Source organism: Nostoc sp. UCD121, from assembly GCF_014222285.1.
Taxonomy (GTDB): Bacteria; Cyanobacteriota; Cyanobacteriia; order Cyanobacteriales; family Nostocaceae; genus Nostoc.
The window spans coordinates 1-44,385 of sequence record NZ_JACKZS010000039.1 but is presented as its reverse complement, the minus strand read 5'-3'; the positions used below and the strand labels follow the sequence as shown (position 1 = coordinate 44,385).

30 protein-coding genes are annotated in these 44,385 nt (G+C 39.8%); 18 read left to right on the top strand and 12 right to left on the bottom strand.

Features of this window, described 5'->3' with window-relative positions; genetic code table 11:
- The first annotated feature begins 81 nt into the window (after positions 1-81).
- The 5 genes from GNF10_RS11225 (at position 82) to GNF10_RS11205 (ending at position 7,647) form a co-directional block, all read left to right on the top strand.
- On the top strand, positions 82-1,584 hold the full coding sequence (locus GNF10_RS11225; protein ID WP_185580387.1) for a NarK family nitrate/nitrite MFS transporter: 1,503 nt from the start codon (positions 82-84) through the stop codon (positions 1,582-1,584).
- A 168-nt stretch (positions 1,585-1,752) separates the two neighbouring features.
- Positions 1,753-3,948: a molybdopterin oxidoreductase family protein gene (locus GNF10_RS11220; protein ID WP_185580388.1), complete on the top strand. Its 2,196-nt coding sequence runs from the start codon at positions 1,753-1,755 to the stop codon at positions 3,946-3,948.
- Positions 3,949-4,237: 289 nt separating this feature from the next.
- Positions 4,238-4,696, top strand: coding sequence for a phosphate-starvation-inducible PsiE family protein (locus tag GNF10_RS11215; RefSeq protein WP_185592965.1), 459 nt, complete (start codon positions 4,238-4,240; stop codon positions 4,694-4,696).
- Positions 4,697-5,062: 366 nt separating this feature from the next.
- Positions 5,063-5,515, top strand: a complete 453-nt coding sequence (locus GNF10_RS11210) for a nitrate reductase associated protein (RefSeq protein WP_185581339.1) — start codon at positions 5,063-5,065, stop codon at positions 5,513-5,515.
- Positions 5,516-6,276: 761 nt separating this feature from the next.
- Positions 6,277-7,647, top strand: coding sequence for a PrsW family glutamic-type intramembrane protease (locus tag GNF10_RS11205; RefSeq protein WP_185581340.1), 1,371 nt, complete (start codon positions 6,277-6,279; stop codon positions 7,645-7,647).
- Positions 7,648-7,991: 344 nt separating this feature from the next.
- Here the strand turns inward: GNF10_RS11205 and GNF10_RS11200 are convergent, their stop codons facing one another.
- From GNF10_RS11200 to GNF10_RS11185, 4 genes are all read right to left on the bottom strand, one after another.
- On the bottom strand, positions 7,992-8,639 hold the full coding sequence (locus tag GNF10_RS11200; protein ID WP_185581341.1) for a hypothetical protein: 648 nt from the start codon (positions 8,637-8,639) through the stop codon (positions 7,992-7,994).
- 147 nt (positions 8,640-8,786) lie between these two features.
- On the bottom strand, positions 8,787-10,367 hold the full coding sequence (locus GNF10_RS11195; protein WP_185581342.1) for a CHAT domain-containing protein: 1,581 nt from the start codon (positions 10,365-10,367) through the stop codon (positions 8,787-8,789).
- A 278-nt stretch (positions 10,368-10,645) separates the two neighbouring features.
- Positions 10,646-12,931 (bottom strand): protein phosphatase 2C domain-containing protein, encoded by a 2,286-nt coding sequence (locus GNF10_RS11190; protein WP_185581343.1) that lies wholly within the window; start codon positions 12,929-12,931, stop codon positions 10,646-10,648.
- Between the two features lie 505 nt (positions 12,932-13,436).
- Positions 13,437-13,802, bottom strand: a complete 366-nt coding sequence (locus GNF10_RS11185; RefSeq protein WP_114081065.1) for an NAD(P)H-quinone oxidoreductase subunit M — start codon at positions 13,800-13,802, stop codon at positions 13,437-13,439.
- Between the two features lie 881 nt (positions 13,803-14,683).
- Here GNF10_RS11185 and GNF10_RS11180 point away from each other — a divergent pair.
- A complete protein-coding gene (locus GNF10_RS11180) occupies positions 14,684-14,968 on the top strand; it encodes an Npun_R1517 family heterocyst differentiation transcriptional regulator (RefSeq protein WP_012408225.1) in 285 nt (94 codons plus the stop codon).
- 621 nt (positions 14,969-15,589) lie between these two features.
- On the opposite strand, the gene GNF10_RS11175 is transcribed toward GNF10_RS11180, so the two are convergent.
- Positions 15,590-16,285, bottom strand: coding sequence for a response regulator transcription factor (locus GNF10_RS11175; RefSeq protein WP_174710852.1), 696 nt, complete (start codon positions 16,283-16,285; stop codon positions 15,590-15,592).
- 791 nt (positions 16,286-17,076) lie between these two features.
- Here GNF10_RS11175 and GNF10_RS11170 point away from each other — a divergent pair.
- Positions 17,077-17,640: a hypothetical protein gene (locus tag GNF10_RS11170; protein WP_185581344.1), complete on the top strand. Its 564-nt coding sequence runs from the start codon at positions 17,077-17,079 to the stop codon at positions 17,638-17,640.
- Positions 17,641-18,071: 431 nt separating this feature from the next.
- On the opposite strand, the gene GNF10_RS11165 is transcribed toward GNF10_RS11170, so the two are convergent.
- Entirely contained in the window at positions 18,072-18,278 is a 207-nt protein-coding gene (locus tag GNF10_RS11165; protein WP_185587847.1) for a hypothetical protein, read from the bottom strand.
- On the opposite strand from GNF10_RS11165, the gene GNF10_RS11160 reads away from it, so the two are divergent.
- From GNF10_RS11160 to GNF10_RS11145, 3 genes are all read left to right on the top strand, one after another.
- On the top strand, positions 18,195-19,922 hold the full coding sequence (locus tag GNF10_RS11160; protein ID WP_185587843.1) for a ShlB/FhaC/HecB family hemolysin secretion/activation protein: 1,728 nt from the start codon (positions 18,195-18,197) through the stop codon (positions 19,920-19,922). The two genes, GNF10_RS11165 and GNF10_RS11160, sit on opposite strands and share 84 nt — an antisense overlap.
- 1,008 nt (positions 19,923-20,930) lie before the next feature.
- Positions 20,931-22,661: an ABC transporter ATP-binding protein gene (locus tag GNF10_RS11150; protein ID WP_185587841.1), complete on the top strand. Its 1,731-nt coding sequence runs from the start codon at positions 20,931-20,933 to the stop codon at positions 22,659-22,661.
- Between the two features lie 77 nt (positions 22,662-22,738).
- On the top strand, positions 22,739-24,547 hold the full coding sequence (locus GNF10_RS11145) for an ABC transporter ATP-binding protein (protein ID WP_185587839.1): 1,809 nt from the start codon (positions 22,739-22,741) through the stop codon (positions 24,545-24,547).
- 197 nt (positions 24,548-24,744) lie between these two features.
- Here GNF10_RS11145 and GNF10_RS11140 read toward each other — a convergent pair whose 3' ends face one another.
- Complete coding sequence (locus tag GNF10_RS11140) at positions 24,745-25,443, bottom strand: YdcF family protein (protein WP_185587837.1); 699 nt, start codon at positions 25,441-25,443, stop codon at positions 24,745-24,747.
- A gap of 310 nt (positions 25,444-25,753) precedes the next feature.
- On the opposite strand from GNF10_RS11140, the gene ctpB reads away from it, so the two are divergent.
- The 4 genes from ctpB to GNF10_RS11120 all read left to right on the top strand — a co-directional run bounded on the left by ctpB (position 25,754) and on the right by GNF10_RS11120 (position 34,041).
- Positions 25,754-27,094, top strand: a complete 1,341-nt coding sequence (ctpB, locus tag GNF10_RS11135) for a carboxyl-terminal processing protease CtpB (RefSeq protein WP_185587835.1) — start codon at positions 25,754-25,756, stop codon at positions 27,092-27,094.
- Between the two features lie 148 nt (positions 27,095-27,242).
- Positions 27,243-28,232, top strand: a complete 990-nt coding sequence (locus tag GNF10_RS11130; protein ID WP_185587833.1) for a glycosyltransferase family 2 protein — start codon at positions 27,243-27,245, stop codon at positions 28,230-28,232.
- A 644-nt stretch (positions 28,233-28,876) separates the two neighbouring features.
- The gene (locus tag GNF10_RS11125) at positions 28,877-30,871 is read left to right on the top strand and encodes an EAL domain-containing protein (RefSeq protein WP_260446296.1); all 1,995 of its coding nucleotides are present in this window, start codon (positions 28,877-28,879) and stop codon (positions 30,869-30,871) included.
- Positions 30,872-31,395: 524 nt separating this feature from the next.
- Entirely contained in the window at positions 31,396-34,041 is a 2,646-nt protein-coding gene (locus GNF10_RS11120; protein WP_311774149.1) for a CHAT domain-containing protein, read from the top strand.
- Here the strand turns inward: GNF10_RS11120 and GNF10_RS11115 are convergent.
- From GNF10_RS11115 to GNF10_RS11095, 5 genes are all read right to left on the bottom strand, one after another.
- Complete coding sequence (locus tag GNF10_RS11115; RefSeq protein WP_185592633.1) at positions 33,987-34,187, bottom strand: hypothetical protein; 201 nt, start codon at positions 34,185-34,187, stop codon at positions 33,987-33,989. The two genes, GNF10_RS11120 and GNF10_RS11115, sit on opposite strands and share 55 nt — an antisense overlap.
- On the bottom strand, positions 34,171-34,668 hold the full coding sequence (locus tag GNF10_RS11110) for an ureidoglycolate lyase (protein ID WP_185587828.1): 498 nt from the start codon (positions 34,666-34,668) through the stop codon (positions 34,171-34,173). Before GNF10_RS11110 ends, GNF10_RS11115 begins: the two co-directional genes overlap by 17 nt.
- 84 nt (positions 34,669-34,752) lie before the next feature.
- Positions 34,753-35,772: an RNA polymerase sigma factor, RpoD/SigA family gene (locus tag GNF10_RS11105; RefSeq protein WP_012408212.1), complete on the bottom strand. Its 1,020-nt coding sequence runs from the start codon at positions 35,770-35,772 to the stop codon at positions 34,753-34,755.
- Positions 35,773-36,399: 627 nt separating this feature from the next.
- The gene (locus tag GNF10_RS11100) at positions 36,400-36,660 is read right to left on the bottom strand and encodes a DUF3172 domain-containing protein (RefSeq protein ID WP_185581572.1); all 261 of its coding nucleotides are present in this window, start codon (positions 36,658-36,660) and stop codon (positions 36,400-36,402) included.
- A gap of 239 nt (positions 36,661-36,899) precedes the next feature.
- The gene (locus GNF10_RS11095) at positions 36,900-37,322 is read right to left on the bottom strand and encodes a hypothetical protein (protein WP_185581573.1); all 423 of its coding nucleotides are present in this window, start codon (positions 37,320-37,322) and stop codon (positions 36,900-36,902) included.
- 1,264 nt (positions 37,323-38,586) lie between these two features.
- Between GNF10_RS11095 and GNF10_RS11090 the strand changes: the two genes are divergently transcribed.
- The 4 genes from GNF10_RS11090 to GNF10_RS11075 all read left to right on the top strand — a co-directional run bounded on the left by GNF10_RS11090 (position 38,587) and on the right by GNF10_RS11075 (position 44,219).
- On the top strand, positions 38,587-40,791 hold the full coding sequence (locus GNF10_RS11090) for a polysaccharide biosynthesis tyrosine autokinase (protein ID WP_185581644.1): 2,205 nt from the start codon (positions 38,587-38,589) through the stop codon (positions 40,789-40,791).
- A 61-nt stretch (positions 40,792-40,852) separates the two neighbouring features.
- Positions 40,853-41,812, top strand: a complete 960-nt coding sequence (locus GNF10_RS11085) for a glycosyltransferase family 2 protein (protein WP_185607155.1) — start codon at positions 40,853-40,855, stop codon at positions 41,810-41,812.
- A 101-nt stretch (positions 41,813-41,913) separates the two neighbouring features.
- Positions 41,914-43,236 carry a flippase gene (locus GNF10_RS11080; protein ID WP_185593218.1) on the top strand — a complete coding sequence of 441 codons (1,323 nt, stop codon included), beginning with the start codon at positions 41,914-41,916 and terminating at the stop codon, positions 43,234-43,236.
- A 56-nt stretch (positions 43,237-43,292) separates the two neighbouring features.
- On the top strand, positions 43,293-44,219 hold the full coding sequence (locus tag GNF10_RS11075; protein ID WP_185607154.1) for a glycosyltransferase family 2 protein: 927 nt from the start codon (positions 43,293-43,295) through the stop codon (positions 44,217-44,219).
- Positions 44,220-44,385: the final 166 nt, after the last annotated feature.

Sequence of the window (44,385 nt, the reverse complement as noted above, 5' to 3'; positions counted from 1 at the left end):
GCCTCCCCTGCTCCCCCTGCTCCCCCTGCTCTCTCATCTCCCCCTGCTTCCCTACCGTCCTCTTCAATTAGGAAGATTGCAATGCTTAAAGGATTATTTTCATTCAGCGATCGCTACCGCATCTTACATCAAACTTGGTTTGCCTTCTTTCTCACCTTTGTCTGTTGGTTTAATTTCGCTCCTTTCGCTACAACTATTGGCAAAGAACTAAGTTTAGCGCCTGAACAAATCAAAACTTTGGGCATCTGTAACCTCGCCCTCACAATTCCTGCACGGTTAATTATTGGGATGCTTCTGGATCGTTTTGGCCCCAGAATCACCTATTCAATGCTGCTAATGTTTGCGGTAGTTCCTTGTTTGGCGACGGCGTTAGCGCAAGATTTTAATCAACTAGTTATCAGTCGTTTGCTGATGGGAATTGTCGGATCTGGGTTTGTTGTGGGTATCCGCATGGTGGCGGAATGGTTCCAGCCGAAGGAGATGGGAATTGCCCAAGGCATTTATGGCGGCTGGGGTAACTTTGGAGCTTTTGGCGCAGAGTTTGCTTTGCCGATACTTGCAGTAGCTACTAGCTTTTTTGCTGGTGGTGCTTCTAATTGGCGGTTTGCGATCGCACTTACAGGGATAATTACTGCTATTTACGGCGTAATTTATTACAACAGCGTTCAAGATACGCCCGCAGGTAAAGTCTACAAGAAGCCTAAGAAAAATGGTTCTCTAGAAGTGACTAGTATCAAAAGCTTCTGGGCGCTGATTGTCTCAAATTTTGGTTTGATTTTCGCTCTAGGTTTATTAGCTTGGCGCTTGGAACAAAAGAATATTCACTTCTTGACTTTGAGCCAAATGTATCTGGCTTGGTTGCTATTAGCAGGATTGTTTGCTTACCAAAGTTACCAAGCTTGGCAAGTAAACCGAGAACTTCTAGCTGGTAAAAAAACTTACGCTCCATCGGAACGCTTTCAATTTGGTCAAGTAGCTTTACTGGAATTCACTTATATAACTAACTTTGGCAGCGAACTGGCGGTTGTTTCCATGCTCCCGGCATTCTTTGAAAAAACCTTTGCTTTAGAGCATGTTGTTGCTGGGATGATTGCTGCTACCTATCCGTTCTTAAATTTGATTTCTCGTCCCAGTGGTGGCTTAATTTCTGATAAATTTAGCTCCCGTAAATGGACAATGACAATAATCAGTGTCGGCATTGGTGTTAGTTATTTGATTGCCCATTTTATTAATAGTAGCTGGCCGATTCCGCTAGCGATCGCAGTTACAATGTTTGCCGCTTACTTTGCCCAAGCTGGCTGCGGTGCAACCTACAGCATCGTACCCATGATTAAGAAGGAAGCCACTGGACAAATTGCCGGCAATGTGGGAGCTTACGGTAACTTTGGCGGCGTAGTTTACCTAACAATTTTTAGCTTAACCGACGCTCCAACGCTATTTACCACGATGGGTATAGCTGCTTTAGTCTGTGCTTTTATGTGTGCCTTCTTCCTCAAAGAACCAAAAGGTTCCTTTGCTGCTGCTTATGAAGGCGAAGCACCAGAAACCGCAACTAAAAATCCTAACTTTTTAGCAGAAGAATAGACCTGTCATAAATTCTTATAGTTCGTAGCGAATAGACTCAAACAAACTTTGCGCTCTACTTTGCGCCCCTCTGCGTTTAAATTTCACCCCTCAATTCACCACGATTTTACGCAAAGCTGTATTAACTTGCGCTTTTCAAACAGTCGCTACATCTGAGGTTGCACAATCATGAGTGAATTTACCAAAACCCTTTGTCCTTACTGTGGTGTTGGCTGTGGTTTAGAAGTTTCACCTCCAGCCCAACATAACAAAGCAACTAATCGAGATAGTCAAGGTAATCCAATTTGGCGGGTGCGTGGCGATAAAGCCCATCCATCCAGTCAAGGAATGGTTTGCGTCAAAGGCGCAACGATCGCAGAATCTTTAGATAAAAATAGATTACATTACCCAATGGTGCGAGACTCCTTAGATCAAGAGTTTCGGCGCGTTAGTTGGGATGAAGCTTTTGATCTCATCACCAAGCGCATTCAAACTGTGCGCTTCACTCAAGGACCAGAAGCCTTATGTATGTATGGTTCCGGCCAGTTTCAAACGGAGGATTATTACATAGCCCAGAAACTGATGAAAGGCTGTCTGGGTACTAATAATTTTGATGCCAACTCTCGCTTATGTATGTCTAGTGCTGTGTCTGGCTACATTCAAAGCTTTGGCTCAGATGGCCCGCCCTGCTGTTACGAAGACCTAGAATTAACTGACTGTGCATTTTTAATTGGTACGAATACAGCCGAATGTCACCCCATCGTTTTCAATCGGCTGGCAAAATATCACAAAAAGAACCGCAAAGTCAAAATGATTGTGGTTGATCCCCGACGCACCCCAACCGCAGAAGCCGCAGATTTGCATTTAGCCATTCGTCCCGGTACAGATATCGACTTGTTAAACGGCATCGCTCACTTGTTGATGCGCTGGAACTACATCGATACCATGTTCATGGAAGACTGCACTAGCAACTTTCCGGCTTATGCGGAAGTGATTCGCCACTATCCCCCAGAAATAGTAGCTCATCGATGTGGAATCAGCATTGAAGATTTAGAAACAGCAGCTCGCTATTGGGGTGAATCACAGCGGGTACTGTCCTTGTGGTCAATGGGTGTGAATCAATCGTCAGAAGGGACGGCTAAGGTAAGAACTATCATTAACCTGCACCTGATGACTGGACAAATTGGCAAATCTGGCGCTGGCCCTTTCTCGCTTACAGGTCAGCCAAACGCAATGGGAGGACGGGAAGCCGGAGGTTTGGCGCATTTATTACCGGGTTATCGGGTTGTGAAAAATCCTCAGCACCGAGCCGAAGTTGAGGAGTTGTGGGGACTCAAGCCGGGACAGATTTCGCCCAATCCCGGTTTGACTGCTTGGGACATGATTACTGGCTTGGAAAATGGCGCTGTAGAGTTACTGTGGATTGCGGCTACCAACCCAGCTGTAAGTATGCCAGATTTGGAGCGAACTAAGAAGGCGTTGTTGCGATCGCCTTTCACTATTTACCAAGACGCATATTATCCTACAGAAACCTCTGCTTACGCTCATGTCCTCCTACCAGCAGCCCAGTGGGGTGAAAAAACTGGTGTGATGACAAATTCCGAACGAGTGGTAACTTTGTGTCAAGCATTCCGCCAACCACCAAGAGAAGCTAAAGCAGATTGGGAAATTTTCGCTGAAGTTGGACGCAGATTAGGTTTTGAAAAAGAGTTCGCCTTTGCTAACTCTGCTGAAGTTTATGCTGAATTCGTCCAATTAACTCAAAATCGCCCCTGCAATATGACGGGTATCAGTCACACACAATTACAGGAACAAGGCCCGACTCAATGGCCGCATCCCCAAGAGAGCAGGGGAGCGGGGGGAGAAATCTCTCGAAAGCGGTTATATACTGATTTGCGCTTTCACACTCCTGATGGACGCGCTCGATTTGGGGCATATTACTCAAAGGGATTGGCAGAACCACCAGACCCAGATTATCCATTTGTGCTAACTAATGGAAGACTTTACGGACACTGGCATACCCAGACACGCACCGGACGAATTGAAAAAATTTGCAAAATGCATCCCGCACCGTTTATCGAAATTCATCCCCGTGATGCTGCTAAGTTAGGTATTGTAGATAATCAGAGTGTGGAAGTGCGATCGCGTCGTGGTAAAGCTCAATTTCCTGCTAAAGTGACAAAAGCGATCGCGCCTGGTACAGTTTTTGTCCCTATGCACTGGGGTTCACTGTGGGCAGATAATGCCGAAGCTAACGCCCTTACCCATCCAGAATCTTGCCCAGATTCGCTGCAACCAGAATTAAAAGCCTGTGCTGTGCAGTTGATACCAATCTCTGTGGAAGTTACAGTCAAAGATTATCAATTCCAGTCATCACAATGGTAAGCTGCAAAGTGTATTTATAAACAGGTAATTAACAATCAATCACTAATAGGTAATTTAGTCAATAATAAATAACTAATAGTGATTATAAATTTTTATGGCTCTCTACTCTTGACTCATAGCAATTACTATATATAAAGAGACTAGATTTCTAGTAAGCAGAGGCTTTACTAGCGTCGAATTAAGCTATGGGAAAGAATAAAAATCAGATAGTAAACTTACAAATCATCTTTTTTTAATCCTCTAGATTTATCTATGGGATTTTCTTTTATTTAAAAATCAGGTGCAGCAAATGAAAAAGTTAATGAGGCGAATTCTCGGAGCTACCAAAGATGAGAACTTCATGCACATCATTGAAAATATAGAGGTGCTAGTTTCTAAAGTTCTATCTATTTTTATGGTAGTTGTAATTTTGGTTGCGATCGGAGATTTAGCAGCTTTTATTCTTAAAGAGTTATTTACAGCCCCTTATGCTAAGTTTAACACAACCTTGTATAAGATTTTTGGGTTGTTTTTGAACATTTTAATTGCTTTAGAAATTTTAGAAAATATCACAGCTTATTTACGAAAGCACGTTTTTCAAGTTGAATTAGTTATTGTCACATCTTTAATTGCTGTTGCCAGAAAAATTATTATTCTTGATTTAGAAAAAGTTGGAGGTATTGATATAATTGGTTTAGGAATAGCTATTCTAGCTCTATCAATTAGTTACTTGATAATTCGTCTCAGTAATGACAGAAACACTCATTAAAAATAGAGATGATTCAGATATTTTTGAGTATAATTTTTATAGAGATATAGTTTTGGCTAATTTTATCCACAAACAATAGAGTATACTTGATAATTAAGAACAGCCAAAACGGCATTTGGTAAAGATTATTAGTGTGCGATCGCTACCTAAGTCTTGTTTTTAATTACTATTTTGTAAGTGAAATCTAAAAAAATATCGATATTTTAAAATTGTTAATTCTAAATAATCAAATTTGGGCGTTGCTGATTCCATGTATGAAAATGATTTTGTATAATACCAAAATCCTTGTAGAGACGTAGCACTGCTAGTCTCTACATCCAGATTCATACTTTAATTCAGCAACGCCCAAATTTTTAATACTTGACTATGAAAAATTTTTTTCAATTTGAAGCAGACTTTGTTGATTCCCTGCGTTGTATCCCCATGCAGGTGCGTTGCAATTTAGATACTTGTGGCATCAAGCTAAAATTGTCTGATTGGAATCAAATGACTACAGCCGAGCGTCAAGCTTTAGTCGAATTACCTTGCACAACAGAAACGGAAATTCAGTCTTACCGCGAACATATCGAACAATTAATCCTACAACTCACGGGTGTACCAGCTACAAAATTACCCATCGAGGCACATCCTGCATGGCTAGACTCTAGCACCGTACCACCTAGCCTCCAGGAAAAATCTCAAGAAATAGGTGTAAACCTGACAGCGCAACATTGGGTAGCTTTAACGCCCTTACAGCGTTTTGCCTTAATTAAACTCAGTCGCCCAGGACATGAAAGCAAAAACTTTAAAAGAGCGATCGCAGAATTTAATCTGCTTTAATTACAGAATAAAAGTGTTCAGTGCATTACACTTTGTTAACTTGCCATCATAAAATGATACATTATCGCAGTGTTAGTGCTGTAATATGTCAAAAATTTGTGCGTCTGCTCACGCCTAATGGACTCAACTCTAAATTAATATTTATTTTATAAACAACACAGTTTCTTTACCTAGTCCCTGCTTCAAATAGACTGTGGCAAAAACAGCTGACCTTTAAGGTGACACTCCTACGGACGCTTAAGTACTTGCTACCGCCAGTTACTCATGGGGAAACATCCCTTTTTTACAAGACACTTTGCGTTCGCAAAGCGTTCCGTAAAGCCTGCGGCATAGCTTTGCTTAGGGCGCAGCCTCTCGTAGAGAAGGAAAAGCGCTAGCCCTCTCCCTTTGGAAGAAGATCATACTAGCTCGCAACAGACCACCAGAAATTATATATTTTCTAAATGAAACTAAATGCAGTAAAAACTACTGTTTTTTGATAAATTGCTTTGGATGAAATTTACCGCTAGGATGTCAAAAGCAGACAAATCATATAGTCTGATTCATCCGCATGACAAGCCCATTTAGGACAAACTCTCAGTACATGGAATACTTATTAACATTAGGTGAAACAATTTGAAATTTCCCTTCTAGAATTTTAAATTTCTTAGCAGTAAGTGAAGCTATAGTGGATTTAGCAATGCTGCTGTTAATGTGGCTAAGGTTAGTCCTGCTGCCAAATTATATGAAGAAGAATTAGTTTAGAAACGCACACTAACTCGATGACAGGCAAAAACGCAAGACATAATGCATTTCTGCGGCTAGTGTCTGGTAATGGGGCAGCTTCTGGATCAGAATCTCGCTACTCCCTGCCCCCCAGCAAAGAGATGGTAATTGGACGCGACCCCAGCTGCCAAGTTGTCTTGGATGCCATGATGTACCGGATGGTATCTCGTCGTCATGCGGTGGTTCGTCCCCTCTCTTTATCGCCAGATAGCAAATTCAGCTGGGTGCTTTGTGATTTAAATAGTGCTAATGGTACTTATTTGAATGGACAACGCTTGTATGAATGTCAGGAATTGCACCCAGGCGATCGCATTTCTCTAGGTGCGGATGGCCCGCAATACGTTTTTGAGTACGAATATACTTATCAAGCTCCGGCCACAACAGTTAACCAAGTTACACCATTACCTTCGGCAACAAATTACCACGGTCACACGCAATTAAAGCAGCCAGATTCTGTTAGCTTCACTCAGCTTTTCCCCATTATTTCCACTGGTAAAGATTTAACTCGGAAAGCTTACCTCGTACCGGGAATACTGACCGTAATCTTTGTAGTGTTAATGTTTGCTACAGTCGGTCAGCCTCAAGCTAATCAAATTATCGTTGCAACTTATATCGCCTTCGCTGCCTACTATTTTGTTTACCAACTTTGCGGTAAACAAAAGCCTTGGTGGGTGCTAATGGCTGCGGCATTGAGTACAACGTTGATTTTACTCAGTCCACTGTTGGATCTATTTATTTTCGTGTTTCGCGGTATTCTTCCTGGAAACTTGCCCTCACCCCAAGAATCTACCACCTTCACAGAGTTACTGGTACGGATGTTTTTTGGTGCTGGGTTGATGGAGGAATTACTCAAGGCATTACCTGTGTTAGGGGCATTTGCCATCGGTAGAATGTTATCTTCACCTTGGCGGGAAAAGATTGGCGTTTGGGAACCTCTAGATGGGATTCTCCTGGGAACGGCTTCTGCTGTGGGTTTCACTTTATTAGAAACTCTTGGACAATATGTGCCCGATATTGCACAACAGGTAGGCATAGGCGCTGCTGGTCAACTAGCGGGTTTACAACTGCTAATTCCGAGAATTTTAGGCTCTGTAGCGGGACACATGGCTTATAGTGGCTATCTGGGCTATTTTATCGGGTTGGCTGTTCTCAAGCCCAGTAGAAGTTGGCAAATTCTTTCTATTGGTTATCTTAGTGCTGCTGCGCTCCATGCTCTGTGGAATGCGACAGGATCTATTAATGCCTTGCTGTTGGTAGTTGTTGGGGTGTTATCTTACGCCTTTTTGATGGCGGCAATTCTCAAGGCACGGGCGCTATCACCTACGCGATCGCAAAATTTCGCTACCCGATTTCTAGGCCCAAAATAAGAGATGAAGAAGCTGGAATCAGGGAGCAGAGGAGCAAGGGAATAATTTGAATATTTATATCTTTGGATAGATGGCCTAGTTAGAAAATAAGCGTACTGTAAATTTACTCTGGGGTAACTATGCCTGAAAAATAAAAATCATTTAACTTCTTGCAAAAGTCTTGATTTTTGACTCTTTTTTTGCGCCTCTGCATCATATAAATCAACATCTTTGCAAGAGATGACTCTAAACGTATAGCAATTACAAAGCATGGGCTATGCGAACACAGCGCATGATGAAAAGTTTTTGGTTTTCTCTACTTTTTCTATTGCCCGTTACCGATAAACTGTGACTTATTCCCGATTTTATAGTTCAGACTGAGACTGGTTGAGTTGAGTAAAAGCATAAGAAGCGATCGCTAAAGTGACCTTTGCTTTCTCTACTTCTGATAAAGCTGTCCACTCGCTATTGTTAAGATTACTTATGGCAGATGCCGCGTTTTTCGATTCGCTACTTCGCATAGCGTAAGCAAAAGGGCGAGCTAAAACTAAAAGATCCTCAGTTCCCCAAGTTGGCAACACTGTCTGAACGCACTCAACTAGTTGTTCACCTATTGATTGCTGGGCAGCAAAAATCTCAGCAGCTTTCTGGGCTATGGTATTGAGCAATGTTTGGGGTACACAGGCGGCAAAAGTATTACGTAGTGTTTCTTGAAGATTCAGCACTAGTGATTGTTGGGGATTGTCATTAGAGCTTGACGTAAGGGAGATATTAGACCAAAGTGTATCCAGATTGCTATAAAAATCTTGCGATCGCGTCGTCAGTTCTTCCTCAAGTAAATCTTGCATTCCAAACTGTTGTTCTAATTCCTGAAAATAAGCTTCAGATTCTTCATCAGCTGGATTCCAGGGATAGGTAGCATCGTCTGGTTCTAGTAGCGCTTCTAATAAATCTAAATCTACTTGAGATGGCAAAGAAGAGAAGGTGTCTGAGCCGTTAATTTTTTTAGCCATTTTTTATTTTCTCCCGATTATTTGGTGGTATTGACAACTACAATTCCTTACAAGAGATTTCCGCAAAGACAGTTGGTTTTTTCTCTGGTAAAAATAGATTTTAAAAACTGATGTTAAACATGAAAATCTATTTCTGCAATAGCTATACTAGGAGTCTTCAATAATAAACTCCCAGGTTTCGCCTCTAGCACTTCCAAACTTTAACTGCATTCCCGATTTCAGGGGTACTTCCTCTCGGAGGATTTGTTGCCATCCATTAGGGCCTAAAAACCAGGTTGTACCGTATGTGGAAAAATCTTGCAAATAATAAGTTCGCACTAATGTAGCATCAGTAAGAGTATTACGGCAGAAGATTTCGGCGTGGCGTTTGGATACAGATGGTTCGGCGATGACGATATCATTATCTTTCGTGCGGCCGATGCGGGTAACTCCATAACGCAACAACCAGGTTTTACCTTTTGGAGTGAGCGATCGCAACGAAGCAGTCGGAAGCGGTGAACCGATATCAGGAATGGCTGTGTCTGGTAGTTCGGTAATACCTTCATCTAGATTCTTAATCAGTTCGCCATTAAAATCTGGATGCAGGTAGAGAACAGGCAAAGTCCAAGCTGGTTGATTAAATTTATACAGTGTTAATAACTCTTGCCTAGCCAGTGATACGGCTTCATCTATGGGTTTGTGCGATCGCAAAGCTTCGGTAAACGCTTGAATAAAACTGTGGCTTTCGTGATCGGCGATTTCATCGCGCATCCCCAAAACAGCAGGTACTCCATGACGAATTAGTACTTCGGCTAAACTACTGGCAGGTATGGCTTGATGATTAATAGCAGCTGGTTGCGCGCCCCAACAGGCGTTGAAAAGTGCTAGTTTCACACCAGTACGGGTCAATACTTGCGCCAATTCTATCCCATTGAGGGGCATATCTGATCGCAAAAACAGTAATCCTCCGTCTGCTCCTGGCAAACCATGTCCAGCGTAAAAGAAAACGTTGTATGCTTTGGTTTCTAATTCTTGAATCAACTCTTGTGGAGTTGGTTGTATAAGTTTATTTACTATACAAGGTGCATATCTTTGAGAATTACCACCCACAGGTGTATCTACAAGACTTTGCTGTAAAATAGCCGCTTCTTGTTCTAGTTGCAGCTTTTCATCATGACCTAAAACCAGCAAAATACTTAAAGCTTGGTCAGTTCGCAAATACGGTAATGGGTCAACTTCACTACTGGTACGACTAAATAGCAAATCTTGGGAGAGAGACATTGCCGATTGACCAGGCTCACGCTGCATAATTTCCCAAGGAAGAGCGATGAGATCCGGGTCACGAATTTCTAGCCGAAAGCGTAAACGTGTATGCTGACCCATAGCAATCCCGCGACTGCGTTCTAGACTACCGAGAATTTGCCCGTCAAATACCCAGCGCCATAAATGCATTCCCAAGTATTGCATCAGACGACTGGTGTAAGGCCCAGTGGTTTGACCAGAAGGGGGCGAAATCCAATCTATGGAGAATTGGTTCGATTTTTGAGATGTTGAGTTTGGGGAAATATCTAGCCGACTATGGCCAGCAAACATCTGCTGCCATTCTTGCCAAACTTGATTGAGTTCAACAGGCCATACACAGTCACGTAAAACGTAGCCACTGGGATAGGGAGCCTTGACCACCCAAATGGCGAAGTTGTCAGTGCCAGTGTTTAAGAGACGGGCGATCGCCAAATTCAGGGATGGCATGGATTCATAAAATTAAAAGCTAAAAACAATGGAAGGAGGCAGGAGGTAGGATAGCGCCGGCGGCAAGCGAGTCCACGAACATCAGGTAGTTTTTCTCCAGGAAGAACTGCCCTCTGCGGCTCGACTGAGCGATCGCCGAACGTCCTCCTGCCTTTCTTGATAATTTAAAATAACAATTCTTCAAGGTGAAAATTTTCTATTTTTTGACCTTGTAAGTTTTTTACTTTGATTGTTACTTGTTATTATTCCAGGTTTTTACCAGTTTATCGAGTATTTAATTAAGTTGGACTGGTGTCAGCTGATGGAGTAGCTGGCGGTTGCGTAACGGTTGCACATGGATTTGGTACATCTGATTGTAAAACAGATACACCAAAGCTTTTTAGTTGGGATAAGTCCAGCAATACTGTTTCCGGTAAAGGTTTCAAATTGGGTGGAACTGAGGAAGTTACTGCTGGTTTATTAGTATTAGCTGGAGTTGGCGTGTTTTTGCTTGGACAGACTCGCATAGAAACCGAAAGATTTCCAGAAGCAGGTTTGGGATTTGGATTTGTGTTGATAACTTGTAAAAAAGCTCCAGAGGGAAGCGATGGTTTATTCCTCAAGGGGATTTCCTTGTTGGTTTGAATTACCCAGCCAGCAGAAAGGTTATCAAGCGATCGCGCTACGGGTGTCGCTTCGGCGGTAGGCTTTTGAGTTGCTGTGGGATTGGGAAGAAATGGAAATGAGCCTGATGGCGATCGCAATTCCTTCACGAACAATCCTAAAGAGCCTGCTATCACCACAAATATTAAAGGAACAATCCACTGTAGCGGTAATTGGCGATTTTTAGCAGGCTCAGTGTCGGGAATCACCTGAGTTTTGTGGTTTGGGCTACCTAAAAGGGTTGCATCTGTTGTCCTGGATGCAAAATCAACAGTTTTGGCAGAATAACTCTCTGGAATGAAGGCTTTGATGGTAATTTCTGGTTCCCAATATTGGACTTGATAATGAACTAAAGCGATGGTGACATTATCGTGTCCGTTTTTAGTATTAGCAATTTCGATTAATCTATCGGCAACATTGGCGAGGTTTGCTTCCCCAACTAGAATCGGCAAAATTTCTGTTTCCCAGTATTCCTCCACCCGATCAAAATCACTCAAACCATCGGATGTGAGCAGAAAAATCGCATCTTCGTCGAGCATAAACCGTGCCGAGGTGGGATGCAATGAAGTGCTGGGCCCCATACCCAAAGCCTGGACGAGAGAGCCGGCAGAACTTTGTTGTACAGCGTCGCGGTAAATGGCATAGCCTAGCCGCACTTCACGGGAAGCGACATCATCATCAAGGGTAACTTGATAACAGCCTTGGCGGGTAATCCAGTAAGCACGACTATCACCTACATGGGTAATGTACATTTCATGTGCAACAGGCAATGCCATGACTAAAGTCGTGCCCATGCGCTGTCGCCCTTGGCGATTTTCACTGTCATTGCGCTGACTAATTTTGTCATTGGCAATTGCCACTGCTTTTTCTAGGTCATTCAGCAGTAGTGAGGGGTCTATGTGGTCGTAGGGAACTTTTGTTAATTGCTGTACCTGTTGCTGGATTGTTTCAATGGCTAAATTTGAGGCGACATTGCCACCTTCGTGACCACCGATGCCATCACAGACGATTGCTAAAGCCGTTGGCTGGGGTGGTTTGCTTATCAGAGTTCCACTGGGAGGGCTACAGGCATCTTCGTTGCGTTGGCGACTTGGGCCAGTGTCGGTTTTGGTGATAATTTTGATCGTAGGCGTTTGCGATCGCCCTAATTGTGCCAGTCCCTGATCTAAAACTGTAATCAATTGGTCAGTTGAGTTAATCTCTCCCTGAATTAAAGAAAGGCTAACCTGCTCAACAAATTCAGTTATGGCTGGTTTGGCTTCATGTACCAACTGCTGCCAAAATTCACCTAACTGCGGCAATTCTGGTGATATTTCGCTGTCGAAACGCAAATCTAACAACCGGACTAACGATCCTTCTACCCGTAATACAGATGAGTCAAGCAAGCTAGAAGCGACACCTTCACTTGCCAGAGGTTGCCACAGATGAGCTATTTGCCATAACCAATTGAGTTGGCGCATCGATGTTGCATCACGCCAAGCGGTGGTTAACTCGCTGCCCAAATACACTTGGATTGTGTCATCTACTAATAGTGGCGGTTTAAATAGTGGCGGTTTTTCTAAGAGTAATATTTCTCTTTCATGGGAAGATCCGTCAGCTATAAAAATGACTCCATATACCTGTGGTACGTGTAAGCGATAGGGAATGAGTCTCAGGTAAGCTCTTAGAGGCTGTAAATTCTCTAACTCAGGTGTTAGTGCTAAGAAACCAGGTTTCGTGTCTAAAAGAATAAATTTCTCAACGACTAAATAGCGATCGGCTAATATTTCTCCAGGGCTACCCACACTTGGGCCATCTACCACAGCCCAGAGATAATTTTTGGGTAAGGGCGTGGAACATCGCTGGCAAAACTTGTGAGTCAGGGGGTTGGCAGCCTGACAATTTTCATTTGGACAGTAGAGCGTTGCCGCGTCATTTTCCATAGTTTTCGCACCGATCAGCGATTGGCAATTTCTTTAACAGCATTAGTAGGGACAATCTAGACCGCTCATCTTTCTTAAAATTGACATACCCAGACTTTAGATGATGATTTTAGCTGGCGGATATCAGCAGGTGCTAATACTTAACTTATCTAAAAAACACGCTCCTAAGTCAACCCTCCAGCCTCATCATAGCTTCTATTGCTCTGTGACTCTCAATCGCCAAAGCAACTAGCTCCAACCCTGTTAACAAAGCATAACCCAAGCATAACTGTGCCCCAAGCTTTTGCTGAATTATCGCATCATCAAGAGGCAGAGAATATTGGGATTTATTTAGTTTATAAGTAGGATAGCAACAATTAACTTTAATTAAGAATTAAGAATAGCAAATATAATTTTGGCAAAAAAAAGTACTGGATGAATTTCCCCTTCCTACGTCGGGAAGGGGGATTTTGCTGATGAGTTGCTTGAATTGTCAGAAGGGTTCAGCCAGACTCTTAGCAACTTTTTAGCTTACTTGTTTGTCGTCAATTGCAACTTGGGGGACTCCCATGCTGTAGTTGGTAACGCGGGCAGACAGATTGTAGCTGATTTCGCCGCCTTGCAGGAGCGATCGCAGATAATGCTCTAAGTCTGACCCCACACGGCGCAAATTATAGTCCGTGAGGTCTGCGCCACTGGATGCTTCTACTAGTTCATCAAATTTTCGATAAACTTTTTGCAGCGCGTCTTCATTCCAGTTGAATTCGTTATCTGGGTCAATATCTAACGTTAAGACCTGTTGACTTGGAACTAGGTCGCCATCCCGGTCAATTTCGCCTGCAAAAATGCGGACATGACGGGTTGTGGACTTGAGCAGCATCGGGTTATCCATAAAAGGGTGTAAGATTTGGGTGGATTACACTGAAATTATTGTAAACGCTATATTCAAGCTTGAATGCTCTCAATTTACAAGCTTTGAACGCAGTTTCAAAAGGGTATATTGAATGGGCATAAGTAAAAATATCACCTGTACTGAATTAACTTACTCCTTCTGTTATGAGTTCAAGACACATTTAGCAGCTAGTACTGTCAGTAGTGCAATTATTTTTCTGTAAAAATTACTTTTTCATTTAGGGTATACAAACAAGTCAAAGTGGTGTGTGAATCTTAACTACTGCTAGGGTTTTCTTACTCATAAAGCCTAAAAGCCAGTAAGGGGAAGCACTCACAAGGAATAATTTGATCTGTGTACATTTTTTTATGGAGAACAAAAGTTTTTACCTTAATAATTCTGCTGACGAATTTCTTCGGAATTTCCTATTGCAAAAAACGTACATCAAGTAATTTCACTGAATAGTGCTACATCGACCTCTGGCTGTCATAAGTTCAAAAAAATTAAGCGATTTTACTTACGTATAAACACCAAAATTAAAGTAACAAGTCCAACTGTTATTGACGTTCACATAAAGTTGATGTAAAAAGCTTTAAAAAGGTTGAACAACTTCTTACAGAAACTTTATTGTGTAGAATCTTAAAAACTGAATAATAGTTATGGCTTACCATAAGCTACATCTGGCACAGGAACATCAAAATCTAGACAGTGAAAATTTAGCTTGTAAATAAAACACAGGAGAGTGAAATGGATTACAAAAGTGATTGATGAAGAAAAATTCTTAATTCAAGCACTTTGGATTCAAAAGAGATATAAAGAATTTTTGCTGGACATCTACCTCCTTACCCTCATGACAACCAAGTAAAGGAATCTCAATAGTTATGAACTCCAAAGCATTACCACGCCAGATAAATAATCTCGAAGTAGGTGTTTATGAGTGCGAAATCCATCTCAAGTTCCGGTTGATTGAGGAAAAGAGTCTATTGAGCGATCGCGAGCAACTCTTACAAGTGCTACTTGATGCTTTAACAGAAGGCTCTGATGACTTTCTAGAGACGCTACAAGCGTCCGTTAAAGCGCAGGAAGTGTCTGAGTTTAAAGCTTCACCTCAAATGCGCCGTCAGCTTATGCGCTTGCGTAATGCTGCTGAAAACCCACCAACTTAAAGGTGTAATTTAAGTAGTGAAAAGCATGAATTGGGCATCAAATCAAATGTTGATCCCTTAGCCCCGTTGCAATAAATACTAAGCAGCAAGTAGAATTCATCAAAATATTGTGATTTCTACTTTGTGAAAGTCTTATTTAGCAGCACAAAGTCCCAGGAACAGTTTCCTCTATTAAAAAACTTTGTAGCAAAGGGTACTGGTAGAATCTGAGAGCCAACTCAACCGGGTGCATTTTACCGAGTTTTTATCAAAAAATTGCAGGAAGAAAAAACCTGTGTCTTTACAGATGGGAATTGGACAACAGGCGCAAATCAAATAAAAACCTAAAAGACCAAAGTAAACATAAATAGTCTTGCTTTTAGTTTTTTACTTTAGCTAAGTGCCCGATTTGCTGAAATACTTATGTTTTATCTATTACCAGTATTAGGTTATGGTTTGGCAGCCAGTTACCTAAGAGTAAGGGAGCAGGGGAAGATGAGGGAGATAAGGAAGAAGGAGGGGAGCAGGGGGCAGGGAGCAGGGAGCAGAGGGGAAAGAGGTAATTCATTTTCTCCCCTGCCCTTCTGCCTCTTTTGCCCCCTGCCCCCTGCACCTCTGCCTCTTTTGCCCAATGCCCAATACCTATTTAGCCAGACCGTGTTCTAGAGCAAAACGAACTAACTCTGTACGGCTGTTAGTGCCAGTTTTACTAAACAAACGGCTGACGTACTTTTCTACATTGCGGACGCTGGTTTCCAAACGACGGGCGATTTCTTTATTCATCAACCCTTCAGCGACCAAGTTTAAAACACTTTGTTCTCTGGGAGTCAAATCAATTTTAAAAGGGGCTGGCGATTGGGAAATGGCATTTCTTTGGGTTAATAATGCTTTAATTTGGGCAATCTGATTGGCTAGTTCAGCAAGATCGGGTGTTTCAGCGTCATCTCCTGTAGTTGTAGCCTTAGCAGCGCGGCGGGCTAGCAAATTTTCGACTATAGCCACTAACTCATCAGGATCGAAGGGTTTGGGTAAATAGGCATCAACACCAGCATGATAGCCTTGGATGCGATCGCCAGTCATACCCTTAGCAGTTAAAAATACTACTGGCAGCGCTTGGAAGCGGGGGTCTTCTCGCAGTTGCTTGAGGAACTGATAACCATCCACTTGAGGCATCATGACATCCGATATCACTAAGTCAGGTGTATTCATCTGCATCCATTCCCAACCTTCAAGGGCGTTACTGGCGACTTGAACGCTGAAACCGCTCTCTTGCAAATAGTCTTTCACGGCTTCCCGTATCCCTGGTTCATCATCCACCAGTAACAATTGTGCTGACATTTAAGATTTCCTTGAGTTTTCCTTTTTCCAATTTAGCGAAAGTTGACAGTCATTGAACATTCTGAATTTATCTCTACAGCCCTTAAAACTTCTAAAGTTGACATCTTGGCCTCGTTCAACCCTTTAACCTTTGTAATCATCTTCGCTTCATAAGGACGGGCTGACTGCAAAGTTTAGGGACTTCCAAATAAAAAAATACAATTATTGATTGTGGGGTGGGCAACATGAGCGCCCAGTTTATACGGCGCTCATTTTGCCCACCCCACAAGATGGGATAATTTTTGGAAAAAGTATGTGCCAAAAAGCCAGGGTTTTTGCCGGATAAAGAAAGCCGAGTTCTTAATTTTGGATAAAGTCGAGCGAAGAAAGCAGGAACGACTGCGTAAAATGCCCTGTGTGTGAGACATATTTATATTTTTGATAGGCAACATTACAAAATCCTATATAGAACTAGTGCTTGATTTCTGAAAAAGCTCGGTACAGATCGAAAAGCCTAATTCCTTATTCCCTACTCCCTACTCCCCACTCCCCGCCCACGTAGATAATTTCAAAAATCAAATACGATTCCTATATGCAGTTTTCTGCAAAATAGCAGGTACTATTATGCGATCACACCATCCAAATTAGGCATGTATATGTGCATAAAAGGTGAATGTATTTCCTAGTCGCTTCCCTTAATCTGAGTATTAAAGAAACGGTTCATGAATCGAAAAACAGCAAAACTCATCGATTTATCAACCGTTGCTGATGAAAATACCGTTATTGTTTTAACTCAGATTTAGAGGTTGATTATGTTTTCTAAACCAATTTGTAACACAATTTTAGCAACAGCTTTTACATTACCAAATTTCAAACAAACGGCTTCGATTGCAATTTTAGTTGCTGGAATTGGATTATTTGGTATCAAGTCAGCAGATGGGAGAAATGCCTTAATACAAACACCAGATGTTTCTCAATCTTCATCTGATGCAACGAAGTTCATCGCGCAACTCGTAGATGCAAATTCTCCGCTCTACGGAAGTTGGAAGCTAAGATATAGCATTGATGGAGTTGTCTATGAAAGCGTCCTGGTAATGAGCGGATATTCTGGAGCGATGAGAACTAGATATTTTGACTCTAGGATAAATAAAAAGCAGGCTGTAGACCAAGAAATTAGCCTCAAATCTTCTTCTCAAGGATTAGTTTTATTGGGATATAATCCTGTCTATCCTGGAACTTCCAGAAGACACCCTACTTATGCGGCTGATAATTTTTTGTTTTCTGTTGAGCCTGATGGCTCAGTAATAGCGTATACTTGCGATGATCTACGACAATGTTCATCTGTAGATGTGGAAACAATAGTGTCCCAATTCTAAATAGAGATGGCGTAAATTGTTTGTATTTCAAGTTCCCTGGTGATTAGCGAACTGATAAGTAAGTGAACGTAAATAATTATCGTTGGATAAGGCGATAGGTATAAGGGTTTTCGCCTAGTTTGATTTTATTGTGCCAACTTACTTAAGTCAGCGATTACGCGATTGCATTTATTATTTGATACTAATTTTTTTGTCTCAAGATGTGCCTATAAGACTGATACAAAGCTACAGGCTGTAGTGGCAATTTATGTAGAAGCAGAGGTCTTTTTGCAGGGTATTGCCACTACTTAAATAAAGTACATTTTCACATAAAATTGGTATAACTGCTAAATATTATAATGTACAAATCGGATTTTAATGATTGCATAAAGATGCAATTATAAAATAGCCTGTTATGGTATTTTAGTTAAGTGATAATAATTTTTAAATATTTAATTATTAATGCGATCGCTAAGTTCTTTGGTAGAAACAAATAGAAGTATGTCATCAAGCAGAAATACATCTAAGACTCTTGCTAAGTAAAAATGATTAACCTTACAAATCATAGATAAATAATGGGTTTCTACCTCCGGCTTCAACAGCTTTTTTTCATATTGTTTTCTTGCCTCAGCATCACGCCAATCGCAGTATTTGCCCAATCGACACCCCCTTCGGGAATAACAATTCCCTCCGATGTTCCAGGGAAAGTGGAAGAAACCATTTCTCAACCATCACCATCACCAAGTAATCCTCCCACTCCACCTGCACAAACTGTTCCTATACTCCCATCACGCCAGCAGGAAAATCGACCTAATACCACTTTTCCTAGCGGCGAAAGTTTCTTTGTCAAAGAAATCCAAATTACAGGCTATTCTGTTTTAAAAGATGAAATCATCAAGTTAAAACAACCCTTAGAAAATACAAACATCACATTTGAGCAATTATTGCAACTGCGATCGCAAATTACCAAACTCTATGTTGATAATGGCTATATCAGCAGTGGTGCATTTATTCCCAACAATCAAGATATCGCTAGCGGTGTTGTGCAAATCCAAGTTGTGGAAGGCGAACTTGAAGGAATTTCCATTTTAGGGTTAGAAAGATTGCAAACTGCATACGTGCGTTCCCGGATTGCACGGCTGGCGGGTAAGCCTTTAAACCAAAAACGCCTCGAAGAAGCGCTGCAATTATTACAACTTGACCCCGTAATTGAACGAGTCAATGCCGAGTTAACCGCAGGTAGCAGTCCAGGTAGCAATATTTTACAGGTGACAATTACCGAGTCACCACCATTCCATGCTGGGGTAAACTTTGCAAATAACCAATCACCTAGCGTTGGTTCAGAACAAGGGAGCGTTTTTATTGCTCACGATAATTTTTTAGGGTTTGGAGATAAATTCAACGCTGAATATGCTGGTAGTGAAGGGTTAGATATTTATAATATCAATTATTCTATTCCCTTTAATGCTCTAGATGGAACTATTGGTGTTCGCTATAGCAACAGTGCTAGCCGGATTATTGAAAGCGAATTTCGTGACTTAGATATCCGCAGCGAAGCCGAAACCCTTTCTTTTAACATCCGTCAACCGCTAACCCACACGCCAAACAACGAATTTGCTATCTCGTTGGCATTCGATTTACGGCGCAGTCAAACCTACATACTCAATGATATTCCCTTCTCGTTTACTGAAGGGCCCGAAGATGGGAAATCAAGAGTTACGGTAATTCGCTTTTCGCAAGATTGGTTACAACGTAATGCTAACAGTGTCTTAGCGGCGCGATCGCAATTTAGTTTTGGCATTGATGTTTTTGATCCAACTATCAACAATAGTGGTACTGATGGGCGTTTTTTCTCCTGGGTAGGACAATTTCAATGGGTGCAACGGCTATCTCCCCGCATTTTGATGTTGGCCAAAGTTAACACTCAACTTACTCCTGATTCCTTACTTTCGCTCGAAAAAATCAGTATTGGCGGAGTAGATACAGTGCGCGGCTATAGTCAAAATCAAATTGTTGCTGACAATGGGGTAGTTGGAGGTGTGGAAGTTCGTATTCCCCTAGCATCGAATGTGGAAACTTTACAGCTGATACCCTTTTTTGATATCGGCACAGCTTGGAACAATCGCGGTATTAATGCCGACCCACAAACCATTGCTAGCCTGGGTTTAGGCTTGAACTGGCAACCTTTAAACGGTTTGGTATTGCGTGCAGACTATGGTATACCATTTATGGGCACAAGCGATCGCGGTACTTTACTGCAAGATAATGGCTTTAATTTTTCAGTCCGTTATCAACCATTTTGAACCACATCTACAGAAAAAGCGATCGCACTATAAATCAAGCTATTCTTCTGCTTCAAAATTAACACCTTCATACAGTGGTGCGATCGCTAACTCAAATTCGAGTTAAAAATGGTCGCAGAATAACAGAAAAATAAATTCTGGAATTCTGCTCTCAAAAAATAGCAATTTACAAGATTCCCGAACAATTAAATTTGTGAATTCATTGCCCAAAAATACTACAGGCAAGGTGATGATACGATTTTTATGTGACGAATAATTTACCAGTACATCCAACAAATTTCTAAATTTTCCCACACAGTTAAGATAAATGTAGCAATTCTCAATTATTCATTGAAACCTCTCCTCATTCTTTTCTCTGCGTCATGCCAGTTGCTGCAAGTCAGGGAACCCGTCCCTGTGCATCTGCGGTTCATTAAAAAGATTGCTACTTTACCTCAAACTCCAATTAACTCATCAAACACATCTAAAAACATGAATACAACTACATCTATAAAAGTTCAAAAACCCAAAACTGACGAACTACTATTATGGAATCTTATTTTTGCAGATACAGGTCGTCAAGTATTGCTCGTTGCTTATTACATAAAACTATTTAGGTGTTTTTTATCGGCAAAAAATGTTAGTATACAACGCAGCTTAGATTTTTATACTCTTACTTACAGATAAGAAGTTAGTATAATTAACTGTTTAATTGCTCAATATGCGCCGATGCTTGTAGATATTATGCTGGCTACACAAACACGATGAGTCTGAGTCACACAAGGCGACAGAGATGCTCTCATCTCCGATTTGCAAGGAGTTCAACGCTTTTTTGCCGAAGAGGTGGTTGATAGTTGTCAGGAAAGTACCGATCTAATTAATGCACTGACTACCATGCTTGCAGCTAATGAAGTCAAACAAGCGAATCTCGCCAGCATAATCTACACATCTATCTAACCAGAGAAAGTTGCTTTGTGTAATTTAAATGCAATTTAGCTAACTACCTATATTAAACACGAAAAATTACTTATGGGGAAAAAACCAGATGTGCCTATTGAGGCACTGAAGCAAATTTTGAAAATGTTGCTAAAATACCCAGTAATGGTTTTGGCTGCGATCGCTAGTTTATTAATGACGACAGTTGCTAATATCGCTGCACCTCAAATTATTCGCTGGGGAATTGATGCAGGTATTGCCAAAAATAACTTACAAGTGATTTTGACTTGTGGGGGATTGATGGTTTTGGTGGCTTTGATTCGGGGATTATTTAATTTTGGACAAAGTTTTTTTTCAGAGATAGTATCTCAAAGTATCTCTTATGACATCAGGAATAAATTTTTTAGTCAAACCCAGCATTTAGATTTAAGCTACTACGATCGCACGCCCACATCACAACTGCTCACACGTATTAATAATGACATCGAACAAATTCGCGTTTTTATTGGTGCAACCTTGCTGCAAATTTTCGGGGCTGCGATCGTATTATTCAGTAGTGCGACAATTTTGCTATTCATGAATTGGAAGTTGGCACTGATAGCATTAGCAATTATCCCGATTTCCTTCATTTTATTAGGCGGATTTTTTCAAAAAAATACTTCCTTATTTACTCAAGCACAGAGGCAGCTAGAGAATTTAAACGCAATTTTAAAAGAAAATTTACTCGGTGTGCGTGCAGTCAAAGCTTTTGTGCGTCAAAAAACAGAAATAAAACGCTATGCCGTTGCCAATGAAGATTTCCGCACAACAAGTATCAAAACAATTTATGCACTGCGAGATACATTTCCAATAATTTTTTTAGCGAGCAATTTACTTGCAGTTGCCATTTTTGGATATGGGGGTTTAGAGGTAATCAGCAACAGCTTTTCTATTGGCGAACTAGTTGCTTTTAATTCCTATTTAGTATTTATCATCCAACCAATTTTTCAGACGACTTTTGCATTTCAATCTGTTGCTCAAGCATCAGCATCAGCCACCAGAGTTTATCAGGTGATAGATGCAGAAATTGCCATCAAGGAATCTCCCAATGCAGTCTTTTTGCAAAGATGCGAAGGAAAAATTTCTTTTGAAAATGTTGATTTTCGTTACCCAGAAGTAAATGATAATACCTTAAATAGTATTTCATTTGAAATCCAGCCAGGGCAAACAGTGGCAATTCTAGGTACGATGGGAGCAGGGAAAAGTACACTTGCTAAATTGATTCCACGTTTTTATGATGCAACAAATGGAATAGTAAAGGTTGATGGTTATGATGTCCGCTCTTTAAATTTAGTCAGTTTACGTTCTCACATTGGTTTAATTTCTCAAGAAGCAAGTTTATTTTCTGGAACCATCCGTGACAATATCGCTTATGGAATACCAGATGCACCTCTTTCAAAGGTAATTGAAGCAGCTAAGTTTGCTCAAATTCACGATTTTATTATTAGCCTCCCTGATAGTTACGATACTGTTATCGGCGAACGAGGAATTGGCTTATCGGGAGGGCAGAAGCAAAGAATTACTATTGCTCGAATATTGCTAAATGATTACAAAATTCTGATTGTAGATGATAGTCTTTCGGCTGTTGATGCGAAGACAGGAACATTAATTCAAGAAGCCTTCAATGTTCTGATGCAACAGCGTCAATTTACTATAATTTTTCTCACTCAACGGATTAATAATATAGTAAATAATGCTGACCAAATTTTCATAATTGATCGAGGTAAATTAGTTAAAATATCTTCCGGTGCAGAGTTAATTGAAAATGCCATCTTAAAAAACTAGTTATTCATAGAAATGCTAATTTTTTGATCTCTAGAAAATTATTTACATCTCAAATTACCTTTGCCATACTTTCATCCATGAACAGAAAAATTAATATTTTTGAATCGGTATCACAAGTCAATGCACCATTACCTGTTATCCGCCGCTTCAGTCAATATTTTCGTCCATATATCAAAGAAATTCCCATTATCCTGGGAATAATTATTACTAGCTCTATTACCCAAACAATAGCACCTTTGCTTACTGGTTGGTCGGTAGATAACTTGATACTTAAAGGCAATTGGTTAGGACTGTTATGGATGCTAGTTGTATTAACAATAGTATATCTTACGGGGTTTTTATCCAATCGGACTTTGATTGTTAAAGTTGGTGTAATTATGCAGCATTTACTCGCACAATTGCGCCAAGATATCATGAACAAATTACAAACATTACCCCTTAGCTTTTATGATAGAAGTAAAGTGGGTGATTTAATGAGTCGCCTGCTGAGTGATGTTAATACTTTAAATCAAGTATTTAGCCCTATTTTACCGCAAGTTATTGGAGGCTTTTTTGGCTTATTAGCAAGTGCAATATTCATGCTTTCCATCAACTTGCAATTGGGTTTAATTACTAACCTGATTGTGCCCATTATGTTATTAACAACTGCATTTTTTGCCAGATTAGCGAGGGCAAAGTTTCGCATTACTAGAGAAACAATTTCTCAGCTTTCAATTCAACTAGAAGAAAATATTAGCAATATTCAAGAAGTTCAAGCATTTAACCGGGCAGAAATCAACATTCAAGAGTTTAAAAAACTTAACGCAGATAACCGAAATGCTAATATCCAAGCAACAGCAATTACTGCTGCTTTCCTGCCAACAATAGACTTATTTAATACACTCACTTGGGGGATTGTATTGGCTTATGGTGGCTTTCTCGTTTCTAAAAATATCATGACTGTGGGGGCTGTTACCGCATTTTTGTTTTACGTCCAGCAATTTTTTCAACCCATCCAACTTATCACCAACTTCTATACTCAAGCACAATCTGGATTAGCCGGATTAGAAAGAATTTTTCTACTTTTGGATGAGCCAGTCCAACTTGAAGATGCCACAGATGCGAGCGCAATGCCAGCAATTCAGGGTAAAGTTCAATTTGAATCTGTCAATTTTGGGTATAAACCTGGCCAAAAAGTTTTAGAAAATGTAACTTTTGACGCTGAAGCAGGACAAGCGATCGCATTAGTTGGAGCTACTGGGGCAGGAAAAACTACTATAATTAGCCTACTTTCCCGCTTCTATGATGTGTCAAGCGGTGCTATAAAAATTGACGATATAGATATCCGAAAAGTTACCCAAGCAAGTCTACGCCGTCAAATTGGTGTTGTCTCGCAAGATACCATGATTTTTAGCTGTAGCGTTGCCGAAAATATTGCCTTTGGCAATCCCCAAGCAACAACGGCAGAAATTGAAGCGGCTGCAAAGATTGCAAATATTCATGACTTTATCTTGACCTTACGCCAAGGCTATGAAACGCAATTAGGAGAACGGGGGATAAATCTCAGCAAAGGACAACAACAGTTAATCAGCATCGCCCGCGCAGTTTTGGTAAACCCGCGCATCTTGATTCTGGACGAAGCAACTAGTAACATTGATAGCCAAACAGAGAACTTAGTTCAACAAGCGATCGCTAATTTACTTCAAGGTCGCACCAGCTTTATCATCGCTCATCGTCTGGCTACAGTTACTAACGCAGACAAGGTATTAGTGATTGAGCAAGGGCAAATCATCGAACAAGGTACACATACACAATTGATGGAGCAAAGGGGAGTATATGCAAACCTTTATTCTCTACAACTGGTAAATAATATCAAAACTAGCTTGAAAATAGGTTCAAGGGATTAGTATTCAGTCAAGCTAGTTTCTAGATTTTGTACCAAACACTTAAGTGCTTAGAAAATAAGGACTAAAGCCCTTAAACATCTCATTTTTTCTCCAACTCTGTGTTCTCTGTGCGGCAGTCGCTCATGGGGGAAACCCCCAAGACCGCGCTGCCTTGCCTCTGTGGTTCGTTCCTTCACCCTTTAAACTAAACTTCGCCCTCATCTCCCCAATCCCCCTTGGTGTTCACAATGAAAACCTTTATGCTCCCAAGCTTGCATATCTACTTCGGCAAGCTTGGTCACATTTGAGCATTCCGGTTGAATAATTTGACTTAAAATTGCCCACAATAGGCTACGCGTTAAATCTAATCCAGTTTTGCCCCAAGATTCATTATTACCAGGAATACCCGATTCCTCAACAATTTCAGGCTCTACCCAAATACCATGAGCGCCCAAGAGAATCTGTGCCATCCATTTAGCTCTGGGTAAGTGACTTGGCGAAGTAATCAACATGACTTTATGCACTCCCCAACGCCGGAGAATTGGAATACCATAATAAAAATTTTCAAAGGTAGAATTCGCGCACTTTTCTAACCAAACGTTTTGTAACTCTACTAATTGCGGCTGAAAAATTAACCATATACAGGGGTCTGGGGAACCATGAGAAATTAAAATTGGGGTTTGCGGGTATTGTTTTGCTAGTTGGGCCACATAAGTTTCTCGACGAATACTTCCACCAAGCACCAAGAAGGCATCTACTGGCTGTGAAGAAGCAAAAACTAAGGTTATAGTAGTAAAAATCAGCCAAGTGCCTAAGATAAAGTACAATACACCAGTTAGTTTTTGTAACAATTGCCACAGATTAAAAAATTTTTTTTTAATAGAAATTAACGATTTGATGGTAAATTTACGTTTCATGACTTTGGTAAGAAAACCTGATTTAATAGCTGTCTAATAAGGCTGCAATTAAGCGATCAAAGTGCTATCTTATAAAAGTAATGAATCAGTACAAAGATGACGCTAATCAAAGTGTCACATCTTCAGTATAGCCTTCCGGAGACGGCTAACAAACTGAGAAATGGTTGTTAATAATGCAGTATTTTCGGCATCATTACAACGATAAAAATGATGAAGAAAGCATAGCTTAGTTTGGGGTATAAAAACTTAAAAATTTCTGGAAAGCCTGATTGCTAAACTGTCAACAACACAATTATTCCAGTTAATATACATGAACCAATCTGCGAAAAGTTACTCACCGCTCCAAGTAGCCTTGATTGGTGGAGCGATCGCTACGACTGCTACGATGTCTGTATTCGGATCCGCTTGGACTCGTGGTGTCCGTGCCGCCTTAGCTCTACAAGATAGCCCAAAAACGATAGTTGACCAGGTGTGGCAACTGGTAAATCATGAATATGTTGATGGTAAATTTAATCAACAAGATTGGCAAGCAACTAGACAAAGCCTGTTGAGCAAAGACTATTCTTCCCGGGAAGAAGCATACACTGCCATCCGCGAAGCTTTACAAAAGTTGGGAGATCCTTACACTCGATTCATGGATCCCAAACAGTTTGAAGCCCTAACTAGCCAAACATCTGGGGAAGTCTCTGGTATAGGCGTTCGGATGGAAGTAAACGAAAAAACTCAGCGCCTCACTGTCGTCGAAGCCATAGAAAAATCTCCAGCACTGAAAGCTGGGATCAAAGCAGGCGATGAAATTTTGGCAATTGACGGCAAATCCACTCTCAAAATGAAAGTGGATGACGCTTCCAAGTTAATTCGTGGCAAAGCGGGTACTCCCATCAAACTACGGCTGGGACGAGCAGGGCAAAATGCCTTTGAATTGAAACTGACAAGAGCAAGTATTGAAGTACCAACGGTACGTTATACCCTCAGACAAGAAGGAAATCGCCGCGTTGGTTATATCCGTTTGCGGGAATTTAGCGCCCACGCCGCAGAGCAAATGCAACGAGCCATCCGCGATTTGAACACTAAGAAAGTTGATTCTTATGTCTTAGATTTGCGGGGAAATCCTGGCGGGTTATTACAAGCGAGCATTGAAATTGCTAGGATGTGGTATAATGATGGCGGAATTGTCAAAACAGTAGACCGTGTGGGCGGCACTGAAGAAACTAAAGCTAATCGCACTGCTCTAACAAATCGTCCCTTGGCAGTATTAGTGGATGGTAATTCAGCTAGTGCTAGTGAAATTCTCACAGGGGCACTTAAGGATAATAAGCGGGCGGTAGTCGTAGGTGGTCAAACCTTTGGTAAGGCCCTAGTGCAGTCAGTTCATGAACTTGCAGATGGTTCCGGCTTGGCTGTCACCATTGCCCATTACTACACTCCGGCGGGAACAGATATTAACCATAAAGGGATTGCCCCAGATGTCAAGCTAGACTTGACAGAGGCACAAGAGCGGCAGTTAGCTTCTAATCCAGATTTAATCGGGACTAAGAGCGATCCGCAATATGCCAGAGCGATCGCCATTTTATCAAATAATAACTTCGCCCAGCCGCCAGCAAATCAGCCCACTCGGCCCATGAGCCGCGCTGATAACCTGAAATTTTAAATTGATGCAAATGATTTCTTCGCAGGTGTTTATATAGTAGTATTCCCAAATCCAGATTTTTGGAGTTACGAAAACTGCTTAATATACCGTTCTAGGATTTCGGTTTGGGAATACTAGTTAGTAATCCCATCTCTCAAATCTCAGATTTATGAATCATCAGCCAGTTGATGCAACCACTGCCACCACTCCTTTACCAATGGTGTCGGTGGTTGTTCCTATTTATAACGGTGAGGCGGATTTACCAGAGTTAATCAATTGTCTGTTATCTCAAACTTACCCAAAAGACCGGGTAGAGTACTTATTGGTAGACAATAACAGTAGCGATCGCACTCTCACCATCCTCAAAACATCTGCCGAAAACTGCCCAATTACAATTCGCCCCTTGAGCGAAAACCAAATTCAAAGCTCGTACTCTGCTCGTAATACTGGGATTCGGGCTGCTGTGAGCGAAATTATAGTTTTTACCGATGCAGATTGTCGCCCACAACCTCAATGGTTAGATGCATTAATTCAGCCTTTTGTCAATAAAGAAGTGGTAATTGTCGCTGGTGAAATTTTGCCGCTACCAGGTAAAACTCTACTAGAACAACACGCAGACCGTGAAGAAACTTTGTCGCAAAAGCATACCCTTAACCATGCCTTTCGTCCTTATGGACAAACCGCTAATTTGGCGATACGACGCATTGCCTTAGAAAAAGCGGGTTTATTTCGTCCTTATCTTACCACTGGTGGCGATGCCGATATTTGCTGGCGGATTTTGGGTGAAAACATTGGACGTTTGGAATTTGCCCCGAATGCGATCGTTCAGCACCGCCACCGCGCCACACTTAAAGAACTGCAAAGCCAATGGCGGCGCTATGGACGCTCAAATCGCTATCTGCATGAACTACACGGCGTAGATTTGATGCGAGAAATTACACTTCAAGAATGTGGCTATCGTTTGGCACGTTGGTTATTGAAGGAAGTACCACGAGATATAAAAAAGGCGTTGGCGCAGCCCACCGCAGGCATCGCGAGTCAAGCTACTCTTGTAGATTTATTAAATACTCCCATTGGTTTGTTTACTGCGAGGGCACGTACTGCTGGGCAACAAAACTCCAAATTACCAGAAAATGCCAAGATAATTGATCGTCTGTAAAAATACTAGGGAGTTTGCCAGGATAACTGCAATTCTTTCCATATCAACATCTCATATAGGAACCCGCTTTGATTTTTGTTCGCGCAGCGTGGTGTAGCCATATTTACTTGGCTTAACAGACAACGAGAAAGAAGGCTCATTGATTTGTACCTAGCTTCGCAAAAATCATCAATATAATATGAGATTGTTGGCAAATTTAGAGAGAATCTAAACCATCAGATCCAATACATCTTAATTTCTTTCATTTCTGTGCGTTTCAACCCACTTGAGCTACTAACCCATAATTGATTGCAGCGCCGGAAACATCGCAAAATCAAGGCATTGCAGATGGGATGTTTCGCTGATAAACAAATGCTCCTCTCAGCCCAATTGCATTGGTTGAACCCTAGAAATTCACTAATTATCGAACTACTGAATCTATCTTAAGAAGTATATTTAAAAACACGGAAAGCAAATATAATATTATGGATAAACTATTACCTGTAATAAATTGTATTTAAAAGCATGTTTAAAAAGTTTCAAAAAATATAATTTTGTAGTTCTGATTTGGCTTGACTGCAACAAAAAATCAAGATTTTACATACAACTGAGATACCTTTCTGTGCTAACTGTGGCAGCAAAAGGCCTTTTTAAAACATCCTCTAATGAGCAATATGAACGTGGATGTATTTAGCCAACAGATAGAGAAATTGCACTCACAGATACAGAAACTATTGCAATGCAATACAACTAAGCCAAACTCAGAACAGGAGATCATAACAGAGGCTTTCGAGGAACTTAACACCGCAATCGAAGAATTATTGACAGCCTCCGAAGAATTAAAGGTAACACGAGCGGAAGTGGAGAAAGAGCGCCAGCGTTACCAAGATTTGTTTGAGTTCGCCCCAGATGCTTACTTGGTAACTAATATCGTAGGTACAATCCAAGAGGCTAATCATGCAGCAGCAACCTTACTGGGTGTCAACCAAAAGTATCTAGTAGGTAAACCATTAATTCTATTTATTGCTCAACAAGACCGTCAGTTCTTTCGCTCTCAGATGAACAATTTTCAAGAGCTACTGAATTGGGAACTTAACCTACAACCACGGGGTGGAAAGCCTTTCCCCGCGATGATTAAAGCATCTGCGGCGTACAAATTACAAGGGAAGCAGGTTGGCTGGCGTTGGCTGCTGTGCAACATCAGTGAACGCAAAAAAACTGAAGAGATGTTGCATCAAGCTTACGATGATTTGGAAATACGAGTAGCAGAACGGACAGCGGAACTGGTAAAAGCAAATCAGAAATTGCTAACTGAAATTACAGAGCGAAAACGAGCCGAGTCACAACTGCTGCACCTTGCGTTTCACGATATACTGACAGGTCTGGCAAACCGCGCTGCATTTATGAACCGCCTAAGCCATGCAATAAATTATTCAAAACGGCATTCAAATTATTTATTTGCTGTGCTATTTCTTGACCTAGATCGATTTAAGGTGATCAATGACAGCCTTGGACATCTAAATGGAGATCAATTACTGCTTGCTACTGCAAGTAGGCTACAAATATGTGTACGCTCTATAGATACAGCAGCAAGGCTTGGAGGAGACGAATTTACAATTCTGCTTGAGGGAATCCAAGATGTTTCAGATGTCATCACAGTAGCTGAACGGATTCAACAAGAACTGGCATTACCCTTTGAGCTTGAAGGACAAGAAGTGTTCATAACAGTAAGTATTGGTATTGCCTTGAGTTCAACAGTAGACTATAAACATCCAGAAGAAGTATTGAGAGATGCAGATACAGCAATGTACCAAGCTAAGGTGCAAGGTAGAGCGCGTTATAAACTCTTCAACTCAGATATGTATGCTAATGCTCTGGCAAAATTGCAGTTAGAAACTGATTTACGGCGAGCAATAGAACGTCTAGAGTTTCGAGTTTATTATCAACCGATTGTTTCGCTCACCAATGGCTCTATTTTGGGTTTTGAGGCTCTGTTGCGCTGGCAGCATCCAGAGCGTGGTTTGCTTAATCCAGCAGATTTTATTTCCCTGGCAGAAGAAACTGGACTAATTTTCTCCATTGGCAAATGGGTGTTGCATGAAGCCTGCCGCCAAATGCAAGCTTGGCGGATATGCCATGATTCCAACTTGCTAGAAAAAATAAGTGTCAATCTCTCACTTAAGCAATTTTCCCAGCCAGATTTGATTGAGCAGATTGGGCAGATATTACACTCAACTGGTCTTGATGCTGACACGCTAACAGTAGAAATTACTGAAAACGTAATTGTGGCGAATGATGACAAGATAACTACTACATTTTTGCAACTTCGAGACATGGGTATTCAGTTATCAATTGATGACTTTGGTACAGGGTACTCCTCATTAAGTCGTCTTTATAACTTTCCAATTAGTGTGTTGAAGATTGACCGTTCTTTCATCAGCTTGATGAGCGCAAATAAAAAGAATTTAGAAATTATTGAAATAATTGTCACATTAGCGCACAAGTTGGGTGTGGATGTTCTAGCCGAAGGAATAGAGACAAAAGAGCAACTAGCATTTCTAAGAAAGTTGAAATGTGAATATGGTCAGGGACATTTTTTTTCAGTTCCATTAAATAGTTCATCAGCAGAGGCATTAATAATGGCAAATCCTCACTGGTAAAGGTTGTTAAATAAAATTGGTTGGCTTTTTGGGCGAATTATTCTTACTCCCAAAAATAGCTTGCAGATTAATTAAATTAAGTTTGAATAATAACTTAATAAGAACAGTAGATTAGCTTGATCAATAGCAAAACCTGTAAAAAACTTGATAATATTGGGTTTATTCGTACTACAGATTTCTTTTTATCCTTAACTGACCGTGACTAACACAGTCTGAATCTTGTTGCTGTTTTAGATAAATTGCAGAAAACTGCACACTTTTAAAAAATTCAGTTTTTTCTGCTAATTTCTGGTAATTTAAACAATAAAAGCTAAATAAACATTTTATCTATGTGGAAAAATAAGAAAAGTAAAAGTAAATATCTTAAAATATTATTCTCCGCGCGTTGGTGGATGCAGATATTGCTGAAGGTTGGAAACCTCTGCAAGAGGCTAATTTATTTTTCTACTCAGCAACACCAAAAACCAAATCGGCATCATAGATTTATTCAAGTATTATTTTTGACAACTTTACTAACATGTCTTTTGTTTGGACAAGTCGTATCTGCACAAACTCCAAATGTAACTGCATTAGTTGAACAAGGAATTAAAGACTATGATGCCGGAAATTTTCACAATGCGGTAAAACACTGGAAAGATGCATTAAATCAGTATAAAAATAATCCTTCAGCTACGGCGGTTGTAAATGAAAATTTGGCGCGTGCTTACCAACAAATAGGAGAAAATAAAGCAGCGATCGCATCCTTATCAGCAGCAATTCATGACTATGGCGCTGTAGCAAATATCCAGCAAGTGGGACGTATGAAGTCAGAACTAGCCCAAGTTTACAGCAATTTGGGACAACCCCGCAAAGCGATCGCACTTTTATGTGGTCAACTAGCCGATAAAAGTCAAAAAATAGAATGCACTCCAGACAGTGCTACACAAATTGCCACCAAATACAACGACAAAAGCGGTCAAGTTGCAGCTTTGGGGATTCTCGGTGAAGCATATCGCTTAATTGGCAATTATGACCAAGCAATTAAATATTTGCACGTAGCACAACAAGTTTATCCAGCTTATGACTTTTTAGTGTTAAATAGTTTGGGTAATGCTTACAAAAGTCGCGCTCAATTGCGAGAGTTACAAGCAGATTCGGCAAATAAAGCTGGTATTTATAGTAAAGAAAATGAATTTACTCAAAAGTCTATAGAAGACTATAAGCAAGCTCATCAATATTTTCAGAAAAGTGCAAAACTCGCTACCGACCAAAAACAAACTTTAGCAGAGATGCGAGGATTGTTAAATTTAATTCAGTTGGGTTCCCAGACAAATAAGAACAAAGTTATTAACGATCAGGAATTTAATCAAAGCGTTAATGATGCTTTGAAGGTTCTTGAACTCTTACCAGATTCAGCTACAAAAGTCTATGGGGCAATTGATTTGGCATACTTGCAATCAGATGCTAAAGGAACTTCACCTTTTACTTACTGTCCAAATAAATTTATTTTACCCAATGCAGATGTATTAAACTTGCTACAGAAGTCAGTAACAGCAAGTCAAAATTTACAAGATAATCGTCTACTTTCTTATTCTAACGGCGCTTTGGGTCATTTCTGGGAGTGTCAACCAAAGCAAGAAACAGAAGCATTAAAATATACTCAAACTGCAATAGTAGCAGCAGATAACAAGTTGGGTGCAAAAGATAGCTTGTATTTGTGGGAGTGGCAAGCGGGACGAATTTTAGATCGACAGAATCGAAAAGAAGAAGCGATCGCATCCTATCAACGAGCATTTGATACCCTCGAAGATATCCGCAGCGATATTTTAACTGCCGAACGAGATGTACAATTTGACTTCCGCGATGTTGTGCGACCATTGTATCGTACCTTGGCACAGTCGCGGCTCGATTTGCTAGGAGTTGGTGCAATCGCCGATGAACGACGCGCCAAGGAATTATCAGAAGTAGTTAAAACCATCGATGCTTTGAAACTAGCAGAATTACAGAATTATTTTGGTAATGATTGCATTTTAAGTGCCTTGAATCCCAAACAGGTGGGAGAACTCCTCAAAGATAATAGTGTAGCCTTTAAGAATACTGGGTTTTTGAGTTCCATAATTTTAGAAGGCAAAACTGGGATGTTATTGCAATTACCCAATCAGTCCACTAAATTTAGGTGGATTGAAGACCCTAATCAAGAAGGTATAAGTAAAATAGTTAGCAGCAACACCCTACAGCAAAAAATTGCCGAGTTTCGCACAGGATTAGTTAAAGGACAAGAAGAATTTAACTACGATACAACAACTGCGGCACAGCTTTATGATTGGATAATTCGCCCCTTTGCTGAGGATATCAAGCCGGAGAAAGTCAAAACCTTGGTGTTTATTCAGGATGGATTTTTGCGTAGCGTTCCAATGGCAGCACTTTACGACAGCCAACAACAGAAATATTTAGTCGAAACTTATGCAATTGCTACAACCCCCAGTTTACGACTTACCACACCCAAAGCCCGCGATGGTCTCCGACCGACCGGAGGTTATCGCAGTACACAAAAAGCATTAATTTTGGGTTTAACTGAAAAAGCCACAATTGACGGGAAGATTTTTGATAAACTTCTTGCTGTTCCCAATGAAGTTAGCGCAGTTAAAAGTATATTTCCTAATCATACCGACCTCATTGATGAAAACTTTTCCCCTGAAAATTTTGAGAAAACACTTGACAAAACCACATATCCTATTGTCCACATAGCTAGCCATGCCCAATTTGGGATCATTCCTGAAGACACCTTCATTGTCACAGGCAAAAACCAGAAACTTACCATTAGTCAATTAGAAAACTCACTGCGAAACCTCACCAGCAAATCGGCTAGCGTCGAATTACTCACATTGACTGCCTGTGAAACCGCAGTTGGCGACGATCGGGCCACACTAGGATTAGCTGGAGTTGCATTGCAAGTTGGGGTTAAAAGTGCGATCGCATCTTTGTGGAGTGTCAGCGATCAATCAACATCCGAACTAGTCAAAACATTTTACAGCAACTATCGCAACGCTGGCATGAGTATTGCAGAAGCATTGCAACAAGCTCAAATTAGAATGATTCATGCTAAGAAATTATCATCTCAGGGGATGAATCCCAGCTATGACAATCCTGCGTATTGGGCACCAATGATTGCGATCGGTAATTGGCTTTGAAAGCCCAAATCGCCAACTCCTTTGAGGATAAAGTTGGCGAATAGAGGATGCACTGCAACGATTCTAGGTTGATAGCCGAATACTCGGAAAGTCACAAAAGAAGCGATCGCAAGTTTAGGAGAACCACATTTATAAAACCATCTCAAACTCTAATTGATGACTCTTAAAAAAATCATGAGTCAAATGATCCACCACATTTGTATCAGCTAATTCCAAATTATAAAAATCCACAGCTTCATGGTCAAAATGGGGGCCAGCGTGCCAAGTACCCTGATGTAGCTTGATAAAACAATTCCCCGGAATGCGAAAAGCGGCAATCTCTTCTAGTAATGGTTCATTCACATCATTATGAGGAGGACAAACAGCAATTAACCAATCCTTACCTTCCAAAGAACCCAGGCATTGAGTACATTGTACATGGCGAGTAATTTTGTGAAACTTTCGCCCTCTCTTCTCCAATCGCATGATATAAAATCGTGGAATCCCGTTTTGCAGGTTTAACTGGGCATCTTCCACATCGTAACTTTTGCCATCAAGACTAGCAAAAATTACTTGTCCATAACGCCGAAAGTTTTCAGAACTCACCCATTGCGCTTGCAATTGTTGCACTGTCTTTGATGTGCCCATATCAAATCTTTGATAAAGATTGCTTAGGTTTATTTTCCTCCAAAATGACCAAATTTTATTGCTCTAAATTGTGGAAAAATAACCTCAGCTAGCTAAATAACTACGTACTTGTTCCTTTTGTCGTCGGAGGAGACTGAGAGCTTTTTGCTCAATCTGACGTACCCGTTCTCGACTAATACCCATGCGATCGCCAATCTGTGCTAAAGAAAGTTCATAGCCATCAGTCAGACCAAATCGCAGGGTTAATATTTCTCGCTGTTGCGGAGACAACTTTGCCAACAAGTCTTGTAAGTCTTGGTGGAGAGATTCTTCAACAGCATAGTCTTCAGGAGAAGGGCCGTCATCTTCTAGGATGTCCTGCAATTCTGTATCTTGTTGTTCACCAACTCGCGCCTCTAGCGAGAAAGGTTGACGAGCTAAGTATAAACACTCTCTAACTTGGCTAGGTGTCAAAGATAACGCATTAGCAATTTCAGCAGTAGTGGGAACGCGACCTAGCTGTTGAGATAATTCTCGCTGTACCCGTTTAATTTTGTTCAGTTTCTCAAAGACATGGATCGGTAAGCGAATTGTCCGTCCTTGTTGAGCGATCGCTCGCGTGATTCCTTGACGAATCCACCAGTAAGCGTAGGTAGAAAACTTATAGCCAAGAGCAGGATCAAATTTATCCACCCCTCGCTCTAAACCCAAAGTACCTTCTTGAATTAGATCCATAAATTCCAGATTGCGGTGCTGGTATTTCTTAGCCACTGCTACCACTAACCGGAGATTAGCTTGAATCATTTTCTGCTTGGCTTGGTGGCCCTGACTTAACTGTAGCTCTAGTACCTCAGCACCTAACTCCACTCGATCTGCCCATTCTTGTAGTGTGGGTTCGTGGTCTAATTTCACAGCTAATTCTTCTTTCGCGGCTAATAAATTCATCATCAGCTGCACTTGTTGGGCAAAAATAACCTCTTGTTCGCGAGTCAACAAATCTACACGCCCGATCTCTTGCAGATAACTACGCACAATATCATCTGTAGCTCGAGGTTTTTTATCTGCGGCTAAACTTTTTTTCTTCGTTTTTTGAACTTCGGTAGGTGGAGATGTTAAGTTGCTCATGGTTATTTGCTCCTCTGTAACCTCATCAATTTAGTGGTATCAAGTCTATATATTCAGACCCATAGCCATTTCACACTGCTAATCAATCAATTGGCAATACTGATGAATTCTGGTCTATGATACATTACAAGTCAATTGTTGGAGATAATAAACCCAAAATCAACCCACCCCATAATAGTAACATTATCACTAGTCACAAATCAATTACCCTAAAGTATTATCACTATATCCTTTGAAATGATTCCACTATTTTATTCTGAAAAATTGCATATTTAGAAACACAATTATGTCTACTTAAATTATCCAATGGAGTTAACAGAAAAATGAAACCTTGGCCAAGCAAAGATTTCATCCCCAAAAGATAAATCACTAACAGTAAATACCAACACAATTCTGAATTGTTAAATCACAAAGTTTTTAAAATTCTCATGGACTGGATATACATCTATGTAATTCCCATTAAGTGAAATTAATTAAATATAAAATATCCCTTTTTTACTTCTATTTTTTATTAGATAATAAAACCATCTCAAACCGAGTACATAGCAGCCGATTTTGAAATATAAACGAATGCACTTCTCCTGCTCAAAAACAGCTTCCTTTAGGAGTCCGGTTCAATACTTATAATTAGGGATTTAGGATGACGAAGACGCAGGTATTTGTGACAATTGTACTTGTGTCATAATGCACGCAGACATCTGCATTGAATGCGGTATCATCAATTTGATTGCTCTTGGAAACATTTTTTGGAATAAAAGTGGTAACAGTGGTAACACTAGCACCAAGGATAGTACTTGGCAAGACAGTAGCACCTGTGATCGCTACTAATATCTTATTGAAACGAAAAGATTTGCATTTAGAGGTAGGTAGTTGATTCTTGCATAACATGCTTACAACAAGATTCTTTCCTTATACAATCAGTCGGAAATCATCGAAGACTACTATTTTTTGGGTATCTACGATTACACAACCTACTGGTGGGTTTGGTAAACATTCCGGCAAAGCTTTTCTGCTCTGAGCTAAAACAGAGCAGCCAACATAAATATATGACCCATGTTTGAGCGTAAATTATTTAGATAAATTACACTACCAAAAATTAGTTATCTCTGGCTCAAAAAATTTCTATATCAAAATTTAGTAACTGTCACACTAATACCAGAATCTAGTTTAGGAACCTTAAAATACTCAATTGGTTCAGTAGTTTGAGAACTTTGGGTAGTTGTTGGCTTCTGACATTCCTTAAAAAAAGCGTCTGGATTATTGATGAACTCAAGCGGACTCATCTTTTGGCATCCTCGTTCCTGAACTAGCGAAACTGATTCGGCAGTTTGTTTGGGATTATTAAGCTGTCCCGTAAAATTACTCCATGTAGTGGTAATCGTTGCTGGTTCCGTCAATAAAACTCCAGCCTGATTGCGATCGTGAAACGGCTCCTCTGGAGCATCAGCATCAACTGTTACAATGGGAAGATTCTCTTGGTTAGCATAGACACTCGGAGATAGAAAGAGTGCGCTAATTACAACCACTAAGGTGATAAAAGAGGATTTCATAATTCAATCTCTTGATGTCAGTCTAATAATTACAATTCGCTAGACACAAACACCCAAAAATAGCAGTCTAGTTTGAGTACTTCAGATTAACACAGGTACTATGGAGTATGGCTAAACTTCATTAAAAATATAGTGGAGTCTAAGTTTACATAGACTTTTATCCAAAAGGGGGTAGTTAAGCAATCCATCCTCCCTCTAACACATCTCAATTTGACACTACCCTGTTATCTATTTCCCGTTGTAACTGTACGAATTAATATTTCGTTACCCGTATTACTAGCCGTTTATCTCTATAGCGTGTTACCATACAGTTACACTGATAAGACAAAATCTAAACTGCTAGAGAAATCGTGGAAAGCGTATTTTGCATCCATAGCAGAATATAAACAAGGTGATTGCAAGTTTACAGGGGAACCTAAAATATTGGGATATAAACCCAAGTATGGGAAATGTGTTGTAATTTTCACACCTCAAGCCACATCAAATAACCTTCATCAGTCTGGGCAAATTGAATTGAGTACGAGTTATTACAACTTCAATACTCAACTCAGATAATTTTAGTATTGTCAATCCTGGATAATTGCCAAACTTACTGTTATTCAGAGTAAGAATTAATTGTTGCTAAAAGCTTTTAAAAAGCTTACGTAAATATCCATACAATCTTTCCAATTGTCTCTTTTCACTACGAAAAGCCTACCTCTGAAATCCTTACATTGCTTGTAGGCTGGCAAAATTGTATATTCCTTACCCTTAAGGTATTAATTACTCTCATATTTTCAAAATTAGCGAATGTGCAGGGAATATACGGGCATATTATATGAATTTTTTGTAAAGTTCTTCAATTAAGTGTTCTTACATAATATGATATTGAATGTTAGATTACTAATCAATAATTACATCAGTATCAACACAAAAGTGAGTTAAGCCAACAAACGAACACTAGCTAAATAAATTACGAAGAAAATTATGAATTATCCTGTTGTTTCTATCAGGATAGTATAAATCACTGTAAGTTAAAATCGCTACTTATTAAGCTATCTAATATATATGCAGCGAACAGGTTGTGCGTAGTTTAGTCGAATATATTCCGTAAGGCAGTATATCCGACAATACTTTGGTTTTAAAAGAATTGAACATTAACAAAATCATCAATATGATACAGCGAACACTAGCAATACGAAGTAATTTATAATACTTTTGCTCTAAAATACCGAGAAAAATCTACTACAAATACAAATAGTCATTATTTGAAAACTTTTTTATTATGACAATGGAATCTTTACCACAGTTTGAAGAAGTAAATATTCAGAAATACTTAGAAGTTATTCAACGGCGTTGGCTACCTCTAGTCGGAATTTTTAGCATCGCTCTTAGCTTTGGATGCTTGTATGCCTTTTCACAAAAACCTTCATACAAGGCAGAAGGAAGTTTGATGATTAAAACAAATCGATCTTCCTCACTCACAGGCTTACCGGACGACATAGGACGCTTGGAAGCTTTGAATATAAACGACAATCCCCTGGAAACCCAGGTGAGAGTTATTGGCTCAAATCCAGTTATTGACAGAACAATTAATACTCTCAACCTCAAAGATAAGAAAGGCAAAATGCTGTCGATTCGCGACTTAGCGACCCAACTAAAAATAGAAGGAATTAAAGGCACTGATGTTGTACAAATTTCTTATAAAAACAACGACCCTGAACTGGCTGCCAAAATCGTCAATGAAGTTATCAAAAGTTATATCGATTTAAATATCCAGGCTAATCAGGATGAAGCACGGACAGCCAAAGGGGTTCTTGTAACAGAAGTACCCAAAGCTGAGGAAGTCGTCAGGAGAGCCGAATCAAAGCTGCGGGTATTTAAAGAACAAAATAAAGTTGTTGTGCTGCAACAAGAAGCAACCGCAGCAGTCGACACAATTTCCAAGCTAGGAAATCAAATTTCTCAAGCTCAAGCTCAATTAGATGATGTCAAAGGTCGTTTACAACAGTTAGGCAGTGAAGCTCAGTTAGATTCACGGCAAGGTGTAATCGCATCTGACTTGAGTCAAGCACCTGGGGTTCAAAAAGTGCTTATCCAACTCCAAGAAACGGAAAGTCAACTAGCAATAGAGCGGACTCGTTTTTCACCTGAACACCCAACAATTACTAGCTTAGAAGAAAAAGTCGTAGCTCTTAAGAACTTGTTGAAAGAGCGGACAGGACAAGTCGCTGGGACAGCCCAGATAACAGAGGGAAGTTTACAGCTTGGGCAACTGCGCCAAAGCTTAATTGCAGATATTACTCGCGCTCAAGCAGAACGCGTTGGTCTAGAAAGACAAATTGCCACCCTCTTGCGACAGCAAGATGCTTTCATCAAACGAGCAAATAATTTGCCAAGACTAGAACAAACTCAACGAGAGCTAGAACGGAAACTGCAAGCAGCTCAAACAACTTACGAAACCCTCTTAAAGAAACGCCAAGAAATCGATATTGCACAGAACCAAAAGATTGCTAATGCTCGTGTTATTTCTCTAGCTTTAGTCCCCGATAAAGCCGAAGGGCCTCGCAAAATCCTGTTTATTGTTGGTGGAGGAGCAGTTGGTCTTTTCTTGGGTATCATTGTCGCCTTTAGTTTAGACTTGATAGACCGCTCAGTGAAGACAGTGAAAGAGGCTAAAGAAGTCTTGAAATATACTGTTTTAGGAGTAATTCCTACACAGAGCAAAAATCCTAAAGCTCATTCTTCCATAGCAGGAATTGATAGACCCATTCCCAAAATTATTGGCAGAGATATTCCTTATTTCCCTCTTGGTAACGCCTACCAGATACTCCAAGTAAACTTGAAGTTCCTTCGTTCTGATAAACCGCTCAAAAGCATTGTAATCACAAGTTCTGTTGGCAAAGAAGGAAAGTCTGACGTATCTGCAAATTTAGCTGTGACAATGGCTCAAGCGGGTCGTCGAGTTTTACTAGTGGATGCAGATATGCGTAACCCCATACAGCATCATGTCTGGGGTCTAAACAATACAGATGGACTAAGTAATGTCATTGTTGGTCAAGTTTCTTTAGATGCAGTTGTTCAAGAAGTGATGCCTAATCTAGAAGTTCTTACTTCTGGAGTTTTGCCTCCCAATCCAGTAGCTCTGCTAGATTCTCAACGGATGGCAACATTGATAAGTAACTTTACTAGAGATTACGACTTGGTTATTTTTGATACGCCGCCTCTCTCAGGAATAGCAGATGCTGCTGTTTTAAGCACCCTTACGGACGGTATCCTATTAGTCGTTCGCCCTGGAGTAGTTGACTTGAACAGTGCCAATGCAGCTAAAGAATTTTTAAATCAGTCAGGTCAGAAGGTATTAGGGATAGTCATTAATGGTGTGAATATTAAAAATGAGTCTAATAATTATTTGCCTGAAAGCAAAAAACGAGAAATTAAAGAAGATTTAGTATCTAGCAGTTTAACCAAATTTACCAAAGAGCATTAATCGTATAAATGTCACTGCAAGTATCTTAATTTATTCTTTTTGCATTTGGGAGACATTCTATATGGATAAAAACAAAATAAAAACATCTTGTTTAATTAATAACTACAATTATGCTGAATTTATTTCAGACGCAATTGATAGTGCTTTAAATCAAACGGTTAAATTTGATGAGATTATTGTTGTTGATGACGCATCAACAGATAATTCTGCGGAAGTCCTTTCTAGATTTACTCAAATCGAGAATGTTAAATGTATCTTCAAAGAAAAAAATCAAGGACAATTATCATCCTTTAACGAAGGTTTTTTGGCTGCAACTGGAGAGATTATATTTTTTTTAGATGCCGATGACATTTATGAACCTCAATATTTAGAAACTGCCCTAAATTTTTATAAGAGACGTAGTGAATGTGACTTCTTATTTTGTGCATATAAAAAATTTGGGGCAGAAGAAGGAATATTTCAAGCTGATGCAGTTGATTTAGATTTGGGTTATTCAGTAATCCGAACTTTATGCAATGGTGAATGGATTGGCTCCATAACTTCAACATTGTCAATACGTCGAGAAATAATTAGAAAATTTTTACCTATTCCAAAGACAGAAGATTGGTGTGTAAGGGCTGATGATTGCCTGGTATGGGGAGCTTCTTTGGTAGGGGCTAAAAAGTTTTATATGTCTAATCCTTTAGTGATGTATAGAATACATCAGAATAACCAGTATCATAATAAGAGATTTTTAAATATAGACAAAAACTATGAATATAAAAGATTTTGGAAACGCAATTCTTTATTTAATTACATTATTCAAAAAAACCATTTTAGCCTACCATTATTATTGGCTTTCACCTCTCTTGATGAGCTAAAAACAATACCATCTCCAAAACTTCAAGATTTTATTTCATATTTGAAAATAATATTTTTATTTGAATCTAATATTTATTGGAAAATTAAGGGCATTGTTTTATTATTCAACTACTTTTTAAAAATCTTGATGGCTGGGAAATTAAAAAATAGTAGCCAATGATTATCTAAAATACTAATTTAATTCAATCTATTTTGATGAATTGAGCAAGTAGTAAAAATTTGCATATTGTTATAGAAAGTATCACATGGTTAAACAAAGTAATGCTAAGTAAATTAAGACTTAAAAGTTTATCGCAATTAAAATCTCGTTCTGGGTTACGTGCAATTATTGCTAATACAGGCTGGTTGTTTGCTGACCGCATTCTACGTATGGGTGCAAGCTTGGTAGTAGGAGTATGGGTAGCACGCTATTTAGGGGTACAGCAATATGGTCTATTTAACTATGTTTTAGCCTTTGTTAGCTTATTTAGTCCGATTTTTACTCTTGGACTAGACGATGTAGTAGTTCGCCATATTGTCCGTCAATCATCAAACAAAGAGGAAATTTTAGGAACCACTTTTTGGCTAAAGTTGCTCGGTGGAATTGCCTCTGTCTTATTGGCGGTTGGCAGTATGTTCTTCTTAGGTGAGCATGAAACACTGAAGATAGGGCTAGTTGCAATTTTAGGAATGGCAGGGATTTTTAGGGCGGCTGATACTATTGAACTGTGGTTTCAATCACAGGTGCAGTCAAAATACAGTGTAATCGCTAAGAATATAGCTTTTCTGCTAAATACTCTCATCAAAATAGCACTAATTTTAACAAAAGCACCATTGTTAGCTTTTGCCTGGGTAACATTAGCAGAATTTGCAATGAGTGCAATTGGCTTGCTGATTGTTTACCAAGCCAGAGGTACCTCAGTGTGGTTATGGCGTTGGAACTTTACTGCTGCAAAAATTCTTTTGAAAGAGAGCTTACCTCTGATTTTTTCGGGGTTCGCCATCATGATTTTTATGAGAATTGATCAGGTAATGTTAGGTCAAATGATCGGAGATAAGGAGGTTGGAATTTATTCTGCTGCGGTTCGTGTTTCTGAAATTTGGTATTTTATTCCGGCGGCTATTGTCTCTTCGGTTGGTCCATCAATTTACGCAGCTAAGGAAAAATCAGAAAGCCTTTATTATCAGCGAATAGGAAAATTACTCCGTCTCCTCACATATATATCTTTTGCAATTGCTCTGCCAATGACATTTCTATCTGACAAGATAATTATGGTGATGTTTGGAAGTGGATATGCACAAGCAGGGCCAATATTAGCAGTTCATATTTGGACTTCTTTGTTTGTATTTATGGGTCTTGCAACATCACCGTGGTTTATTGCTGAAAGTTTGAATCATGTTTCTTTAGGTAAAACTTTATTTGGGGCCATATTGAATATTATTCTTAATCTATTGCTAATTCCTAAATATGCAGGATTTGGTGCTGCGATCGCAACAATAATATCTCAAGCTTCTGCTGCTTTTCTATGCAATGCATTTGATAAAAGAACGCAAAAAATATTCAAAATTCAGATGCGATCGCTACTTCCTTTTTATAAATTTTGATTATCTACTATCTTTAGCCTTTATCTATAAATTAACATTAGCAAAATTAATCCAATATGCAAACACCAATAACTTTTATTATTTTTAATCGCCCACAAAAAACAGAGAAAGTTTTTGAAGCTATTCGCCAAGCCAAGCCAAAAAAGCTTTTTGTCATTGCAGATGGCCCTCGCAGCAACCGCGAAGGGGAGGTAGAGAAATGTGAAGAAACTAGGGCAATTATTGAGAGAGTTGATTGGGAATGTGAAGTTATTAAGAATTATGCTGATATCAACTTAGGTTGTGCGAAACGAGTATCTAGTGGTTTAGATTGGGTATTTAATAATGTTGAAGAGACAATTATTTTAGAAGACGATTGTATACCTCACCCGACTTTTTTCAGATTTAGTGAAGAACTACTGGAAAAATATAGGTATGATACTAGAATTGGCACCATATCTGCCCAAAATGTTCAATTTGGACGAAAACGTACAAATTACAGTTACTATTTTTCTCGTTATAACCACTGCTGGGGTTGGGCAAGTTGGAGACGTGCTTGGCAACATTATGATTTGACTATGAAACTCTGGAAAGAGGTGCAAGCAGAAAACCTTTTACATGACATTCTTATAGATACAAAAGCAGTAAATTATTGGCGACGAATATTTCAGTCTATTTATAACAATCCCACAGGTATAACTTGGGATTATCAATGGACATTTGCTTGCTGGATGCAGGGTAGCTTAAGCATTATTCCCAATGTCAATTTAATTTCTAATGTTGGTGTTGGTGCAGATGCAACTCATTTCAATTCCAAGCAAGAATTTTCTTTCATTAATATGTCGATGGAAGCGATAGAATTTCCCTTAAAGCATCCACCGTTTATTGTGAGGAATATAGAGGCAGATATTTTTACGCAGAAAACAGTCTATAAAGCAACTGCATTGGATATTTTTAAAGAAGAATTGAAGAAAAAATTAAATTATTCAACAGTCAAAAAATAGTAACCCAACTAGTAAAATAATAGACAGATTAAATGTCAGAAATTAAGGTAAAATTAACAGAAAAAATATTAACTGTTTTACTATTACTCATTACTGTAGGGGCATTGACCATACACCCTGCACAAGAGATTTCTATATCTACCCTTGGAGGCGATAAGCTAGATAC

What these genes read in the sequence shown, in the direction of transcription:
- GNF10_RS11225 (WP_185580387.1), top strand. Translation starts at nt 82, where the DNA reads ATGCTTAAAGGATTATTTTCATTCAGCGATCGCTACCGCATCTTACAT.
- GNF10_RS11220 (WP_185580388.1), top strand. Translation starts at nt 1,753, where the DNA reads ATGAGTGAATTTACCAAAACCCTTTGTCCTTACTGTGGTGTTGGCTGT.
- GNF10_RS11215 (WP_185592965.1), top strand. Translation starts at nt 4,238, where the DNA reads ATGAAAAAGTTAATGAGGCGAATTCTCGGAGCTACCAAAGATGAGAAC.
- GNF10_RS11210 (WP_185581339.1), top strand. Translation starts at nt 5,063, where the DNA reads ATGAAAAATTTTTTTCAATTTGAAGCAGACTTTGTTGATTCCCTGCGT.
- GNF10_RS11205 (WP_185581340.1), top strand. Translation starts at nt 6,277, where the DNA reads ATGACAGGCAAAAACGCAAGACATAATGCATTTCTGCGGCTAGTGTCT.
- GNF10_RS11200 (WP_185581341.1), bottom strand. Translation starts at nt 8,639, where the DNA reads ATGGCTAAAAAAATTAACGGCTCAGACACCTTCTCTTCTTTGCCATCT.
- GNF10_RS11195 (WP_185581342.1), bottom strand. Translation starts at nt 10,367, where the DNA reads ATGCCATCCCTGAATTTGGCGATCGCCCGTCTCTTAAACACTGGCACT.
- GNF10_RS11190 (WP_185581343.1), bottom strand. Translation starts at nt 12,931, where the DNA reads ATGGAAAATGACGCGGCAACGCTCTACTGTCCAAATGAAAATTGTCAG.
- GNF10_RS11185 (WP_114081065.1), bottom strand. Translation starts at nt 13,802, where the DNA reads ATGGATAACCCGATGCTGCTCAAGTCCACAACCCGTCATGTCCGCATT.
- GNF10_RS11180 (WP_012408225.1), top strand. Translation starts at nt 14,684, where the DNA reads ATGAACTCCAAAGCATTACCACGCCAGATAAATAATCTCGAAGTAGGT.
- GNF10_RS11175 (WP_174710852.1), bottom strand. Translation starts at nt 16,285, where the DNA reads ATGTCAGCACAATTGTTACTGGTGGATGATGAACCAGGGATACGGGAA.
- GNF10_RS11170 (WP_185581344.1), top strand. Translation starts at nt 17,077, where the DNA reads ATGTTTTCTAAACCAATTTGTAACACAATTTTAGCAACAGCTTTTACA.
- GNF10_RS11160 (WP_185587843.1), top strand. Translation starts at nt 18,195, where the DNA reads ATGGGTTTCTACCTCCGGCTTCAACAGCTTTTTTTCATATTGTTTTCT.
- GNF10_RS11150 (WP_185587841.1), top strand. Translation starts at nt 20,931, where the DNA reads ATGGGGAAAAAACCAGATGTGCCTATTGAGGCACTGAAGCAAATTTTG.
- GNF10_RS11145 (WP_185587839.1), top strand. Translation starts at nt 22,739, where the DNA reads ATGAACAGAAAAATTAATATTTTTGAATCGGTATCACAAGTCAATGCA.
- GNF10_RS11140 (WP_185587837.1), bottom strand. Translation starts at nt 25,443, where the DNA reads ATGAAACGTAAATTTACCATCAAATCGTTAATTTCTATTAAAAAAAAA.
- ctpB (WP_185587835.1), top strand. Translation starts at nt 25,754, where the DNA reads ATGAACCAATCTGCGAAAAGTTACTCACCGCTCCAAGTAGCCTTGATT.
- GNF10_RS11130 (WP_185587833.1), top strand. Translation starts at nt 27,243, where the DNA reads ATGAATCATCAGCCAGTTGATGCAACCACTGCCACCACTCCTTTACCA.
- GNF10_RS11125 (WP_260446296.1), top strand. Translation starts at nt 28,877, where the DNA reads ATGAGCAATATGAACGTGGATGTATTTAGCCAACAGATAGAGAAATTG.
- GNF10_RS11110 (WP_185587828.1), bottom strand. Translation starts at nt 34,668, where the DNA reads ATGGGCACATCAAAGACAGTGCAACAATTGCAAGCGCAATGGGTGAGT.
- GNF10_RS11105 (WP_012408212.1), bottom strand. Translation starts at nt 35,772, where the DNA reads ATGAGCAACTTAACATCTCCACCTACCGAAGTTCAAAAAACGAAGAAA.
- GNF10_RS11100 (WP_185581572.1), bottom strand. Translation starts at nt 36,660, where the DNA reads ATGTTATGCAAGAATCAACTACCTACCTCTAAATGCAAATCTTTTCGT.
- GNF10_RS11095 (WP_185581573.1), bottom strand. Translation starts at nt 37,322, where the DNA reads ATGAAATCCTCTTTTATCACCTTAGTGGTTGTAATTAGCGCACTCTTT.
- GNF10_RS11090 (WP_185581644.1), top strand. Translation starts at nt 38,587, where the DNA reads ATGACAATGGAATCTTTACCACAGTTTGAAGAAGTAAATATTCAGAAA.
- GNF10_RS11085 (WP_185607155.1), top strand. Translation starts at nt 40,853, where the DNA reads ATGGATAAAAACAAAATAAAAACATCTTGTTTAATTAATAACTACAAT.
- GNF10_RS11080 (WP_185593218.1), top strand. Translation starts at nt 41,914, where the DNA reads ATGCTAAGTAAATTAAGACTTAAAAGTTTATCGCAATTAAAATCTCGT.
- GNF10_RS11075 (WP_185607154.1), top strand. Translation starts at nt 43,293, where the DNA reads ATGCAAACACCAATAACTTTTATTATTTTTAATCGCCCACAAAAAACA.